This window comes from Shimia marina, assembly GCF_001458175.1.
Taxonomy (GTDB): domain Bacteria; phylum Pseudomonadota; class Alphaproteobacteria; order Rhodobacterales; family Rhodobacteraceae; genus Shimia; species Shimia marina.
In genome coordinates, this window is the sequence record NZ_CYPW01000032.1 from 7661 (window position 1) to 65015 (window position 57355).

Consider the following 57355-nt stretch of genomic DNA (forward strand, 5'->3'; position numbering starts at 1 on the left):
CATCCATTGGATGGCCGTCTTTGGTCGCGCGGATAATCTCATAGATCGCTGGAGGCAGGTCGCGCGCGGCTTTGAGGGCGGCATCAAAATCGGCAAGTTCAGCTTCCGTGGGCAGCTCGCCATGGATCAGGAGATAGCAGACCTCTTCAAACGTGGATTGGGTAGCGAGATCATGGATGGAATAGCCACGATAAGAGAGTTCCCCCTTGGCCCCGTCGATGTGACTGACGCCGGAGCGTTCGAAGTAAATACCCTTGAGACCGCGGTTGATCTTGACGTTTTCTGTCACGAGTGGCTCCTTAATTGCAGGAATTGGGGAGGAACAATGTCAGCACTAGAGACCGCCATCGCCGGTGCGAAAGCACGCAAATCACGGGTTGTGATGCCTGAAATGGAAGACGACCGGATTGCGCAAGCTGCGGAGCAGTTGCGGGCCGATGGGATTTGTGTGCCGGTGGCGCTGGGTAACAATACGAAAGCGTATGTATCTGCGTTGATGGCGGCGCGAGGCGTGAAAGAAGCGGTGGCGCGGCGGATGGTGGCGCGCCCGTTATATCGTGCCGCTGCCATGGTGGCCGTTGGTGAGGCAGATGCGATGGTAGCTGGGGCGGTTGCCTCTACCAAGAAAGTGATAGAAGCCGCCAGCATTGGCATTGGGCTGGACGATGGCGTGACGGTCCCAAGCTCTTTCTTTTTGATGCGGTTTCCCAGTGGGCGAGAGGTGATTTTTGCGGACTGCGGTTTGAATGTGGATCCGGAGGCCGAGGCGCTGGCGGCCATTGCGCAGGCGTCTGAGCGCTCAGGCAGAGCGTTATTAGGGACAGCGCGCGTGGCGCTCTTGTCATTTTCAACAGGCGCTTCTGGATCTGGGGCGAGTGTGGACAAGGTGCGCGCGGCTGCGGAGATCACGGGCTTTGTGGGGCCGGTGCAGGGGGATGCAGCGCTTAATCCAACTGTGGCGGAGAAGAAGGGGCTTGGAGCCGGGGATGCCAATGTTTTGGTGTTTCCATCTCTGGATGCGGGCAACATTGCATATAAATTGGCGCAGGAACTGGCTGGCGCGCAGGCTCTGGGCCCCATTCTCCAAGGGTTTCGCAAGCCTGTCTGTGATTTGAGCCGTGGCGCAACCGTGCAGGACATCGTGGATGCCACGGCGGTGACCCTCGCTTTGGCTTGATTTGAACTGGGCTGCACCTGTCGTGAAGGGCAGGTGCAGCCCGACTTTTCCGTCGGGCGGATTGATGTCATCCTCCCGAACACGGTGTTAGTGGCCTTGCTGAGGAACCATATCGGCAGGATCAATGCCGGCGACCGCAACGGGCTTCTTCATGGCATCGCGGCGGAAGGGTTCTCCGAGTTCCTGATTGATCATCGCTTCGATCAAGGTGGTTTTCCCGTGGGTCATCTGATCTTCCACAGCCTTGTTCAACGCGGCGGTCAATTCTTCCATCGTGCGCGCAACGACACCCTGCAGGCCGCAGGCCTGCGCGATCCCTGCATAAGAGACCTGAGTGTCCAGCTCTGTTCCAACGAAGTTGTCGTCATACCACAGGGTCGAATTGCGCTTCTCGGCACCCCATTGGTAGTTGCGGAAGACAACCTGCGTCACTGCGGGCCATTCTTCGCGGCCAATTGCTGTCAGCTCTGTGACCGCGATACCAAAGGCACCATCACCTGAGAAGCCGACCACGGGCACGTCTGGGCAGCCGATCTTCGCCCCAATGACAGAAGGCAGACCATAACCACAGGGACCAAACAGGCCTGGTGCCAGATACTTTCGGCCTGCGTCAAAATCTGGATAGGCGTTGCCGATGGCACAGTTGTTGCCGATATCGGAGCTGATGATGGCTTCGCGAGGGAGCGCGGATTGGATGGCGCGCCATGCCATGCGCGGGCTCATCCATTCAGGTTTGTCTGCGCGCGCGCGCTCATTCCAAGTGGTGCCGGGATCATCGTCTTCATGATCCATCGACGACAGCTGTTGTGCCCAAGCGGATTTTGTTTTGGCAATGTGGCTCTTACGGGCGTCGCGGCCTGCGTCACCTGCGGCTTCCGCCAGCTGTGTCAGGATGCCAGTTGCGACTTTGGCTGCATCCCCAACAATCCCGACATCGACTTTTTTGGTCAGACCAATACGGTTGGGGTTGATGTCCACCTGAATGATTTTGGCATCGGTCGGCCAGTACTCCATGCCATAGCCGGGCAGGGTGGAGAACGGATTCAATCGGGTGCCCAAGGCCAAGACCACATCCGCATCTTTGATAAGTTCCATGGCCGCTTTGGACCCGTTGTATCCAAGCGGGCCTGCGAACAGCGGGTGCGATCCGGGGAAGGCGTCATTGTGCTGGTAGCCGACACAGACGGGCGCATCGAGTTTCTCTGCCAGTGCCATGGACGCGTCAATGCCGCCTTTGGACAGCACAACACCGGCACCATTGAGCATGACAGGGTTTTTGGCTTCAGAGAGCAGAGCGGCGGCTTGTGCGACCGAATCTGTGCCGCCAGAGGAGGCTTCAAATTCCACAGGTTCTGGCAGCGTGATGTCGATCACCTGTGTCCAGACATCACGGGGGATGTTGATTTGAGCTGGGGCGCTGTGGCGCTTGGCCTGTGCGATCACGCGGGCCAGCACCTCGGCCACGCGGGACGGATCGCGCACTTCTTCCTGATAGGCGACCATGTCCTGAAACAGGGCCATTTGTTCGACTTCTTGAAAACCACCCTGACCAACGGTTTTGTTGGCAGCCTGTGGGGTCACCAGAAGCAGCGGGGTGTGGTTCCAATAGGCGGTTTTTACAGCGGTCACAAAGTTGGTGATGCCCGGGCCGTTCTGCGCAATCATCATCGACATTTTGCCGGTGGCGCGCGTGTAGCCATCTGCCATCATGCCGCCGGAGCCTTCATGCGCGCAGTCCCAAAATGTGATCCCCGCTTGCGGGAAAATGTCAGAAATCGGCATGAAGGCAGAGCCGATGATGCCAAAGACATGCTCAATGCCGTGTTTTTGAAGCACTTTTACAAAGGCTTCTTCGGTTGTCATTTTCATGAGGCGAACTCCATACTGCACCCACTTGAGGTAGGCGTGCTGTTTTGATGTGAAATTACGGTTTGGTGGTGTGGGGCGTTAGGGCCAGTTTGGCCATCCAGTTATGGCCAATTCTGTTCCTGGGAGAGGGCTCTTGCGATTTTGTCGATGCCTGCGGGTATGCGCTCTGCCGGAATGGAGGAATACCCTAGGCGATAGAAGTTCTGAGGTGGCGTGTCACTTGAGAAGAAGGATGCGCCCGGCTCGATCAATACGCCTTCTTGCTTGAGGTTTTGCGCGAAATGGGCGGCATTGGAGGCGCTGGGCCCCTGCATCCAGAATGAGGATCCGCCTTCGGCCCCTTTGCCTGCGACCAACAGGCCGGAATGGTCAATGGCTTCCTGCATAATGCTTCGGCGGCTTTTGAGCGCGTCTCTGATGCGGCGGATCAAGGCATCATAATGCCCTAGAGACAGGAAATAAGCTGCGGTTCGCTGAATGTGCCCTGGCGGGTGGCGCAGAACGGAGGCACGCAGTGCGCGGGCTTCGCGGATGAAGCTTTCACTGCCAACAAGATACCCCAGTCGCAGGCCGGGAAAGAGAGATTTGGAGAAGCTGCCGACGTAGATTACGCGCCCTTCGGTATCGAGAGATTTTAGCGCAGGTGAGGGGGCATCCACAAAGGACATTTCGAACTCGTAGTCGTCTTCAACAATCAGCGCGTCGATCTCTCGTGCGCGATCCAAAAGAGCCTGCCTGCGTGTCATGGGCATGGTGGCTGTGGTGGGGCATTGGTGGCTGGGGGTGGTGAAGATGACGTCGGATTCTTTGGGAATTCGGGCTGGGTCAAGGCCGTCCTTGTCCACATTGACAGGCTCCACATGACAGCGAGACTGGTTGAGAATATCGCGCAGCGCGTGGTAGCAGGGGTTCTCTATGGCGGCTGTGCGGCGTTGTGTCAGAAGCACCTGCGCCGCAATCCATAATGCATTTTGAGCGCCAAGTGTGATCAGGATTTCTTCGGGACGCGCAATGATGCCGCGGCGTGGCAATGTATTGCGCGCGATAAACTCGACCAATTCGGGATCATCCTGATCATAGTAGTCAGAGGTCAGAGCCGTAAAATCTTTTTGCCCAAGAGCTTGCAGAGCGCAGAGCCGCCAGTTGGCGTGATCGAACAAGCTTGGATCGGTTTGCCCATACACGAAAGGGTAGCGATAATTGGCCCAGTCTTTGGGTTTGTCCGGGGTCACCCCCCCTGTGAACCGACGCCCAAGAGCGCGGGACCAGTCGACCGTGTCTTCGCGCTCTTTGGGGGGCGAAAAACTTGGGGGAACAGGCGCGTTCTCACTGACGTAGTAGCCAGAGCGCCCGCGCGACGTCAGATAGTCATTGGCCAAAAGTTCGGTATAGGCGAGGGTGACGGTGATACGCGACACCCCCAAATGGCTTGCCAGTTTGCGTGAGGAGGGCAGTTTTTCTCCACGCCGAAATCGGCCAGAAAGAATGCCTTCTGCGATAAGTTGCTGAATTTGGGCCTGAAGTGTGCCCTGAGAGTCAGGTGAGAGGAAGAAGGTTTCAACCGAGATAGCCATAGTGGGACGCTATACTGGACTTATTTGGGTTGCAAACTGGACTTCGCCATTCGGGCTTCACAGTTCGTTTATGCTTGAGGCTAGCGGACGAGGCCGCGATCGCAGAGGTTTATCGTGGTGCGATTTGCAGAATGGGCGCGCGATCCAACCTGGTGGCACAGGGTGAAACTGGATGCCAAAGAGGAAGGCAAATGCGGCGTGTTTGAAAGTCAAACCTGTGTTTCAGCAGCGCAAAGTGGGGTGCGTTCAAGGGAGGACGGACAGCGCCCGACCTCCCTGGCGTTCGCAAAACAGATCAGCCGAAGACTTTGGTGAGCGCGTTGTCCACCGCATTTGTGATCGTGTCGATATCTGCGGCTGTGGCGATCAATGCAGGTGAGAAGGCAATGACGTTATTACGGCCCGGAACCGAGCGGTTGGCAGCGCCGATGATCACCCCTTGTGCGCCACAGTCTGCGACCACGGCGGCAATGTCTGCCTCATCTACAGGCTCTTTGGTCTCACGATCTTTGACCAACTCGCAGCCAAGGAAAAGTCCTTTGCCACGCACGTCACCGATGATGGTGTGTTTCTCCATGAGGGCCTTGAGATTGCCCATCATGCGTTCGCCCATAGCGGTGCAATTTTCCAGCAAACCTTCTTCTTCGATGATGGCCATGTTTTCCAGTGCGGCAGCCGGACCGGCGGTGCAGCCACCGAATGTGGAAATGTCCCGGAAATGATCCAGCTTGTCGGTTGGATCAGATTTGAACATTTCGAAGACTTCTTCTGTGGTGACCATACAGGAGATTGCGGCATATCCAGAGGCAACGCCTTTGGCCATGGTTACGAAGTCAGGCTTGATGCCGTAGTGCTGATAGCCAAACCAATGGGTGCCCGTGCGTCCAATGCCACAGACGACCTCATCAATATGGAGAAGGATGTCATATTCCTGACAGATCTCCTGTACGCGGTCCCAATACCCTTCAGGTGGGGTGATCACGCCGCCGCCTGCGGTGACGGGCTCCAGGCACAGAGCCCCCACGGTTTCTGGACCTTCTCTCAGGATCACATCTTCGATTTGATTGGCTGCGGCAATGCCAAAGTCACGACCGGAGAGGTGGCCAAGGCCCAGCTCATCTTTGCGGTACTCCATACAGTGTGGCACGCGGACAAAGTCCGGTGCAAAGGGGCCGTATTGCGCGTTGCGTTCGTCCTGTCCACCTGCAGACATGGCTGCGAGCGTAGAGCCGTGGTAGTCGCGATCACGGTATAGAATTTTGGTTTTCTTACCGCCGTATTTTTTGTGCGCGATCTGGCGGATCAGTTTGAAAGCCTTCTCATTGGCTTCTGACCCTGAGTTGCAATAGTAGACGCGGCTCATTCCCGGCATCTTTTCAATCAGTTTCTCTGCGTAAAGCGCACCGGGAATATTGCCGGCGGCATTTGCAAAATAGCACATCTTCATGAGGTTCTCGTGCACAGCATTGGCGATGCGTTCGCGGCCATAGCCCACGTTCACCGTCCAGACAGCGCCGGACACAGCATCAAGGTATTCTTTGCCGTTCTGATCCCAGACACGCATGCCTTTGCCTTCGATGATGATACGCGGATCATTGGTCTCAAAAGGCTTGTGTTGGATCAGGTGATGCCAAACATGGGCCTTGTCTGCTTTGACGACATGGCTGATGTCATTGTCTTTCAGAATGCCGTCCATGGCGGGAGACTCCTTAAAAAAACGCAACTTTGGCGTGCTGATTGACCCTCTACGGGCGATGTATCTCGATTTGCACGATATCCTCGCGACTTTTTCAAGCAGCTTTATAGGGCCAAAAGTTATATCTTTATAAGTCCAAAGGCTGCCAGCGTTCTCCTTTGAGAACTTCCCAAAGTGCCGCAAAGCCTTATTTTATATATGTTTCTATCAAATGGTCAAAATTTCAATCGATGGAGGCGCAGGGGGCGGAGCACATTGATTTGACCAAAAAAACATTGATCGGTCGGTGAATTTCCGCTCGGATTGAGAGGGACGCGTTTTGCTGACAGCTCAAAAAGAGATCATAAGATCCATTGGGTGCGGTTCATAACGCGCCACTACAGACAACGGGAGAATTGAAGATGAGTATCAAAAAAGTGCTTTTGGGCGCCACCGCATCCACGGCCATGCTGCTGGGGGCACAGGCCGCGACCGCAGAAATCACCGTCGCCTACTTTCTCGAATGGCCAATGCCATTCCAATACGCCAAGCAAACAGGCATGTATGAAGAAGCGCTGGGCACCACCATCAATTGGGTGAGCTTTGACACAGGTACAGCGATGAGTGCGGCCATGGCCTCTGGGGATGTGCAGATTTCGGTGAGCCAAGGGGTGCCGCCTTTTGTTGTCGCAGCCAGTGCAGGTCAGGATATCCAGATTGTTGACGTTGCTGTCAGCTATTCCGACAATGACAACTGTGTTGTCGCATCGGGCTTGGAAATCGACAAAGACAGCGCGGCAGAGCTCGCTGGCAAGAAAGTGGCCGTCCCTCTGGGAACCGCGGCGCATTATGGCTTCCTGAGCCAGATGAACCATTTTGGCGTTGATGTGGCTTCTATGGAAGTTGTGGATATGGCGCCGGCAGAAGGTGCCGCAGCGCTGGCTCAGGGGTCTTTGGATATGGCCTGTGGCTGGGGCGGTGCGTTGCGTCGTATGACCGAGCACGGCAATGTGCTTTTGACAGGCGCAGAGAAAGAAGAGCTGGGTATTCTGGTGTTTGATGCCACAACGGCCCCTGCTTCCTTCATCGCAGAAGAGGGCGACATGCTGGCGCAGTTCCTCGCAGTGACAGCCAAGGCAAATGCCATGTGGGCCGATGAAGCCAATCAGGCAAAAATGCTGCCGGTGATCGCCAAAGATGCCGGTATGGATGAAGAGGCCACGGCTTCGACACTGGCCACCTTCAAATTCCCAACAGTTGATGAGCAATTGAGCGGCGCATGGCTCGGCGGGACGGCGCAGAGCTTCATGCAAGGTGTTGCGGGCGTTTTTGTCGATGCCGGTTCTATCCCCGGTGCATTGGACAGCTATGACGGTACGGTGAACACCGCGCCCTTGGAAGCTGCAAAAGGGTTGTAAGCCTGACTGTGGGCTGGAGCCTGCCCCGAAAGGTGCTCCAGCCCTTTACCTATTCTTTCCCACGATATAGGCGGCCCACCGCCGTGCGCGTTGAGTGTTTTGCTTGACGTGCCCAATGACTGACAGGGACCATGACAGGATTATCTATTCAAAATCTGTCCATGCGGTTTGATTTGCCCAATGGTGGGCATGTTCAGGCGCTCAAGGACGTGAGCCTAGATCTCAAACAAGGGGAACTGTTGAGCGTATTGGGGCCATCAGGGTGTGGTAAGACCACCTTGCTCAATATTGTGGCAGGCTTTTTGGCCCCTACGGAAGGACAGATCGTCCTGAACGGCCACCAAGTGACCGGGCCTGATGCGGAACGCGGCATGGTGTTTCAGCAGGGCGCGCTGTTTGAGTGGATGAGCGTGCGGGACAATGTGAGCTTTGGGCCGGACATGAAGGGGATGCCCAAAGCGGAAAGCGCGGAAATCGTGGATCATCTGCTCGATGTGGTTGGGCTGCAGGACTTTAAAGAAAAGATGGTCTATGAGCTCTCTGGTGGGATGCAGCAACGGGTGGCGCTGGCCCGGTGTTTGGCCAATGACCCGGATGTCATCCTGATGGATGAACCGCTGGGTGCCTTGGATGCGCTCACGCGGGAGAAAATGCAGAGCCTCGTCCTCAAGCTTTGGAAAGAGACGGGTAAGACGATCATTCTCATTACGCACTCGGTTGAAGAAGCGCTGTTGCTGGGCGAGCGGTTGTTGGTGATGGCGCCACGTCCGGGGCGCATACACAAGGAATACCGCCTGCCTTTTGCAGATATGGGCGTGGGGGCGGATTTGCGTGAGGTGAAGAAACACCCCGACTATGCGCCAACCCGCGAAGAGATCCTCAACATGATCTGGAACATGGAAGAAGAGATCATGGGCCGCACAGAGGAGAGCGCATAAATGGGACAGATTATTGCAGATCTCGGCGGCGAGTTGATCACGCTGTTTTTGTCGGTGCTGGGCATGTTGCCGTATCTGGCACTGTACATCGGGCTCATTCTATTTGCGCTGTTTGTCTATACACAGATCAAGCATCGGCTGTCGCCTGTTCAAGATTTTACCTCCCTGAAAACGGTGACATTTGGCGATGAAAGTGCCGTGGTGTCCAACAAGGCGGCTTCTGTCATCTCGGTTGTTTTGATTTTTGTCATCTGGGGGGCATTCACAGGATCCGCTTGGTTGCCAAAGTTCCTGCACGCTCCGGGACCGTTTCTGGGCGATGCGCGCTTTACCTATACGCTTGAGACAGCGGATGGTGAAACCGCGCAGGCGCAGGTTGCGGTTCGGGTGCATGAAGCAGGGCAGAAGCCCGATGCGCCTGTGGTGGATGGAAACGAAGGGCTGGCGCAGAATGACACGCTGGTTGTTCAGGCCTATCGCTCCAAGCTGCTGCGATGGGATGCCAATGATGTGGTCACGCGCAAAGATGGGGCAAAGATCGTTGCGGTGAACGCGACACCGATCAGCCGCGACGCGGATGTGGATGTGGGCTTTGGCCGTGTGGCCCTTACGGATAAGGGCACGCTGAACTTTGAACCGGACAAGGGCTGGCAGATGGAAAACATCTGGCTGCCTGCTCCAGAGAGCGTGTGGCAAAGACTCATTTCAGTCAGCCGTGATGGGTATCAGAATGTCACGCTGGCTGAGCATCTCAGCTATTCGTTGTTTCGCGTGATTGTTGGGTTTGCCTTGGGCGCCGCGGTGGGTATCCCGCTGGGCTATGCCATGGGGCTGTCAAACTGGTTCCGAGGGTGGTTTGATCCGATCGTCGAATTTATGCGCCCAGTGCCACCACTGGCATTGATTCCCTTGGTGATTATTTGGGCGGGGATCGGCGAGCAGGGTAAGATCATCCTGCTGTTTTTGGCGGCGCTTTGGATTATGGCAATTGGCGCACGCTCCGGCGTGTCCGGTGTGAAAATCTCAAAAGTGCATGCCGCCTATTCGCTTGGCGCAAGTAAGCGTCAGATTTTGCGCCATGTGATCATTCCGAATTCGTTGCCTGAAATTTTCACCGCGGCGCGGGTGGCCATGGGGGTCTGCTGGGGCACGGTTGTGGCCGCAGAGCTGGTTGCTGCGGAAAAGGGGGTGGGGAAGATGATTGTGTCTGCCTCCAAGTTTCAGGACACGGATATTGTTTTGATGGGCATTATCCTGATTGGCATTATTGGCTTTGGCATCGATATGTTGATGCGCTGGGCGGAACAATACCTCGTGCCCTGGAAAGGCAAAGGCTGAGCGTTGGGCAGGAGGGGCCAGCCCCTCTTGGCCTTGCGGCCAATTCACCTCGGGATATTGAAGGCCAAATGAAGGGGCGGATGGTAGCATCGGCTCCTTTTCCCGTTGTGTCGCGCTGCTTGACAAGTTGGCGGGATGTCTTATGTGGGGCGGGTTGCTGCGCAGCCGCGTGAGCAGGCCGCGCCGGGTTTTCTGAGACCGAACGGGCGCATCAGTGACAGATTTCGTTCCCATCACGCAGGGTTCTGACGGACAGGCCGGATGGCACAGAATACGTCTGTGTCGTGGCGGTGCTGCCTTACCCTGTTGCTTCTCCTTTGCGGGAGGTGGCGTTGGCCGTGCCTGAGTGTGCGGCATGAAAGGACATAGACATGTCGACATTTGACGGATTGGGACTGTCGCCGACTTTGCTCAAGGGCTTGAAAGCGGCCGGCTTTGATGCGCCGACCCCTATTCAACAAAAAGCCATTCCACTGGCTTTGGAAGGTCATGACATATTGGGGCTTGCGCAGACCGGAACGGGCAAATCTCTGGCCTTTGGCCTTCCTATGATGGATCAGTTGCTGGCAAAACGTGGCAAACCAGCCCCTAAGACCGTGAAGGCCTTGGTGTTGGCGCCGACGCGCGAGCTGGTCAATCAGATTGCGGACAACCTGCGCCCGATGGTGCAGGGTACGCCGATGAAAGTGATGACGGTTGTCGGCGGGCAGTCCATCAATCGCCAGATTTCTATGTTATCGCGTGGCACAGATATTCTTGTGGCCACGCCGGGACGTTTGATTGACCTGTTGGATCGGCGCGAAATTGACCTGTCGACGGTGGGGTATCTTGTGCTCGATGAAGCGGATCAGATGCTTGACATGGGTTTCATCCATTCGCTGCGCAAAATTGCGCCTCATCTGGGCACGCCGCGCCAGACCATGCTGTTTTCTGCAACCATGCCCAAACAGATGGAAGAGCTGAGCCGCGCTTATCTCAGCGATCCCAAGCGCGTGGAAATTGCGCCGCCCGGCAAGACGGCGGATAAGATTGCCCAATCTGTTGAGTTTCATGAAAAGGCTGAGAAGCGCGAACGGCTGCGGGAAATCCTGTCTGAGAATATGGGGGAGAGCACGCTGATTTTCTCGCGTACCAAACATGGTGCGGAGCGGATGAAGAAGCAGCTGGTGGCTGAAGGGTTCAATGCGGCTTCGATCCATGGCAACAAAAGTCAGGGCCAGCGGGACCGTGCAATTGAAGCCTTTCGCAATGGTGAGGTGACGGTGTTGGTCGCAACGGATGTTGCCGCGCGTGGCATTGATATTCCGGTGATTTCGTTGGTTATCAATTTTGATTTGCCCAATGTGGCGGAAAGCTATGTGCACCGCATTGGGCGCACTGCCCGTGCCGGGCGCGATGGGCGCGCGATATCCTTCTGCGCTGCGGATGAACGGGACTACCTGAAGGACATTGAGAAGCTGATTGGCCGCCGATTTGATCGGCCTGAAGGGGAACCTGAGGAGCCCAAGAAACAGTATGGGCGTGGGCCGCGCTCAGGTGGCGGCGGAAAGTCTCGAAACCGAGGTCGTGGCTCGGGGCAAAAAGCGGCTCAGAGTCCGTCTGAGACCGCAGCACGTAAAGGGGATGGCGCCAAGCCCAACACACGCCGTCCGCGTCGCCGGCGCAATCGCGCAGGAAAACCTGCGGCGTAGAGCGCAGCAGGTTCCGTCTAGACTGGGTCTGATTTACACACCTATAAGATGTAGCTGGTAGTATTTGCTTGAGCTTATGCCCCTGTGGGGCATAGGCGCGCTCAATGCTGGCGTACTGTTGTTTGAAAGGATCTGGGTGTGACGAAAAGGAAATTGGCTGCGGTGTGGTTGGCGACGGCTTTGTTGGCTGTAACGTCTTGCGGAACCACCTATGAGTTGCCCAGTATAAGCGCGGAGCAGACCTCTCGTGCAAAACAGCTTTTTGCCGAGGGTCAGGCACAAACTGCCCGCGCGCCGATGTCCACATCTGCTGCTGAACGGCGTTTCAATCGGGTGCGGGCGAAAATTGTACCCACAGGCAGGGCTGTTTGTGAGGCTGCGACAGCCGATCGCGGTGATTTTGAGTGTAATGTCACAGTCGAAATTGATCGGGAGATGAAGAGCCGAAATGCTTACTTTACCTATGAAAAATCCGGTCCTGTCATTCGGCTGAGCATGCCTTTGCTGCAAGACAGCGCAAATGACGACGAAGTGGCCTTTGTCATGGGGCACGAATATGGGCATTTGATCGGGCGCCATATCGACAAGCAGCAGCAACAGGCTTTGGCTGGTGCGCTCATTCTTGGCACCCTGGCGGCTGCTGCAGGGGCGTCAAATGGCAATTCATATGATCCGCTGCTTGTTGAAAGTAGCATGGCGCTTGGCGCTGCGGCTGGCGGCATGGCCTACTCTCAAGCCTATGAGTTGGAGAGTGATACGCTCGGAACCCGCATTGCTTATATGGCTGGGTATGATCCAGTGGCGGGGGCGCGGTATTTTGCACGCCCCGAAGGGGATCGTCTGGACACGGGAAAGTTGAGTTTTTGGGGGACCCATCCGCCAGACGAAAAGCGGGTGGCGACGGTATTGGCCACGGTGTCGCAGATTGAAGCTCAACAGGCGTTGCAGAAAAAGTAGTGTGTTCAAAACGAAAAAAGCGCCGGACGATTGCCCGGCGCTTTTTCTTCTGTCCTGAGAGATGATCAGTTCAGTGGCACGCCGGAGATAGCTTTGGTTTCACAGAACTCTTCTAGCCCCCATGTGCCGCCTTCGCGGCCGTTGCCGGATTGGCCGTAGCCGCCGAACGGCGAGCCGTTGACGCGGGAGATGCCGTTTGTTTCCACCATGCCAGAACGCACTTGGCGGGCCACGCGTAGGCGTTTCTCGTCATCCTGTGTCTGGATGTAGTTGGTCAGGCCATAGACCGTGTCATTGGCCATTTGCACGGCTTGTGCTTCGTCTTCAAAAGGCGAGATGGCGAGGACCGGGCCGAAAATCTCTTCGCGGTAGATGGTCATCTCTGGGGTCACGTCGGCAAAGACCGTGGGGCGCACATAGTACCCTTTGTTGACACCTTCCGGTCGTCCCAAACCACCCGCGACAAGGGTTGCACCCTCTTTGATACCGGTCTCGATCAGCCCTTGGATTTTGTTGAACTGGAGTTCCGACACGACCGGCCCAATGTGGCGACCGGCCTCAGTGGTGGCGCCCACTTGTGTGGCTTCTGCGGCGGCTTTGGCCTGTTCTACGGCGTCGGCATAGCGCCCGCTTTCGACCATCATACGTGTTGGTGCGTTGCAGGATTGGCCAGAGTTTTGCATGCAGTGGATCACGCCACGTTTGACGGCTTTTTCATCTGCATCCGCAAAGATGATGTTGGCCCCTTTGCCGCCCAGTTCGAGGCTGACGCGCTTGAGCGTGTCAGCGGCGGCTTTGGAGATGGCGATGCCAGCGCGCGTTGAGCCGGTGAAGGACACCATGTCAACGCCCGGATGTGCGGAGAGTTGTGATCCAACGCCAACGCCATCTCCGTTGACCATGTTGAAAACACCGGCGGGGAAGCCAGCTTCATCCATCATTTCGGCAAAGAGAATAGAGGACAGTGGCGCGATTTCGGAGGGCTTTAGAACCATGGTGCAGCCCACCAGAAGCGCGGGGATTGCCTTCAGGAACACTTGGTTCATTGGCCAGTTCCATGGGGTGATCATTGCACAGACGCCAATCGGCTCTTTGCGCATACGATCCGCGCCCATGGCGTATTCAAACTCAAAGCTTTCCAAGGCTTGCAGGAAGCCATCCAAATGCCAAACGCCAGCGCCCCATTGGTTGTTCGTTGCCAGATCTTTTGGCGCGCCCATTTCCAGACGCATGGCCTCTGCCATGTCTTCACGGCGCGCTGTGTAGATGTCGCGCAGCTTTTTCACCAAAGAAACGCGCTCCTCCAGCGGTGTCTCGGCCCAGGCAGGGAAAGCGGCGCGCGCGGCTGCAACCGCGGCATCCGTATCGGCCTGATCCCCCAAGGAGATCACGGCGCAGACCTCTTCGGTGGCCGGGTCAATGACATTGAGGTCATTGGCTGCAACAGGATTGACCCATTGGCCGTTGATGTAGAATTGGCGTTTCTCGATCATGGTGTTCACTCCCTCTCGATCTTGACGCCACTGTGCCGAGCAAATTTGAGCCCCGCAAGTGGCTGGACGTCCGGTTACAATAAATTTGATCAAATTATTTCTGGCACAGAGGGGGTGGCGTTCATGGGAGACAGATGTAGTCTGCGCTATGTCGCATTGCGGCGTCGAAACCTATTTTTGCACATTGGCCCAGCCCGCGCGTTTTGGCGCGCCTGCCTTTGGTCACTGTGTGGCATGTGCACCCAAGTAAAAGGAGGGACCCATGGGCCTTCGTATCAATGATGTTGTGCCGAATTTTACGGCAGAAACCGATCAGGGAACGGTCACTTTTCACGATTGGATCGGCGAAAGCTGGGCGATTTTGTTCTCGCACCCCAAAGACTTTACGCCCGTCTGCACCACCGAATTTGGAGCCGTGGCTCAGTTGGCGGACGAATGGGCGAAACGCGGCACGAAAGTGATTGGCGTTTCCGTCGATGGCGTTGAGGAGCACAAAGGCTGGAAGAAGGATATTGAATCCTACGCCAGCGCCGATGCTGGCTTCCCAATCATCGCCGATGAGGGGCTGGCTGTTTCCAAAGCGTTCGATATGTTGCCTGCGGAAGCTTATTTGCCAGATGGGCGCACGCCTGCGGATAGTGCGACAGTGCGTTCTGTGTTCATTATTGGCCCAGACAAGCAACTGAAGTTGTCTATGACTTACCCAATGAATGTTGGTCGGAACTTCGCGGAAGTTTTGCGTGCGTTGGATGGGCTGCAGACCGCAGCCAAAGAGAACGTAGCCACCCCTGCAAATTGGACCCCGGGCGGTGATGTGGTGATTCCGGTCGCCGTGAGCGACGAGGACGCCAAAGCAAAATACGGTGAATTCACCACGCATTTTCCGTATCTTCGAACTGCGAAATTGCCTGAATAAGGCATTTCCGGAGCAATTTTGATATTGCTCTTTTTGCACCTTATCCTCAGCGCACTGCCAAGTTATTGGCGGTGCGTTTATTTTTCAGATTGAGCCCTGTGGCATCTTGCGTGGTCGCAAAATGGTGACTGTGACGCAAAGAATGCCTGCTGATCGCTCAGAAAATGACCAGAGTTAATCTGGTAGAAACCGGTCAGCGTGCAGATAGGTTGCATGATGCGATTTGCCCAATATCTCCCCGTGGTCCTTGCGGGTGTGTTTTGTGTGACGGTTTTACCCGTCATGACAATGGTTGGCGCGCCTTTAAAAGAAGGTGGCCCCAGGGTGATCGTCGCGGGTCCAGGAGTTGACCTGACTAACTTGGTTGAAGTGTCCGGTGGCTGGGTGGTGGGCGTATCACGTGCGCCTCTTGCCATAATGGGGACATCTGACGCCGAAGATTTCGACATGCGACTTAAATTGAATGGGGCATGGGCCATCCTCGACGGCGACGCGCTGGCTTGGCTCTGCGATGTGAAGACATGAAAGAACATCCCAAATTGGTGAAATCTCGCCAAACAGGCGTAAAAGTTTTGGCGATCGTGGCAGCTCTGCTCGGCGTTGTTGCGGTCGGGGTCGGGGCTATGCTCGGCGGCAATGTACCAGTGATCACCGGTGGATCGGCGATACTTGTTGGGTTGGCAGTTTACGCCACGCGCCTTGGTGGCGGTCTCGCTGCGCGTTTGAGCGTATCTGTCGCATGTTGTGGGCAGATTATGGTGCTGTTGGCGGCGATGGCGGGCCATCCGTGGCAGCTCGACATTCACATGATGTTCTTTGCCATGTTGGCAATGATTTCCATGTTGATTTGTCCCGTTTCAATTGTCGCCGCCGCAGGTGTTATTGCGCTGCACCATTTGAGCATGACCTTCCTTCTACCCTCCTTGGTGTACCCTTCGGTAGATTTGCTTGAAAATGTCGGGCGCACAGCGCTTCATGCTGTGATCGTCGTGGCCGAGACAGGAATCCTTGTCGGCTCGGTGATCAACTATAAGCGTCAGTTGGAGGCGCTGAGCAAAGAACAGTCCGCACAAGCCGAGTTGATGGATACCGTTCGCGAAGAGAAGGCGCTGATTGAGGCTAAAGAGAAAGCGCAATCACACGTGGTAGAAACGTTGCATGAGCGTTTGACTCGTATTTCTCAAGGCAACCTAGATGCCTTCATTGATGACAAATTCGCCGATGGCTACGAAGACCTGCGCAAGAGCTTCAATGACTCCGTGCAGTCTCTTGGGGGGATTGTGAGTTCGGTGACCAAGATTTCCAGTCAGATTGAAATCGATAGCCGCGAGCTTTCTGAAGTGTCTTTGAACGTAGCACACAGCACGGAAAAGCAAGCTGGCGAGTTGCAACATGTCACAGAAGCCGTAGAGCATATCGCGGAGGCCATGAAAGGCGCGGTTGGCAAAGCGATGGACACGCAAAAGCGCTTTGACAACACAACGCACCTTACACGCAATGGCACGGATGTGGTGCGCCAAGCTGTGTCCACCATGGATGAAATCGAGGCCAGCTCCAGTCAAATTGACCATGTGGTGACGCTGATTGAAGACATTGCTTTCCAAACAAATCTTCTCGCTTTGAACGCAGGTGTGGAAGCCGCGCGTGCGGGTGAAGCGGGGGCCGGTTTTGCCATTGTGGCGTCAGAGGTGCGTGAATTGGCGCATCGCTCTGCGGAAGCCGCTCAGAACATCAATGGATTGATCTCTCAGAGCAACGGCCACGTTGCGAGCGGTGTTTCATTGGTGCGAGAAGTTGGTGTTGCGCTTGAGACCATCTTGAACGACGTGAGTGAAGTGCGCGGAAATATCGCGGAAATCTCTGAAATTTCGGACAAGCAGGCACAATCCGTGGCCCAAATCCGCGACAGTATGCAAACGATTGGCTCCGAGACGCAGGCCAATGCAGCGCGGTCTGAAGAAGCCTCTGCGGCGACCTCAAGCCTTGATATGGCTGTGGATCGCCTGGTGGATGGGCTGTCAGGGTTCCGTGTGGCTGATGAAGCTCGACAAGAGCGTGTCTCTGAAGCTGATCTGGATGAGGAATGGGCGGCAGCTTGATCTCCGAGCACCCTTTCAAAAAAAAGCCCCGGTTTTGCAACCGGGGCTTTTTTATTTCAGAATAGAGGAAGAGCTTAGTCTTCTTTCTTCTCTTTTTTCTCTGGAACGATCTCTTCGCCGGTTTCCTGATCCACAATTTTCATGGACAGGCGCACCTTGCCGCGGTCGTCAAAGCCAAGCAGTTTGACTTTCACTTCCTGACCTTCCTTCAGAACGTCGGAAGGATGGTTCAGGCGGCGGTTCTCGATTTGAGACACGTGCACCAGACCGTCGCGCTTGCCGAAGAAGTTCACGAAGGCACCGAAGTCGACGATTTTCACAACTTTACCGGTGTAAACCGCGCCTTCTTCCGGCTCTGCCACGATCGCGTGGATCATGTCGTAGGCCTTCTGGATCGAGTCGCCGTTTGGCGATGCGATCTTGATCACGCCTTCGTCGTTGATATCGACTTTGGCGCCGGAGACTTCGACGATCTCGCGGATCACTTTACCACCGGAGCCGATCACTTCGCGGATCTTGTCGGTTGGGATGTTCATGGTCTCGATGCGAGGCGCGTGGACGGAGAATTCCGATGCGCCGGAGAGAGATTTGTTCATCTCGCCCAGGATGTGCATACGGCCTTCTTTGGCCTGTGCGAGCGCTTTTTCCATGATCTCAGGTGTGATGCCTGCGACTTTGATGTCCATCTGCAGCGAGGTGATGCCGTTTTCGGTCCCTGCCACTTTGAAGTCCATATCGCCCAGGTGATCTTCGTCACCCAGGATGTCGGTCAGGATCGCGTAGTCACCGCTGTCTTCCAGAATGAGGCCCATGGCCACACCGGCAACGGCGGATTTCAGGGGCACACCTGCGTCCATCATGGACAGGGAGCCACCGCAAACGGACGCCATGGAGGAAGAGCCGTTGGATTCGGTGATCTCGGATACCACGCGCACGGTGTATGGGAAATCGGTTGCCGCTGGCAGAACCGCCTGCAGCGCACGCCATGCCAATTTGCCGTGGCCGATTTCGCGACGGCCGGGAGGGCCCACGCGGCCAGCTTCACCTACGGAATAGGGAGGGAAGTTGTAGTGCAGCAGGAAGTTGGAGCGGAAGTTGCCGTGCAGCGCGTCGATGATCTGTTCATCGTCGCCGGTGCCCAGAGTGGTCACAACCAGCCCCTGTGTTTCACCACGGGTGAACAGAGCGGAGCCGTGGGTCCGTGGCAGCATGCCGGTTTCACAGACGATGTCGCGGACTTCGTCGGTTTTACGGCCGTCAATACGGGTGCCGGTTTTCACAACATCGCCACGCAGGATGCCTGCTTCGAGCTTTTTCAGCGCGGAACCGAGGTTCGCGTCTTCCAGTTGCTCTTCGGACAGAGCTGCTTTGATCGCGTCACGGGCAGCGGCCACAGCGGAGGTGCGCTCCTGCTTGTCACGCAGAGCGAAGGCTGCGCGCATCTGCTCTTCACCAGCGGCTTTTACCGCTTCAAACAGGTCGGCGTACTCTGGTGGCTGGAAGTCAAACGGCTCTTTGGCCGCTTCTTCAGCCAGATCGATGATCAGATCGATCACCGGCTGGATGTTTTCATGGGCGAAGTTCACTGCGCCGAGCATCTCTGCTTCGGTCAACTCATAAGCTTCAGATTCCACCATCATCACGGCATCTTTGGTGCCGGCCACAACCAGATCCAGACGCTGATCTGGGTTGGTGCGCAGATCCTGCATGTCGTCAACGGTTGGGTTCAGAACGTATTCGCCGTCTTCATACCCAACACGTGCGCCAGCGATTGGGCCCATGAATGGCGCACCAGAGATGGTCAGCGCGGCAGAGGCTGCGATCATTGCCACGATGTCAGGGTCGTTGACCATGTCGTGCGACAGCACGGTGCACATCACCAGAACTTCGTGTTTGAAGCCATCCACAAACAGCGGGCGGATCGGACGGTCGATCAGGCGCGCGGTCAGGGTTTCTTTTTCAGTTGGGCGCGCTTCGCGCTTAAAGAAGCCACCCGGCACTTTACCAGCGGCATAGTATTTTTCTTGGTAGTGTACGGTCAGTGGGAAGAAGTCCTGACCCGGCTTTGGTGACTTAGCAAAAGTCACGTTGGCCATAACGGATGTCTCGCCCAGAGTGGCGATCACGGACCCGTCGGCCTGACGGGCAACTTTACCCGTTTCCAGTGTGAGCGTCTCTTCGCCCCACTGCATGGATTTCTTTGTTACTTCGAACATCATCGTATCCTGTCTGGGAGCTCTCCTAGGCGTATCCCAGGTCTCCCGTTTGAAATGGTGGCCCCATTGCCACCGATCCCCGTTATCTTGCTTCGAGCGCCGGGATCAGAGCGCAAGCTTTCAGATGGTCGGCCCATATCTGAAAATAGGCCTTTTGGAAACCAGATTTTGAAGAGTGGGGTTTTGGCGGAAGGGGCGCGCGTGGCAAGATGGGTTACTCTTGCTGCGTTTGGGGCAACATATTGTTTACGCGCAAACCGTGGCAATTTGGTGCGAAATTGTTGAAGATGATTGTGCTGCACGGCTTGGGGGCTTGTCGTGTGATTCTGGTAGCGCCGATGGCGTGCAATTTTAGGTATGCTCTATGAAAGCCTCTTTCTTGGTTTCTAGCTTGGTTGGTGCGGTGCTCGCCCTTTTGTCAGGATGTTCTGAAGTTGATCCTGCGCCAGATGGGGCGACTGTGTCAGCTTCTGTTGATCAATCGACAAGCGCGGACGCATCTGATGCGAAAGATATTGTATCTAAGAGCACAGTGTCCTCGGTTCCTGCGTCGCCACGGATCATGGCCATGGGGGATAGTATGATGGCGTGGCACGCACTGACGCAGGCCTCTGTGTCACATGCCATCGAAGATGCCCTGGATGAACCGGTCTCAAGCTATGCGGTGAGCGGTGCGCGCGTTTTGTATAGCTTGCCTGTGACGGGGGCATTAGGCCTCAGAATTTCCGGTCAGTACCGCAAGGGCGATTGGGATTGGATTGTGCTCAATGGCGGCGGCAATGATCTCTGGCTGGGATGCGGGTGCGGGGCCTGCACGCGTACCATGGAAAAGCTGATTTCAGAGGATGGCAAGCGGGGGGCAATCCCTGAGATGGTGCAGACGTTGCGCGCCACAGGCGCACAGGTTGCCTACGTTGGGTATTTGCGCAGCCCCGGCGTGTGGTCTCCGATTGAGGGGTGCCGGGACAATGGCGCGATGTTAGAGGAGCGCATTGCGCGATTGGCGGAGTTGGATTGGGGCGTGCATTTTGTCTCTTTGCAAGACTTGGTGCCAGAAGGGGATCGCAGTTTCCACGGCGTGGATATGATACACCCGTCCCTGAAGGGGAGCCGGGAAATCGGAAAACGTGTCGCCGCCGCTATTTCCACAAATGATCAGGGCAGATAAGTCGGAGACTTATGCAATGAGCCTAAGCCACACCATTGTGCGTGGATTTTGTGATTCAAAGAGAATAACGGGCTTGAATAATCTGAGTAAATTTGTCAGACAATATGTGCCCAGCCAGACATCGTTCAGATGAGCCGGGGTTTCCAATTATGAAGCCGCGACATCCGTCTATTACCTTGGCGCCGATGGTCGCGCATCGGCCAGAGGATCATACGATGTCCCATCTCTTTGCCACGCTTTTGGCAACTGACGATCTTGCTCAAAGAACAGGCTGTGGTTTGAAACCCGAGCTGCGTTCCGCAATGGAAGCCAGTCTGCGTTTCCCGGCGAAGGCGGCATCGCCAATGGACCATGGTCCTCTGGTGCTTGATCCGTCTGATCCGAGTGTTGTTCGGCTTCCCGTGAAATCGCCACATGGCGCGAAAACGGATATGGAGCAGAAAGCATGAGCAGACCGTACAAAAGCATAGATGTGCTTCGTACCGTTGGCTGTGACACATTTGAGATGGGTCTGCTGCCGGTGTTGCGTCATCTGGTTTTGGGCATGTTGGAGGGGGAGGCCAAGGCTTGCGCACGCGCGTTTGACATCGCAATCGAACGTTATGGCGAAGCGATTGGACTGCCTGTGGCACATGGATTGCAGAAAATGGCTGTGAGCTGGTTGACCTGCCGCCAGAGCGATAGCGGGCCTGAAATGCGCGACCCTCTGTGCCTTGAGGCAAAGAAGACCGTGACGGAAGACGAGATCCAGATGATTTCAATGGTGCATCACATGCGCCGAGACAACGCCTCAGCGGCAAGGTCGGCTGTGGCCTGTGTCACACATGGGCGTATGGATCCCGAGTTCATTCGGGCGGGCCTGTCATTTGCGCATCGTTTTCCAGCAGGGGTACAGAGAAACGCGCGCCCGGCTGGGCGCCCGAAGCTCTCTGTCGTGGCTTGAGTTTAGGTCTGTTCGGCTTTTGCACGTTTGGCGCCCGGGCGTTCGGTGATGCCGAAGGCCTTGCGCGCGGTCACAAGCCGTAGGTCCTCAGGGTCCATACCCATAGACAAGAGTGTCTTGCGATCAAAACGTTCTTTTGCAGTGGCTCTGTCGTGGGCTGTACCAAAGAGACGATCAATCCAATCCAGACCAAAGCTGACTTGGAATGTGGCGTGGTGGTCTTGGAAGTGATGCGCAAGGTGCTTGCGTGTGACGTATTGCCCGAACTTTCCTTTGGGAACGTTGAGGTGGGATAGGGTGTGGCAGTATTCATACATTGCAAAGGCGGTGACCGAGCCAACAAAAAGGGCAATGTAGGACAGGGTAAAGGCCATATTCAGGCCAAGGAAAGGCCAGAGGATCAGCGTATGTATCGCGATGGACAAAACGCCAAAGCGTACAGGATACCAATGATCGTCACCGGTAAAAAATTCGGGGTCGGTTGGATACTCGTGGTGGCCAATGTGGCTTTTGTACAGCTCATTGAATGTGCCCTGATCCGTGGGCGGTTCGCGGTGAAACAGGAAGCGATGCATCACGTATTCGACGAAAAGCTGCGCGATGTAGCCATACACCAGTACAACAGGAATCCACCACGACAGGTTTTGCGTGATCAGCCAAAGACCAACGAGCCAGAATGGAAACAGCCGATGCAGGCTGCCCATGCGTATCAATACTGACAAAGTTGCTTTCATGGTGTCCTCCCCTTTGAGAGGTGGATTTTGAGAGTGAATGGCGGCTCTGTCAAATTGACTTGGCGTCAGGTGTTAGGGGCGATCAATGGCTCGCCTCCCAGACCATGCAGGCCCTGGCGCACCAGATCTGCGACCAAGTCTTCTGTGGCTATTTTCTGCACGCTGACGCTGGCCTTTAGCGCAAGGGCGGCGGCCGTGCCGGTGGCCTGCCCCATCGCCATGCATTGTGGCATGCCACGTACGGAGGCAAATGCCACATCATCTGCTGAAACAATGCGACCCGCAAACATCAGGTTGCGGATGGTCTTGGGAACCAACGCGCGGAAGGGCAGGGTGTAATATTGCCCGGGTTGTACAATTGCTTCATGTGTCATGCTGTCTGAGTCGCGCATCACGTCGTCAATGGGATTGTCACAACAGACGATGCCGTCTTCGTATTTTCGCGCCTGCGCGAGATCTGCGCCGCACACCCGCACCATCCCTTCTAATTTGCGCGTTTCACGCACGCCCACAGTGGGGCCCAACATTTTCATATGCGCATTCTCAAAGCCGGGCACGTCGCTGCGCAAAAACTGAGAGAGTTGTAGGCAGCGGCGTCGGCCCTCTTGTGTGGCGCGGCTTATGCTGTGGGCATTTGTGCCATCCACACCTCGTATCACAACTGTGTTGCAGAACACCGAGCCACGGTGAAACCCTTTCATCAGATAGAGCTTTGCGAGGTCCGGATGGAGGCGCTCTTCGCGAATGCCCACTGCTGCGTAATCCTGAAAATAGGGATCTTGCTGCGCGAAGACTCTGTCCCAATCGGCACCTTCCATGAAAAAGCTCAGGGTCACACCCATCATATTTCCATTGGTGTCGCCCAGAGTGTGAGGCACGCCTGCTTTGGCAGACAAGTCGCCATCCCCAGAACAGTCGATGACAATCTTGGGGGTGACAGTATGCCTGCCATTACGGTCAAAGTAGGTGACGGAAGTGATGCTGTTATTGTGCAGAGTGGGCTGGTCGTGCGTGGCGTTTAACCGCAGATCGACACCTGCTTCTTCCAGCATTTCAAACATGGTCAGCGTGGCAATGTCGTGGTCATAAATGACTTCAGGCCCAAAATTTGCCAGCGTCGAGGCGCGCTTTTCCGCAGCTGGGGGTGACATCGCTGTGAGGCGGTTGGTCAATTCTTCGAAGATACCGCCGATGCTATGGTCGCAAGGATATCCCCCACCCCACGGCATGCCGGGGCAGAAGGCCATCACGCCGCCAATTTTGGAGTTCGCTTCCAAAAGGGTGACGGACAGCCCTTTTCGAGCTGCCGCCAGTGCTGCACCAAACCCCGCGGTGCCTCCTCCAACCACTAAGACATCAACGCTTGTGTTTTCCATGTCGCTCCGCCGCCCTGCATTTCGTTGATGCACCCTAGCCAAATTAACGCCGTCGGACAGGTAAATTATGCGACTTGCATATCAAGTTCTTAGGCCTTCGGGGGCGAACCCGTTCAGGCCCGCCGCCACAGCGGGAAAGGATCCTTCATATCGGCATAGTCTGGAAGCGTATCGGGAGAGGCTTCTGCCAACAGGCAGTGATCAAGCTGCGCGCGCAACGTGGCCCAGTCGATGCCAGACCCAATGAAGACCAGTTCCTGACGGCGATCGCCAAAGGGCTCTGCCCAGTGTTGCGCCATATATTCCTGCGCTTGAGGATGTGTCGGGCGTCGTTCTTCTGGGACGGAGGCCCACCATGTGCCTAGAGGCGCAATCGAGGAGAGGGCCCCTGCAAGAGAATATTCTGCCACCCAGTCTGGGCGGTTTGCGAGCCAGAAATGGCCTTTGGCGCGGATAACACCGGGCAGGTCACCATTTAAGACCGCATGGATTTTGGCAGGGTCAAAGGGCTGGCGTGCACGATAGACATAGGACGTGATGCCATATTCTTCACTTTCTGGCGTGTGATCCGCGAAGCCATAAAGCTCTTTGGCCCACATCGGGTGCTCGTGGGCTTTGTCAAAATCAAAGAGCCCAGTGTTGAGCACGTCCAGTGCCGCGACCTGACTGTGATCGGTTTCAACGATCCGGGCATCAGCGTTCAGGCTGCGAATGATTTTGCGCGCGGCCTGCGTTTGTTTGGGACCTGCGTCAGTGACCTTGTTGAGGATCACAACATCCGCAAACTCCAGCTGGTCTGTCAGCAGGTGCACAAGGGCGCGCTTGTCTTCGTCGCCCAGGGTTTCGCCGCGATCGGCAAGCAAATCGTGGCTGGCAAAGTCGCGGGGGAGATTCACGGCGTCCACCACTGTGACCATTGTGTCCAGCCGGGCCACATCTATGAGGCTGTCGCCAGATTCGTCTCGAAACTCAAATGTTGCGGCAACAGGAAGTGGTTCAGAGATGCCTGTGGACTCGATGAGCAAATAGTCAAAGCGGTCTTCCGCGGCTAGGCGGCGCACTTCGCTCAACAGGTCATCACGCAGGGTGCAGCAGATGCATCCGTTTGACATTTCAACCAGTGTTTCTTCGGTTTGGCTGAGCTCTGCTCCGCCTTCGCGGACCAAGTCTGCGTCGATGTTCACTTCGGACATGTCATTGACGATTACGGCCACGCGCAATCCGTCACGGTTGTTGAGAACGCCATTTAGCAGGGTGGTTTTGCCTGCGCCTAGGAAGCCCGAAAGCACTGTTACGGGGAGGCGGGGGTCGGTCATTGGGGAGCTCCAAGATTATATGTAATGATATAATATTACATATTTGGAGACGGCTGCAAGCGGTCAGTGAATTACCTTGCCCAGGTGCGGAGGCCGCAGTCTTGTTGACAACGCAGCCAAGGGATTTTGAAGCGCCAAAAGAAAACCGCGCCCCAAGGGACGCGGTTTAAAAATCAAACTGTGGCGCGTCTTAGCGACGGATGCCCAGACGCTTGATCAGGTCCTGATAGCGTGCTTCGTCTTTGCCCTTGGTGTAGTCCAGCAGCTTACGGCGCTGAGCAACCATTTTCAGAAGACCACGGCGGCCGTGGTTGTCTTTCTTGTGGGTTTTGAAGTGCTCGGTCAGGGTGTTGATGCGGGATGTCAGGATCGCAACCTGGACTTCCGGAGAACCGGTGTCGCCCTCTTTGGTCGCGAATTCTTTCATCAGGCGTGCTTTTTCTTCAACAGTGATCGACATCGGGGTCTCCTATATCAAAGGGTTTCGGGCACGAGCCGGGATGTCGTCCAGCAAGGTCCATAGAGATCTCCCTCAAGAGATTCCCTTGAGAGATGGGCGTACATAGGCGCAAACCCCTTAAAAGAAAAGGGGGAACTGTTGCGCTGCTAGGTCTGGCAGGTGTTCAGTTGCCAGAGTTCCGGCTGTTGCGTGTAGGCAATGTAAAGCGGGTGGCGCGGATGCCCCGCCTTTGTGAGGCCCAGACAGTGAATATCCTGCCCGGTGCTTTGCAGAACGTCACGCATTTGAAAGCCGCGCTGCTGATGATCGCCATGCGCGCCCCAGGCTGCGAGGATAGTATCCGCCCACAGACAGCTTTCCGCCACAACTGCGTCATTGTCAGGCCCCGCTGGCGCAGGGTGCTGGCGCATTTTCTTAGGGTCGGTTTCTCGCAGGGCAAAGATGTTCACCGCGCGAAACCCTCCAAAACCCAAGGCTCTTGCACGGCGTTCGCAGCGTTCGATTGTTGGGTCGTTCTGTTGCTCGGTCGCTTTGGAAGGGTTGAGCATGATGAACAGAAGACGTGGCCGCGCGCTGTCCCAAATGCGGGTCAGCGCATAGCGATATGTCTCGCAATCAGAGTAGATCGCGGAGGAGGCGGCATCGTCTTTTTGAAAGTGGCGCGTGATCATGACCGGGGTTGTTTCAGAGATCTTCTGATTTCACAAAGACCCGGCTTGGATGCAGCTCTCCGGCTTTGAAGATACCAACGGCCACAGCTTCACCTTCATAGCTTGCCCAGCATTCTTCGCCGTATTCAATATCATGTGCCAGCACCATGCCCGGGTTGCCATTGCGCAGGCGCACCGTGCCTTCGGGAGTGGCTTTGACTTCGGGCAGGTCCGCCAGCCCCTCTTCGAGCGGGCGCAGATGGGTGTCAAGCTCGGGTTGCTTCGCCATCTCGTCAATTTTCTCAATGCTCAGCCCTTCGCTGGCATCAAAAGGGCCAGACCAGATGCGACGCAGTTCGCGTACGTGACCGTAACAGCCAAGAGCCGCACCCAAGTCACGGGCGATGGAACGCACGTAGCCGCCTTTGCCACAGGTCATTTCCAATGTGACGTGATCGTCGTCTTCACGCTCAATCATCAAAAGCTCTTCGACCCAGAGCGGGCGGGCGGCGAGTTCGACATCTTCGCCATCACGCGCCAGCTTGTAGGCGCGCTCCCCGTCAATTTTCACCGCAGAAAACTTGGGGGGCACTTGCATGATGTCGCCGACAAACTGGCCCAATGCCGCTTTGATTTCTTCGTCGGAAGGACGGCTTTCGGACTGTGCGATGATTTCGCCTTCGGCGTCGTCGGTATTGGTCGCTTGCCCCAAACGTACAGTGAACGTGTATGCCTTTAGCGCATCGGTGATGTAAGGGACCGTTTTGGTCGCTTCTCCGAGTGCCACGGCCAGAACGCCCGTTGCATCAGGATCCAGGGTGCCGGCATGCCCGGCCTTCTTCGCATTGAAAGCCCAGCGCACTTTGTTCACCACAGAGGTGGAGGTCATGCCAGCGGGTTTGTCGACCACAAGCCAGCCAGAAATGTCGCGTCCTTTGCGTTTGCGTCCCATGCTTTTGACCTCTTGATGTGCAGTGAAGGCGGCGACCTACCGGATCGGTTTGATCCTGTCAATTTAAGCTGATTGAAAAACACCCAAAGAGAAAGGCCACTGGAGCCTTTGTTGTGCCAGGCACGCCTTGAATAAAATGATGAAGTGGTTCCACTATTTCGGTATCGCCCATAAGCGCGTCACTCTGAAGTGATCACGCCCACCATTGGCCCGAGCCAGAACCCGGCATCCGATCGGTCAAGTTGGGGCGCGTGCAGACGGCTGACTTTGCCGTCAAAATAAAGCGCGTTTGGCGTCTTGAGGACATCTCGAAAGAAACGCCCAAAGCGATGAAATGTGACTGGTGTATTGGAGATCACAAAATAGGCGGTTGTGCCATCTTTGGAGGTGCCCACACCATTGCGTAAAAAGCGTGATGTGCTGTCTTTCAAAAAACGCGGATGGAGGGCGCCGTCAATCACCAGCATCGGGCCGGATTGTGTGGCGTCGCGGCATTCGGGGGCGTGTTTGGCGAAGGTCAGTGTTTCAATGACCTGCGCGGATTTGGGTGTGATACAAAACACGCCGTTGGGCAAAAGTCCAAAATTGCCGCGGCTCGCATTGGTGAGAAGCGGCGCTTGTTCTTTGTTATTTTCGACATAGTAGCCAACCGGACTGCGGTTGGCGTGATACATGCCCGCGTTCATTGCAAACGCGAGCTTTTGTTCGTCTGCAAGGTCGCGTTCGATATCACGAAATTGCCCCAACACTGTGCCGCTGTCATCTCTCAGAAAAAGCCGCAGGTCTTCTTGGGTGACATCAACGGTACAGACCGTCATGCTCGTGCCTTCAAAGCCTTCGTCCTGACATGTCACTGCACTGGCCCAGCCAGGGAGGAACATCACCAGAAGGAAGACAGCATAGCGAATCACGGGGTGTCGTTGCCTTCTGCGTCACTGGCATCTGTCTTGGCCACATCTGCCTGAACCCGTTCATCAGACAGCATGCGCCGCGTGGCGTCCATCTGATCAAAAGTGGTGTCGATGCGGAAGCGCAGATCAGGCGCATGCTTCAGCTTGGCTTTGCGACCTATGATGCGGCGCAATTCCCCTTTGTGACGGGCCAGAAGTGCAATCGCTTCTTCCTGTTTGTCGCCCCCCAAAGGCAGTACAAACACCGTTGCTATGCTGAGATCAGGAGTCACGCGCACTTCGCCTACCGTCAGGGACAGGCGGGTGATATCGGGGTCATGCAATTCGTCACGCAGCAGGACTTCGGACAGGGTACGCCGGATCAGTTCGCCAACACGCAACTGACGCTGGGAGGGGCCACGGCCCTCAGAGAAAGAGTTCTTTGCCATAAGCTTCACTTAGGCTTTCTGACAGGCTTTGCCAAGCTGGATTGCTTTCTATAAGCAGAGGGCAACGTCGTATTGGCAGCCTGATAATTGGAGAGCCCCTCATGCAAGACTTGCCCGGAATCGTCATCACCGGAGCCTCAGGACGTATGGGGCAGATGTTGATCAAGACCGTTGTGGAAAGTGACAAAGCCAAGCTTGTGGGCGTGGTTGAGCGCGAAGGGCATGACTGGGTTGGGCGCGATATCGGCGAAGCCATGGGAGGCGCGCCTCTTGGGGTGACGGTTACGGATCAGGCGCTTGATGCTTTTGCCAAGGCTCAGGCGGTGATCGACTTCACGGCACCTGCTGCCACGGTGCAATTTGCCAAATTGGCGGCTCAGGCGCGTGCGGTGCATGTGATCGGTACAACCGGCATGACAGAGGATGATATCGCCCAATTGGCCCCATGTGCGCGTCATGCGGTTATTGTGCGAGCGGGCAACATGAGCCTTGGTGTCAATCTGTTGACCAAATTGACCGAGAAAGTGGCCGCTGCTCTTGATGAGGATTTCGATATCGAGATCATCGAGGCGCATCATCATCACAAAGTGGATGCGCCCAGTGGCACTGCTTTGATGCTGGGGGAGGCCGCTGCGCAGGGGCGGGGCGTTGCGCTTTCTGATGTTGCCGATCGTGGCAGAGATGGAATCACCGGTGCCCGTAAACGTGGCGATATTGGCTTTACGGCTATTCGTGGCGGAGACATTGTTGGAGAGCACGACGTTCTTTTTGCGGCGGCAGGGGAGCGCATTGTGTTGCGTCACCTTGCAACGGACCGTGCAATCTTCGCGCGCGGCGCTCTGAAGGCAGCGCTCTGGGGGCAAGGTCAAAAGCCCGGCGAATATGACATGTTGGATGTTTTGGGGCTGTAGATTTTAGCCCAAGGTACTGAAATTAAATTGCGATTTCCTATGTGTTCCGCCGGTGGTGTGCTGGCGGGGGCTGGTTGGTATCGCCTCAAAAACGCGCTACTCTTTGGCTGTGGCCGACAAAAGATGTATTTTTTGTTGGCAGGTGGATGTTCGTGTGTTTTTATGCGGTCAGTCAAAAACTTAAATGATCATTTAAAAAATGACTCGCAGGGAGAGATGCATGACCAAGATTTTGAAAGCCAGCTTGTCTGCTTTGGCCGTGACTGCAGTGGCAATGTCCGCTCAGGCTGCTGAACTGGGGGCTGCGGATGAGCCAATCAAACTGGCCCTGAATGAATGGACGGGCCAGCACGTGACCACGCATGTTGCCGGTGAGATGCTCAAGGCCGCTGGCTACGAGGTTGAATATGTCACCGCCGGGATGATGAACCAGTTTCAGGCCATTGCGGATGGAGACATCCACGCGACGCTGGAAATCTGGTCTTCGAACGTCTCTGATCAATACGCTGTGCTGAAAGATGACGGCAAACTTGAAGAGCTGTCGGATCTTGGTCTGAATGCGCGCGAAGGCATTGCCTACCCCGCACATGTGGCCGATCTCTGTCCGGGGCTGCCGGCCTGGGAAGCGCTGAAAGACTGTGCGATCAATTTTGCCACTGCTGAAACTCTACCCGCAGGCCGCTTGGTGGATTACCCCGCGGATTGGGGGACACCGGGTGCAGATCGCATGGTTGGGCTGGATCTGCCATTCAAGGCAGTGCCAGCAGGCTCTGAGGGAGCGTTGATCGCAGAATTGCGCGCCTCTACTGAGAAAAAGTCGCCATTGCTGATCACCTTCTGGCAGCCGCATTGGGCCATGTCTGCATATGATGTGAAATTTGTGGAGCTTCCCGCCGGTGAAGATGCATGTTTCACGGATCCAGCCTGGGGGCCAAATCCAAACGCCATCAATGATTGTGACTTCTCTGCCAGCCGTATTTTCAAGGCAGCATGGCCCGGTCTGAAAGATAAATGGCCAGCCGCACATGAGATTTTGGTGAATTATCAGCTGTCCGTGGAAGCACAGCAGCCGATGATGGGCGCCGTGGATGTTGACGGTGACTCCGTTGAAGACGTCGTTGCCGAGTGGATGGCCGCCAATGAAGGCGCCTGGAAGCCCGTTGTCGACGCTGCAACCAAGTAAGACCAAATGACTGAAAAAAATAGCACCGCTCCGGCGATTGCCGTCGAAGGCCTTTGGCAGGTCTTCGGCGAAAACGCCGCTTCTGCACTGCGTGATGCACGTAGTGCTGGGGATGAAAAAAGTATCGCGGAAAAGCTCAAGGAAAAAAGCCTCATCCCGGCCGTTCGTGCCGCGAATTTTGAGGTCAAGTCAGGTGAGCTCTTTGTGATTATGGGCCTGTCGGGCTCCGGTAAATCGACTCTCATCCGTTGCATTTCGCGTCTGATTGAGCCGACCGCCGGGTCGGTGCGCATCGACGGCGAAGATATTCTGCAAGCCAGCGACAAGCGGTTGATTGAGCTGCGCCGTCACAAGCTTGGCATGGTCTTTCAGCACTTCGGCCTGTTCCCGCACATGACCGTGGCGGACAATGTTGGCTTCCCTTTGAAAATGCAGGGGATGGGCAAGGCCGAGCGCCGCGCGCGCGCTTTGGAAGTGCTTGAGATGGTTGATCTGAACGGGCGTGAAGACACATATCCGCGCAACCTGTCAGGGGGGCAGCGTCAGCGCGTCGGCATCGCGCGCAGCTTGGCCGTGAACCCGGATATCTGGTTTCTTGATGAACCGTTTTCGGCTTTGGATCCCCTCATTCGCCGCCAATTGCAGGATGAATTCCTCAATATCCAAGCGACTCTGAAAAAGTCGATCGTCTTCATCACGCATGATATTCAGGAAGCCCTCAAGCTTGCTGATCGTATTGCGATTATGAAAGACGGGGAAGTGGTGCAGATTGGCACCCCGGAAGAGATCATTCTGCATCCGGTGAATGACTATGTCGCAGAGTTTTCCAAAGATGTTCCCAAAGGGCGTCACGCACGGGTGGAATCCGTCTTGATGGAGGGCATCCCGGCCAATATGCCCGATGATCCCGGCATTCGCGTGGGCATGAGCATCGACGCGGCGCTGAGCAAATGTATGGATCTGTATGAGCCGGTGCCTGTGCGGGACGCGCAGGGTGAGTTGATTGGCGCGGTCAATCCGCATGAACTTGCCAAAGCTTTGCAGGCAGAAGAAACATGAGCGCCGTTGAGACAGCCTCCCAAGATCAGGCGCGCAGGCTACAGATCACGCGGGGGAGTGTCGCGGCGCTTCTGGTGCTGGTGATTGCCGCAATCTGCCGATTTTGGGGAGAGGAGTTGACCTGGCTGGTGAGCTGGCCTGATGCGCTGACTGTGCCGATGACCGATTGGGTTGGTGCAGGCGTCGGTTGGTTTTTGGCGGTGTTCAAGCCGATTGCACGTGTCTTTTCCTATCTTCTTGAATTTCCAATGACATGGGTCGGTGGGCTGTTGGGCGGCGCGCCCTGGCCGCTTATCTTGGGCAGCGTCACTGCGCTTGGCTGGTTGATCGGCGGCGCGCGCATGGCGGCCCTTGGCTTCTTCGGCTTTGGCTTTGTTGTGATCAGTGGCTATTGGCTTGAGGGTATGAACACGCTTGCTCTGGTGGCGGTCTCCGTGCCGTTGGCGGCGCTCTTGGGGGCGGGCATTGGCATTTTTGCCTTCGAATATCCGAAACTCAAAAGCAGTGTGAATGTGGTTTTGGATGTGATGCAGACCATGCCAACGTTTGCCTATCTCACGCCTCTGCTTGTGCTCTTTGGGTTTGGTCCCGTGGTGGGTCTGATTGCCTCTGCAATTTTTGCGGCCCCGCCAATGGCGCGTAACGTCTTGTTGGGACTTGAGCGTGTGGAGCCAGAAATCCGCGAGGCGGCCGTGATGTCTGGTGGCACCCGGCGCCAACAGTTGTTTTTGGTAGAATTGCCCGCTGCGTCACAACAGATCATGGTGGGCTTCAACCAATGTCTGATGGCGGCGTTGAGTATGGTCATTATCGCGGCGGTGATTGGCGGTTTTGAGGATATCGGCTGGGAAGTGCTCCTGACCATGCGCAAGGCGTTGTTTGGACCCGCGTTTCTTGCAGGATCTGTGATTGTGGTGTTCGCCGTTGTGATTGACCGCATGTCCGCCGCGCTGGCAGAGCCACGCCCGGCGCAGGACAAACGCGTGGCGCTGGGCATTTTTGCCATTGGTGCGCTGGTGGCTGTCTGGGCCGTGATCGCGGGGTGGAACCCTGCGGGTATTGCCGCCATGGATGGTGTCGCCGACAAAGTTGATCATGGGGTGGGACAATTCACGGCAAATCACGGTGCCACGTTGGACACGATCAAGAACACCTCTATGTTCTATGGATTGTTGCCATTGCGGATTGGTCTGTCGGATGCGGTTTTGCCCTTTACATGGGGCTTTGCATGGACGGCGCAACATAGCTTTGTTTTTTACGCTGTCTTTGCTGCGATCGCTGCACTTGTCGCGTTGCGGGGACATCTGCCTCAGGCTGGCCTGGTATTGATTGGTGCCTATGTGCTTGAGACGGGCATTGCGCAATTGCCTTGGGCCTTCGTGATCTTTGGTGTTGGTGCCGTTGGTTGGGTCGCAGGGGGGCGTAAACTGGCCATTCAGGTGAGCGTGCTGCTTGGGCTGATCTTGGTTTCGGGCCTTTGGGAGCGTGCTTTGCTGTCACTGTATCTGAGTGGGGCATCTGTTGCGGCCTGTGCCCTTGTTGGCGGTGTGCTTGGGTTTTGGTCCGCCATGAGCCCACGGGCATGGATGGTGATCCGCCCTGTCTGTGACACATTGCAGACCATTCCGCTGTTCGTCTTTCTGATCCCTGTGCTTATGTTTTTCCAAATCGGAGAATTCTCTGCGTTTCTCGCTATTTGCATGTATGCGGTTGTGCCTATGATCCGCTACACTCGGCATGGTTTGATCTCCACGCCAGAAGAAATGATCGAAGCGGCTACGGCCAGCGGGGCAGGCAAGTGGCAAACCATGTTTGAGGTGCGAGCACCCTATGCGGCGCCGACAATCCTGCTCGGGCTTAATCAGACTATTCTTTACGCATTTGCCATGTTGGTGATTGCTGCGTTGATTGGGACGACGGGCTTAGGTCAGTCCATCTTTCTAGCGCTTGGGCAGGCTGATGTGGGCCTTGGGGTCACCGCAGGAGTGGCGATGGCCATACTTGCTCTGGTGGCAGACCGACTGGTGCAAGGGTTTGCCGAAGAGCGCAAGCAGGCTCTAGGCCTGTAAGGGGCATCAATAGATATGCGAGCGACCGGTTCTTTCGAGAGCCGGTCGTTCGCCTAAGTGATAGGTCTGACCTATCCGACAGAACAGGTTGCGTGTGAGTTGGAAGGCTCTAAGAGGCGACAAAAGCCGCTTTTTCTTTCATTTTGTTCTTTGGTGGCACAGTTTTGAAAGGCGTCTGTCATGACTGGAAAGCGCAAATTAACAAACAAAAGCAGTAACTTAAATCGTTCTTCTGCGGGGGCGCCCAATACGTTTCTTTGGGGGGCGGTTTGCGTGTCGGTTCTGGGAATGGGGTCTTTCTTGGCCTTTTCTGATGCCATCAAAGAGGTGCGCCGCCCGTTTCCCGAATTCCACAACGCGGCGTCTGTGGTGATTGCGGACGACCATGTTCTGTTGCCACAGTCAGCGACCTTGCGTGAGGTGATGACGCCTGAAGAGCTGGATATGGTTGGGCGCAATCATATGTTCTCTTTTATGGATGTGGCACGCCAAAAGCGGGTTATCTCGCATTCCAAAGCTGTGATAGCGCGCTATCCGGACTATGCAGGCGCTTACGCCACGGCTGCGCATAGCCTCAGCAGCATTGCGATTATGATGAGTGACGCCGGGCGGGCGCAGGTAGTTCTGCGAGAAGCGCATGCGATGCTTGAACTGGCGCTAGAGAGGGATAGTGAAGATCCTTGGACTTCGTCTGCAGAGGCGTGGACAGCCTTTGGCGCAGGACGTTTGGAGGAAGCAAAACAGATAAGTTTACAGGCTTATAGCGCAGCAGAAGGAGACCAGTGCATCCTGATCTTTCACGCACTGATACTGTTGTTCCTGGGAGAATTCGAGGAGGTTCTGCAGGTCACGCAACCTATTTCGGATGTTCCGGAGCAGGGCAATCCAGCGATTTATGGTTTCGCGGCCTTTGAGCTTGGCAACTATCAATCTGCCTTGGATGCGTTTGAGTTGGCTCTCAATCGGGGTGTTGAACAAAACGCAGTGCGCGCCTCTTTCCTTGCAGCTTCTTATGAGGCCGTTGGGCGTCACGAAGAGGCGACAAAGCTGGTGGGGGAGATCAAGCGGCGGTGGCCCACATTCCGGCCTGAAAGGGTGCACGCTGTGTTCATGACGGGTATTTCCGAAGACTATGGAAAGCGGTATTTGCGTTTGTTTCAGGCGGCAGGATGGCGCAGCGATACATAGGGATGTGTCGGTGTGTTAACTTTTTTCGGCAAGGCCGTTTTTGACGTCGGTATTGCGTCGGTTTTCCACCGGTATCACAGCGGTGCTTTTTCAGGCGTGCAAAGGTTAACGGTTCGACGTCAAAATTTCTGCCTCGGGGGTGACCGAAACGGGTTTCGGTGCTTTGCTGGAAGGTATGTTAACATTCCCCCTCTAGGTCAGGTCAGGTCAGGTCAGGAAAATGCGCGGCCATGTTTAAATCTGGAGTTGGCCGCATGAGAGAGGCCGGGAACTATGACAGACTGCTTCCCAAGTTAAGACAGACAGGATGACGGTTTCGCACACAGAATTGAGACCTGCGGCTGAACGCGTACAGGCCTATCTGCAAAGCGCACATCCCGAAGCGTTGGGCCTGCTCTTTGGCCGTCTGCTCAAAGTATATCTGTCTGAATTGTCTAGGGCTGCGCTTTCCGATGTTTCAGAAGACAGTATGGCGCTGTTGCAACGTGCGTTGACAACTTACTACACCGGCGCCGGATACGGAGAGTCTGTGCGCTTCACCATTGATCAGGGCAGGTTCGCACTGATGGTAGAAACTCTAGACTCGCAGAACGCTGCGCTGATGCAGGAGGCTCAGAAGAGCAGTGGTCATTGGCTTTTGGTTCTGGCGGCAGCATGTTTCGTGATCGGCATCTTTGGCTCTCAGATGCTCGACATCAAGAAAAGCCCACACCCCGAAGATAAATGGGCTGAACGCGAAGCCCACCTGGTTGGGCTGCCGGACATGTCAGGGCTGAATGCACGAGAAATCATGGAGCAGGCTTTCCCCGTGATGCTGCCCTTTGTGGATTATCCGGGGCAAAAACGCGCGGCGGAGATGTTCCGTCACGCTCTGTATGTTGAACCTCTGAATGCTGAAGCGCATGCGTCTTTTGCGATCAGCATGATCAGTCTTGCCATTCTGACCATGGGGGGCGGGCAATCGCGGGCCTATCTTCTGGAAGCGGATAAGGGGCTCTCCATTGCCAGTGCACTGGCCCCAGAGAGTGCGCGTGTGCTGATGGCGCGGGGGATGCGCCAGATGCTGGGAGACGACTGGAATGCGGGATGGGTTCTGGCGGAGCGGGCCTATGCGGCCGCGCCTGATGACCCATTTATCTCGTATTTTTATGGTTTCGTTGGGTTCTACAACGGTCAGTTTGAGAAGGTCGCGCTGGCCACCAACCCAGACGACCTTGAACTCACTGGGAAGATCTTGTCCGCGCATCGCTTGCACTTTGGTCTCGCACAATTTTTCTAGAAAATTATGCGGATGTGATCAAAGCGCTTGAATGGGATATTGCGGAACGTAGTGATGTCTCTGTGTTTGATTTTGCTTTCGCGGCGGCGGCGCATGAAAAGCTTGGCAATCATGAGCGTGCCAGCGAATTGATCGGTCTGATGCGCGAAAGATATCCCGACCTGCGTCCCAATTTGACGCTCTCGGGGCGATACACATTGAGGCCGAGTTTCATTGGCCCTTTTGTAGAGGCCTTTGCTGCGGCGGGTTGGGATTTTGAAGAGTAGTGAGGTCCAAGCCTAGAAATCTATGGCGAGGCCCTTTTTCTCCCAGTCGCCGTAGCGCACAGGCTCTGGCCCGTCACGTCCGCCCAGCTCTGTGGGCATTTCCATCGCTTTGGCCTTTTGGCGGCGCTCTTCTGCTTCGGCGAGGGCGCGTTTGGCGGCTTCGGGCAGGTCTGCGCGGGTTTCAGGCGTGTCGCTCATGAGAGGGTTCCTTTCAAGCTGCCCCCTTGATATACGCGCCCGTCCGCTGTTCTCAAGCCCGCAAGGAATCTCCTATGTCCAAATCCGGTTACCAAACCCGCCGCAGTGCCGTGCATCTGCTTGACAAGGTCATGGGGGACGGGCGCCTGATGTCTGATGTTATTCAGGCGGGGGCCTTGCAGAAGCTTGATCCGGCAGACCGGGCGCGTGCGCAACGGTTGGCGACAGAGACGCTGCGCTCTTTGGAGCGGGCCGATCGGCTGTTGCAGAAACATCTCAAAAAGACCCCGGCGATGACGGTGCAGAATGTGCTGCGCCTGGCGACTGTGGAGCTGTGTCAGGGCGGCGCGGCGCATGGTGTGATCAATGACGCGGTGGAGATTGTCAGCAAGGGCAAACGCACGGCGGGCATGAAGGGGCTTGTGAATGCGGTGCTGCGCAAGGTCGCGGACAAAGGGCAGGAGGACTGGGACAAGCTGCGGGTGCCACGCTTGCCAAAATGGCTGCGCAAACCCTTGGCGCAGGCTTATTGCAACGAAGTGATGCTGGAGATTGAGGCCGCGCATTTTGCCGGTGCGCCTCTGGACCTGACGGCCAAGGGTGATGCCGCCGCGCTGGCCGAAGCGGTTGGGGGCAGGCTTTTGCCAAGCGGATCGGTGCGGCTGCAGGACGCAGGGCAGGTGACGGCCCTGCCGGGGTTCACGCAGGGCCAATGGTGGGTGCAGGATGCAGCGGCCGCTTTGCCCGCAAAGGTGTTGAAGGCGCAGCCGGGTGAAAAAGTGCTGGATCTCTGTGCCGCGCCGGGGGGCAAGACCATGCAGATCGCCGCCGCTGGCGCGCATGTGACGGCGGTGGATGACAACCCGGCGCGGATGGAGCGGCTGCGGGAAAACCTAAAGCGGGTGCAGTTGCAGGCAAAGGTTGTTGTGGGTGATGTCATGGCGCAAGAGGGGCAATATGATGCGATCCTGCTGGATGCGCCCTGTTCGGCCACTGGCACGATTCGGCGCCACCCGGATCTGCCCTTTGCCAAGGATGGCAGCGAGTTTGGCGATCTGATTGGCATGCAGGAGGTGTTTCTGGATCACGCGATTGGCCTGTTGAAACCAGGCGGGCGGCTTGTGTTCTGCACCTGTTCGCTGCTGCCGGACGAGGGTGAGGTGCAGGTGGAGGAGGCCGTGGCGCGCTGGGCGGATATCACGGTGGATCGCGACGCGGTGCTGATTGATGGCGTGGATCCGGCATGGATCACCGAAGAAGGTGGCCTGCGTCTGCGGCCAGACTACTGGGCAGCGCAGGGCGGTATGGATGGCTTTTATATGGCCATGTTGCGCAAGGGGGCGTGAGCCGTCTCTTGCCGCTGGAGATTTGCGCGCGATTGAATCGGTGACTCAGCGCTAACAGCTCGCTACACTCCTGCCAAAACGCCAGAGAGCGTAGAGGCAGAGTGGATGTCCAACCCAGAAACCCTATCGGCGCGATGGACCCGTGTGATGCACCGTGTGGCGGCGCGCATGGCAACCCGCGCGCGCCCGGCGACGGGCTTTACCAGTATGCCCGAACCGCGCACCATCGGGCTGTATGCCCGCGGCAAACAGTTGGTTGCAGGCAATTTTCTTTTTGCTGGTCACCTTGTGACGGCCCCCAATGCGTCGATGTGGGACCTTGAGGCACCTGACGAGGTCTTTGCCGAGGATCTGCATGGCTTTGCCTGGCTTGATGATCTGGCGGCGGTGGGCGATGCGCCTGCGCGGGAGCGGGCGCAGGTCTGGCTGTGGCGTTGGATTGCACGCTATGGGCGCGGTGTTGGGCCGGGCTGGACACCTGACTTGGCGGGGCGGCGGCTGATCCGGTGGATCAGCCATGCGATTTTCCTGCTGCGGTCGCGGGATTCGGCCCAGTCTGAGGAATTTTACCGCTCCCTGGCGCAGCAGACGATTTTCCTCTCCAAACGTTGGCACAAGACCGCGCCGGGATTGCCCCGGTTTGAGGCGCTGACCGGGTTGATCTATGCCGGGCTGGCGCTGGAAGGGATGGGCATGCATGTGGCCCCCGCCTGTAAGGCGCTCGACAAGGAATGCGCGCGGCAGGTGGATGCGCAGGGCGGTATTCCGACGCGCAACCCCGAAGAGCTGTTGGAGGTGTTTACGCTTTTGACCTGGGCGGCGACCGCGTTGAAAGAGGCGGATATGCAGCCCTCGGAGGTGCATCTGCAGGCGATTGAGCGGATCGCGCCGACGTTGCGCACGCTGCGCCATGCGGATGGTGGGTTGGCGCGGTTTCATGGTGGCGGGCGCGGCATGGAAGGGCGTCTGGACAGTGCTCTGGCCGAAAGCGGCAACAAGACACGGCAGGCGGATGGGCTGGCGATGGGCTATGCGCGCCTGTCATCAGGGCGCACCAGTGCGGTGATTGATGCCAGCGCGCCGCCAAGCGGGGCCAGCGCGCTGAATGCCCATGCCTCCACATTGGCGTTTGAACTGACTAGCGGGCGGCGGCCTGTGGTGGTGAACTGTGGCTCTGGGGCCAGCTTTGGCGAGGACTGGCGGCGGTTTGGCCGCGCGACGCCCTCACATTCGACGGTGACCGTGGATGAACTCTCCAGCGCGCGGCTTGGTCAGGAAGGCAAGGGCTGGCGTGAGGAGCAACTGGTGGATGCCCCCAAGAATGTGCCGATCCAGATGAGCCAGGCCAGCGACGGGCTGCGCTTTGAAGGGGGGCACGATGGCTATGTGAAAACCCATGGGTTGACCCATGCGCGGACTTTGGAGCTGACCTTTGATGGGCGCGGCATGGCGGGTGAGGATTTGCTGGTGGCGATGGACGATGTCGCCAAACAGCGGTTTGACAAAGCCATGGACGATGGAGCCTTGCAGGGCATCGGGTTTGAGATCGCCTTTCACCTGCATCCGGAGGTGGACGCCAGTCTGGATATGGGCGGCGCGGCGGTGTCGATTGCGCTCAAGAGTGGGGAATTGTGGGTGTTCCGCCATGATGCCATTGCCAAAATGCGGCTGGATGCCAGTGTTTTTCTGGAAAAAGGGCGATTAAAGCCACGTGCGACGAAACAAATCGTTCTATCTGGCGTGGCAATGGAGTATGCGACCCGCATCCGGTGGTCGTTGAGCAAAGCCCATGAGACCAATGTGGCGATCAGGGACCTGAACCGGGATGAGATGGAATTAAACAGCTGAGCCCAAGGACCCCGCCCCTATGACCGATCTCCACCCCATTCGCCGCGCATTGCTCTCCGTATCCGACAAGACCGGATTGATCGAACTGGCCACTGCGCTTTCAAACCGGGGTGTTGAGCTCCTCTCAACCGGCGGTTCCGCCAAAGCCATGCGCGACGCCGGTCTGGCGGTGAAAGACGTGTCTGAGGTCACCGGGTTCCCGGAAATGATGGATGGCCGCGTAAAAACGCTGCATCCCAAGGTGCATGGTGGCTTGCTGGCGCTGCGCGACAATGACGATCACGTGGCCGCCATGGACGAACATGGCATCGGTGCCATCGACCTGCTGGTGGTGAACCTCTATCCGTTTGAGGCCACCGTGGCCGCAGGCGGTGACTATGAGACCTGCATTGAAAACATCGACATTGGCGGCCCGGCGATGATCCGCGCGGCGTCCAAGAACCATGGCTTTGTGAATGTGGTTGTAGACGTTGAAGACTATGATGCGCTGCTGGCGGAGCTGGATGCAAATGATGGGCAGACCACATTTGCGTTCCGTCAGAAGCTGGCACAGACCGCCTATGCGCGCACCGCGGCCTATGACGCGGCTGTGTCGAACTGGATGGCCAAAGCGCTGGAAGAGAAGGCACCGCGCCGCCGGGCCTTTGCCGGAGAAATCAAACAGACCCTGCGCTATGGTGAAAACAGCCATCAGGAAGCGACCTTCTATACTGACGGCAGCGGACGTGCGGGTGTGGCGACGGCCACCCAGCTTCAGGGCAAAGAGCTGAGCTACAACAACATCAATGACACGGATGCGGCGTTTGAGCTTGTGGCGGAGTTTGACCCGGCGGTGAGCCCGGCTGTGGCGATCATCAAACACGCCAATCCTTGCGGTGTGGCCGTGGGCGCAACTTTGGTCGAAGCCTATCAGAAAGCCTTTGATTGTGACCGCACCTCTGCCTTTGGGGGCATTGTGGCCCTGAACCAGCCGCTGGATGCAGAGACCGCCACTAAGATTGTTGAGATCTTCACCGAGGTGGTGATTGCGCCGGGTGCGTCGGAAGAGGCAAAAGAGATCTTTGCGGCCAAGAAGAACCTGCGCCTCCTGCTGACCGATGGTCTGCCTAATGTGCGCGAACCGATCACCGCCTATAAGCAGGTCGCCGGTGGCGTGTTGGTGCAGGACAAAGACGTCGGCTACGTCAGCAAAGAGGATCTGAAGGTGGTGACCAAAGTGGCTCCTTCAGACGCGCAGCTCGACGATCTGCTGTTTGCGTGGAAAGTGGCCAAACATGTGAAATCTAACGCCATCGTCTATGTCAAAGGCGGCGCAACCGTTGGGGTGGGCGCCGGACAGATGAGCCGTCTGGACAGCGCCAACGTGGCCGCAGCCAAGGCACAGCGTATGGCGGATGAGCTGGGCATGAGCGAGAGCCCGGCCAAGGGCTCTGCTGTGGCCTCTGATGCCTTCTTCCCTTTCGCCGATGGTCTTCTGGAGGCGGCGGCAGCAGGTGGCACCTGTGTGATTCAGCCGGGTGGCTCCATGCGTGACGAAGAAGTGATCAAGGCGGCAGATGAGGCCGGTCTGGCGATGGTCTTCACCGGAATGCGCCATTTCCGGCACTAATTTTGTCCTAAGATCCCGCCGCGTGGCACGCTTTACGCGGCGGGACATGTCCAGTTTTGGATTTCTCGCAACCCCCTTGTTGACGATACCTTGCTTGCCGTAGCATAGAGGCAACAGTAGGGCGCAAGATTCTGTGATCAACACGGAGCCGCGCCAAGAGGCAGACAGGCAGAAAGGGGGACGCGGTTGTTGCGTCTTGTGTTTTGGGCAGGCTTTTGGGCCTTTATCACCGATCAGGCGAGCAAATTCCTTGTGCTCAACGCGCTCAATCTGCGCGAGGTGATGCATATAGATGTCTTTCCGCCCTTGCTGCAGTTTCACATGGCGTGGAACCGGGGCATTAACTTTGGTCTGTTTTCTGACAGCCCGGAGGCGGCCAAATGGGTGCTTATCGCGCTGGCGATTCTCATTTGTGGGTTTGTGCTTTATTGGGTGCGCAAAGATCCGCCGGGCAAATGGGGCATGATCAGCGCAGGTCTGCTGATTGGCGGCGCGCTGGGCAATGTTGTGGACCGCCTGTTGTTCGGGGCGGTGGTTGATTTTCTCAATATGTCCTGCTGTGGCATCAACAATCCTTATGCGTTCAACGTGGCGGATATCTGGATTTTTGCCGGGGCGATTGGTCTTGTCATCTTTGGCGGTGGCGACAAAAGAGAAGCGTGACCTTATCCGTTTGATCGGGTAAAGCTGTGCTCAATATACTGGAGAGGTGAGCATGGGCGTGATGCGTCTGAAGTGTCTGGGACTGTTGATGGTGGTGGCTGTGGCCGGATGCACCAGCGGCGATACCCTGCGTTCCAACAAATCGTTGACCCCCGGGCCGGATGAATTTTCGATCCTGCCAGGCAAAGAGCTTACCCAGCCTGCGGATTTTGCGGCGCTGCCGCCGCCCACGCCGGGTGGGGTGAACCGCACCGATCAGGATCCTTTGAGTGATGCGGTGGCCGTGCTTGGTGGCTCTGCTGCGGCGCGCAGTGCTTTGAACAGCTCGGTGCCCAGCAGCGACAGCTCTTTGGTGAGCTATGCATCGCGTATGGGGCGGGATCCAAACATTCGTCAGGTCGTGCTTCAGGAAGATGAAGAGTTTCGTGCAAAGCGTGGCCGATTCACCAGCATCCGCATCTCCAAGAAGGGTCTGTATGAAGAGGTCTATAAACCTCAAGCGCTGGACTATCGCGAAGAATGGTGGCGCTGGAAGCGGGCTGGGGTGCAAACCCCTGCGGCCCCTGTGCAGTGACACGGGGCGCGCGGTCTCACTTTCTCGTTTGATCTCTTGCAGCGCCCCTTCGGGGGCGTATTTATTTGATATGACAATTTGCCGATACGCACTGAAACTGCGGGCTCCGGGGCCTCAGGGATGTGTTGGCGCTTAAGGGTTGGGAGACACAAGCATGTTGCGACGGATCGTCTTGGCGGTGATTGCAGGCGCGGGCCTTGCGATGCCGGCGGTGGCTGAGGACATCGTTACGGATTTCACCTTGAACAATGGCATGCAGGTTGTGGTGGTCGAGGATCACCGCGCGCCTGTTGTGATGCATATGGTGTGGTATCGCGCCGGATCGGCGGATGAGAAACCCGGCGTCTCCGGGGTGGCGCATTTTCTGGAGCATCTGCTGTTCAAAGGCACGGACACGCTGGCGCCGGGCGAGTTTTCGGCCACTGTGGCGGCCAATGGTGGGCGGGATAATGCTTTCACCAGCTATGACATGACGGCCTATCATCAGCGCGTGGCGGCAGACCGGCTGGAGCTGATGATGCGGATGGAGAGCGACCGCATGGTCAACATCCGGCTTGGCGAAGAGGAGATCCTGACGGAGCGCGATGTCATCATCGAAGAGCGCAATCAGCGGGTGGAGAACAATCCCGGTGCGTTGTTTCGCGAGCAGCTAAATGCGGCGCAGTATCTGAACCACCGTTACGGCGTGCCGATCATTGGCTGGCGTCATGAGATGGAGGCGCTGGATCTGGAAGATGCGCTTGAGTTCTACGGCACCTTTTATGCGCCCAACAATGCGATCCTGATTGTGGCGGGGGATGTACAGCCTGACGAGGTCAAGGCGCTGGCGGAGCAGTATTATGGCGTAATCCCGGCCAACCCGGATCTGCCGGAGCGGGCGCGCCCAAGTGAGCCGCCCCAGACCAGCGCGCGGCGGATGGTGTTTTATGATGCCCGTGTGGCGCAGCCCTATGTGACGCGCAGCTATCTGGCCCCGGAGCGCAACCCAGGTGATCAGAAACAAGCGGCGGCGCTGACCTTGTTGGCGGAGCTTCTGGGGGGCGGACAGACTTCTGTGCTGAGCCAGAAGCTTCAGTTTGAAACCCAACAGTCGATCTATGCGACCTCTTGGTATCGGGGGACGTCGCTGGATGCGACCACCTTCAATCTGCTGACCGTGCCCGCACCTGGCATCACGTTGCAGGAGGCAGAGGATGCGATGGATGGCGTTGTGGCTGCCTTCATGGAGGAGGGCGTGGATGAGGCCCATCTGGGCCGCATCAAGATGCAACTGCGGGCCAGCGAAATCTATGAGCGTGACAGTGTGGAAAGCGTGGCCAACCGCTATGGGCGCGGGCTGACGGCGGGGCTGACCATTGCCGACATTCAGGCCTGGCCCGAGGTGTTACAGGCGGTCACCCCGGAGGAGATCATGGCGGCGGCTGAGATGATTTTTGACAAGGACAAATCGGTGACTGGTTGGCTCAAGATCGCAGAAGAGGAGGTCTCCCAATGATCCGCGCGTGGATGGCCCTAGGGGCGATGATTGTGGCGATGTGCGTGGCAGCACCGGCCTGGGCAGAAATTGACATCAAGGAAGTGACCTCGCCGGGCGGCATCAAAGCCTGGCTGGTGGAAGAGCCGTCGATCCCTTTTGTGGCGCTAGAACTCCGGTTTAAAGGCGGCACCTCGCTGGATGCAGAGGGTAAGCGCGGGGCGACCAACCTGATGGTGGGACTGCTTGAAGAAGGCACCGGCGATCTGGATGCGCAGGGTTTTGCCAAGGCCTCAGAAGCGCTGGCGGCACAGTTCGGCTATGACAGCCACGCCGATGCCGTGTCGATTTCGGCCCGTGTGCTGAGCGAGAACCGCGACGCCGCGCTTGATCTGTTGCGCCAGTCGCTGGTGGCACCAAGCTTTCCGCAGGATGCCTTGGACCGCGTGCGTCAGCAGGTGCTCTCGGGCATCCGCTCTGATCTCAAGGACCCGGAACGCATTGCCAGCACCCGGTTGGCGGAGCTGATCTATGGCGACCATCCTTATGGCTCAAATGGGGAGGGCACAGTAGAGAGTGTCACCCATCTGACGCGGGACGATATGATCGCCGCCCATCAAGGGGCTCTGGCCAAGGATCGGCTGTTTGTGGGCGTGGTGGGCGACATCACGGCACAGGAGCTTGGCCCGTTGCTGGATCAGTTGCTGGGGGATCTGCCTGAGACGGGCGCGCCGATGCCCGCGCCTGCGCAGCTGGAGATCGCGGGGGGCGTGGATGTGGTGGATTTCAACACACCTCAATCCGTGGCGGTCTGGGCGCAGGAGGGCATGGATCGCGATGATCCTGATTTCTTTGCGGCCTATGTGCTCAACACCATTCTGGGTGGGGGCGGTTTTGAGAGCCGTCTGATGACCGAGGTGCGCGAAAAGCGCGGGCTGACCTATGGGGTCTACAGCTATCTGGTGCTGCGGGATCTGGCCAATGTCTATCTGGGCAGCGTGTCCTCTGCCAATGATCGTGTGGCGCAGGCCCTTGAGGTGGTGCAGGCAGAATGGGCGCGCATGGCCGCTGAAGGTGCCACAGAAGAAGAGGTTGAGAAAGCCAAGGCGCTGCTGACCGGTGCCTATCCTCTGCGCTTTGACGGCAATGGGGCGATCGCCAATATCATGGTCTCCATGCAGATGGACGGCATGCCGATTGATTACATCGCCACGCGCAATGACAGGGTTGATGCGGTGACCACCGAAGATGTGGCGCGGGTGGCGCGTCAGTTTCTGGACAGCGACGGGCTGTTGTTTGTTGTGGTTGGGCAGCCAGAAGGTCTCTGACGCAGAGTTTGATGCGAAAACCGCCGCTGTGGGGAGGCCCATGGCGGCGTTTTTTATTCGGGCATGTTTATTCGGGCGTGACCGAGACGCGCGGTGTGTCCAGGTCGCTTTGGCCGTAAGCGGTCAGCAGGTCGCTGAGCGGCAAGGGGCGTGCGAAGAGAAAGCCTTGTAGGAAGTCACAGCCCGAGTGACGCAGGAAGGCGCGCTGGGCGTCGGTCTCGACGCCTTCTACAACCACAGACATGGAGAGCACCTGACCGATGTTGATCATCGTGGTCAGCAGGCCTTTGGTGTTGTCCGTGAAATTGTGCCCGACCAGAAAGCTCTTGTCGATTTTGAGCGAGTGGAACTCAAACAAGTGCAGGTAGCTCAGGCTGGAATAGCCGGTGCCAAAATCATCCAGCGCAAAGCGCACACCGAGATTGTTCAGGGTTTGTTGGACTGTCTGAGTGTCTTCGATACGGTCCAGAATTTGCGACTCCGTGATTTCCACAGTGAGCTTTTCGGCGGGTAACCCATGCGCGGCGAGGGCGTTTTCCACATCTTGTGCAAATTCCGGATGCAGGAGCTGAGAGGAGTTCACATTGATGGAGACACCAAACGCCATGGGCCATTCGGCGGCATCCTTGATGGCCTTCTGCACCACCCATTTGCCAATTTCTGGCATGAGCCCGGAGGCCTCCGCCAATGGCAGGAAGCGATCAGGCGGCACCAGTCCGCGTGTCGGGTGGTTCCAGCGCAGCAGAGCCTCCACCCCTGTCGGCGTGGCATCTGGGTTGCGCAGGATTGGCTGGTAGTAGAGTTCCAGTTGCCCGTCCTGTGCGGCGGTCTGAAGATCCGAGCGCAATTCCCGGTTTTCGATCAGCCCGTCATCCATGGCAGGATCAAAGACGGCAAAATCGCGCTGTGCGGTGGTTTTGCAATGGCGCAACGCCACATCGGCGGCATGCATCAGTTCCTTGGCGCTTTGTCCGTGATCGGGGAAATGTGCCACGCCTGCGCGGCACTGAGGCGCGATGGGCTTGCCGCCAATGGTCAGGGGTTGATTGAGGCTGCTGAGCAGGTCACGGGTGGCGGTTTCAATTTCAGTCGCATCTTCATAGCCAGTGACGAGGATTACAAATTCATCTCCGCCCACACGTCCGGCAATGCGATTGGTGGCAAAGCGGGTGTTAATGCGACTTGAGAGAACCTTGATCACCTCATCGCCTGCCGCATGGCCCCAGGTGTCGTTGATGTGCTTGAAGCGATCGATGTCGCAATAAATCAACGCTGCGGCCCCAGAAGGCGGATTGTCGAGTGTGTCGGCTACGCGCTCGTAGAAATGCTTGCGTTCGGCAAAGCCTGTGAGGCTGTCATGTTGGGCGTCATACAGGGATTTCTGGACAAGAGCTTTGAGTTTGTTCTGTGCGCGGGCGTTGCGCAGGATGGCAATAGTGGCCAGCGCAACGATCAGCCCGACAAACAGTAGCAACACGGGCGCGGAGGTCAGCAGGATGATCATGCTGCGGCTCATGGGGGGCCATGTCATATAGCCTTTGACGCTGCCATCTGCTCCGAGAATTGGGAATTCTGCCCAGCGATCGCCGGGCGTGGGAGAGAATTCCAGATGAGCGAGGGACAGGTTTTGCAAAATGCGGTCCAGATGCGGACGATCCAGAAGGTGAATGGTCACCAGCACATAGGGCATGTTTTCGGAAATTGGGATACCGCCCGGATCTGGCACAATGGCGAAGCTGCCGACAAGGGCCACCTGATCCTTGATGGTGAGTGCCTGAATGTCTGAAAGCTGATCAAGTTTGCCGGAGAAATTCCCGCTCCCCTGAGGCATGAGAGCGCGGAGTTCCTGAAAGTTTGTGCGAATCTCTGCGACAGCGGCCTGAAACATTGGGTTGGTGAACACAGGGGCAACATCGCTGACTTCGGCTGTTGTGTGCTCAAAGGTGACCTGATCGTCTGGGGACAGCAGGAAGGCGCCGGAATGCGGAAACTCCTCAGCCATGTCATCCGCAAAGCGGTTTTTCACCCATGGGCCGGAGAAGTCATATTCGATGTTGATATAGGCCGCGTTGGAGGCAGCGTAGCGCTCCATTTCATTGAGGAGGGCGTATTTGTGGCTTTCAAAAACGCGCTGCACGGAGGTAATTTCGCGTCTGCTGGCACGTTCTTCTGCATCCCATATCAGTGTGAACACCACGCCAAAGGCCACGATGAGGGCGGCGAAACAAAACAGAACGATGAGCTCAACGGAGCGGGATTGGCTCAGCCAGCTGAGACGCTCGCGCACGATCACTTACCTCCGGTCTTGCGCCATGTGGGACACGGTTGACGCATGGTTGTTGATGCGCGATGTGAAACTTGCCCGCATTGCGCATTTCTACCTTTGGCCCCCAGCCTCTCGAATGTGCGGGAAAAAACCTTCGGGATCAACGGCTAAGTCAACTGGCCTTAAGATTTGCTCAACACTGCGACATTTTATGAACGCTGCTTGTATCGTCGGTGCGAGGCGCATTGCCCCCGCGCGCTGTCCGAGCGCACAGGGGAGGGTCATTCCGTCTGAAGGCGCGGGCCTATTTGGGAGAGCTTATTGGAATATTGAGCCGGTGTGATCGCGCCACTCGTGGCGTTCGGGGGCGGAGGCCGATTTGTTGCGCACGATGTAAGGCGCAATCTCATCCATCGGGATTTGCTGGATGTTTTTGCCTGCGGCGCTCCAGTTGTCGTAGTGATCTGCCAGTTCCGCTCGATATGTTGCAAAGACCTCGGCATAGTCCGGGAATTGCTTTTGCAATGTACCAAGTACGGGATCCAAGCCAGCTTGCGGCAGTTTGTGGAGATTGATCAGAGAGATCAGAGTGCCGATGCCTGTCACGAGCCCGACATCGTTGGTGGCCTTGCGTTCGATTAGGCTGGTGCAGAGATCCAGCACGGCTTTGATGAAGGCGTTCTGGGGATGTTTGACATAGATGACGCCATTGAGGACCAGATCGAAATTCATGGATCCCATCAGGCTCAACACAGGGTGCGAGGCGACGTTGCCGGGCACATCGTTGAAGTTCATGAGGAAGCCGTCTTTTTCGGGATCCAAGCCGGTCAAAAATTCATCCAGAGGGTGATGATTTTCCCATGTGATATCAACATAAAGCCCACCCAGAACATAGAGGGCGCAATAGCGGAAATAATCTGAGGCCATGGCCGGCAGGGCGCAGGCGGCAAAGGCTTTTTGTTCGCGTGGGCCAAAGTGCTCTGCGATGAAAGCTGCGGCGCTTTGGCGATCAAACAGGTGCCTGCTGCCTTCGGCGCAGGCTGTAGTCCAAGTGTCCTGACAGGCTTGCAGATCATCTGGCAGGGTGCCTTGGTGCCAATATTGAATCAGGGTGAGGTCGTTCATTAGAGCTCTCAATAAACTAAAAAATTGATGCTCTTTCCTGTCGGTATCTCGGGGGCTCTGTCAATGCTGTAGGCGGGCATCCGAAGGGAGCATCGTAGAGTTTTGCCCGATCTGCTGGATCTGCAAACACCAAAGATGCGCAGGCTCTCAAGCCGTAAAACTGTCTTAGTGGAGTGATTTGGTGGAGCCTAGGAGGATCGAACTCCTGACCTCTACAATGCCATTGTAGCGCTCTCCCAGCTGAGCTAAGGCCCCAAACCAGTGTGACGTTTCCGTCTGTGTGCGCCTGATTAGGCGCTTCCCGGGGCGGGTTCAAGCGAAAAATTCCGCCCCTGAGAAGTTTTTTGAAGATTTTTCGGACGATCAGTTGTCGTCGTCTTCAGACGCCACATCCGCGATTTCATCCAGCGAAACGTTGTCGTCTTCGTCGTCATCCAGAACATCATCATCGAGGTCCAGATCTACGGAGTCATCATCTTCCAGCACGTCATCCGCGTCATCCACGTTGGCGGATTTTGCTTTGAGTGTTGCGGCGTCCGCTGCATCAGCAGCAATCATACGGCTTTTGCCGGCTTCTACTTCAACGACGTCGCCTGTGTATGGGCTGATGACAGGGTTCTTGTTCAGGTCATAAAAACGTTTGCCTGTGGTTGGGCACACACGTTTGACGCCCCATTCTTCCTTGGGCATGGGTAATCCCCTTCAATCGGTTGAGTCGGTCTCGACGGTTTGCGCGACGTGCCATATCAAGGGCCGCGTGTCAAAGGGTATCACACCAAACGCGGCGAAGGAGGGCCTATGGCGCAACATATCATCCCCGGAGCGCCGCCCATCACGGTGGTTTTGCGCCCGTCCTCACGGGCGCGCCGCATCAGCCTGCGGGTGTCGCGGCTGGATGGCAAGGTGACCCTGACCGTGCCGCGCGGTGTCAGCGCGGCGCAGGCGCTCGGATTTGCCGAAGAGAAACAGGACTGGTTGCGCCAGCAACTGGCGAAACAGCCTGCGCAGGTCCCCATTGCGCTTGGTGCTCAGGTGCCGGTGGCCGGACGGGAGCGGGTGATTGTGGCCGGCACGGGGCGCAGTGTTGTCTTGGGGCAGGAAACGCTGGCTGTGCCGGGCAAGCCGGAGCAGGTGGCGCGACGGGTGCAGACTTATTTGAAAGACCTTGCCCGGCACCGATTGTCAGAGGCGGTGGATCACTATGCCATGCGTCTTGGCAAAGCGCCGAGCCGGATGACGCTGCGCGATACGCGCTCACGCTGGGGCTCGTGCTCTTCGGCGGGGGCGTTGATGTTTTCCTGGCGTCTGGTGATGGCCGCGCCGGACGTGTTGGATTATGTGGCGGCCCATGAGGTGGCGCATCTGCAGGAGATGAACCACTCTCAGGCGTTTTGGGATGTGGTGATGCGGCTGCATGGGCCCTATGAGGGGCCGCGCCGCTGGCTGCGCACGGATGGGCAGGTGCTGCACCGATACCGGTTTGAGGATAGGGGTTGAGTCTGCGAGGGGTTGTGCCCGCTGCGGACAGGGCAGAGCGGGCCATCTGAAGCCTGTGACAGGCTGCGGTTGACGCACGCCTTTTTTGTGATCACAAGAGGTCTATGATTACCCATGCGCGCCCTGCCTCCTCTGATCCATCCACATCGGCCCATGACCGGGTCTATCGCGCGCTCAGGGCGCGGATCATGTATGGCGAATTGGCCCCTGCCGAGGCGCTGACGCTGCGGGGCATTGGCAAGGAATATGAGGTCTCCATGACCCCGGCACGGGAGGCGGTGCGCCGTCTGGTGGCCGAAGGGGCGCTGACCCTGTCCAGTTCCGGGCGGGTGGCCACGCCGGAGCTCTCGAGTGAGCGGCTGGAGGAGCTGGCAGCGCTGCGGGCGTTGATTGAGGTGGAGCTGGCCAGCCGGGCGTTGCCGCGGGCGCATATGGCGCTGATCGACCGTTTGGTGAGCATCAACGGCACGGTGGCTGACGCGGTGCGTAAAGGCGATTCTGTTGGCTATATTCGCGCCAATCTGGAGTTCCACCGCACACTTTATTTGCGTGCGCAGGCGCCGGCGATGCTGGCCATGGCAGAAACCGTCTGGCTGCAGCTGGGACCCACCATGCGGGCGCTCTACGGGCGGCTGCGGCGCACAGAGCCGCCGCATTATCATCGGCTGATCATTGCCGCGCTGAAGGCCGGGGATGAGCCGGGGCTGCGTTTGGCCGTGCGGTCAGATGTGACGCAGGGATTGCGGCTTCTGGCGCGCTAGGTCCGGATCAGAAACGCGGATCAGGCGCGGTTTGGCCAGACCAGATGATTGTCATCAATGATGAAGTCATGAGCGTGATTATGCGCGCCGTGGGCTTTCAGATGCGGGTGGTCTGCTGGCAGATCGGGGTGCGTGTGCGGCAGATCTGCGGGGCTGCGCTGCCAGAGCGCAAATCCCAGCGCCGCACTGCCAAGGCCGATCACGCTCAGCACGATCAATGACAGCGCCTGAGATCCGGCGGTGGCGGTCCAGCCAGCCAGAGGATAGGCCAGCAGCCAGCAGGCGTGGCTGAGCGCAAAATGCGCGGTAAAGACAGCGGCGCGATCTTCAGAGTGGGCGGAGCGTTTGAGCAGGCGTCCCGAGGGGGTCATGACGGCGGAAAACAGCAACCCTGCGCAGGCCCAGATCGCAAGGAAGCCCGCCCAAGTAAGGGGCCCCTGCGTCCAGATCACGAGACCATGGGCCAGTTGTACAAGGGCCAGCAGGGCCGCGCTCAGCCCCATGAGGCTGCGGTCAGAGATGTGGTGGAGCAGCCGTGGCAGGGTGAAGGCCGCGATCATGCTGCCCACCCCAAAGGCGCCCATGGCAACCGCAAGACCACTTTCCGCCATGCCATAGCTGTCGCGCACCACAACCACGGTGTTCACAAGCACATAGGCGGTGGTGGCCGCTGCGGCCATGTTGAAGGCCAAGAGGCCACGCAGACGGGGCGTTGAGAGGTAGATCCAGCTGCCGCGCGTCAACCGGGCCACAAAGGGGCGCTCGGTGGTGGGCGCGCGGCTGGGCAACCGGGTGCGTAGGATCAGCAGTGCAGAGAGGGCAAACCCCAGCGCGGTGCCTACAAACAGACCGCTGAAGCTCATCACCAGCAAAAGCAGACCTGCAAAGGCGGGGGAGAGAATGTTTTCCAGATCCGAGGCCAGTCGCGACAGGGACAGCGCCTGCGTATAGGCGTCCTCATCGGGCAGGATGTCGGGAATGGTGGCCTGAAAGGTCGGCGTAAAGACGCCGGAGGCCACCTGCAGCAGAAAGATCAGCGCGTAGACCTGCCCGACACTATCCACAAAAGGCAGGCAGAGCGCCACGCCGATGCGAATCACATCCGCGCCGATCAGGACAGCACGGCGCGGCAGTTTAACCACCAGCGCGCCCATCACCGGCGAGAGGCCAACATAGGCCACCATCTTGATGGTATAGGCGATGCCGAGCACCGCGCCGGCATTGGCCCCGGCCAGATCAAACGCCAGCAGGCCCAGCGCAATGGTCAGGAGGCCGCTGCCTGCCAGCGCCACCAGTTGTGCGGCAAACAGGCGCGAGAAAATCGGGTGTTTTAGCAGTGTCCACATAGGCTCAGGCTACGTCTTCAGCAGGGTAAAGCAAGCGCTCTCTTGTCGGTTCGCCTGCGCCAGAGAGGGCGCGCAGAGGCTCAAGGCGCAGCCTTGAGCCGGGCCCAACCAAAATCCCGCCTCATGGGAGGCGCGGGTTTTGGGCGGGAGTGCCGCGTGGCTGGGCTCAGGCTTGGGTCAGGCGGCGAGGCCTTTGGCGCCGATGTTGAGGAATTTCTTGCGCCGGTTTGACACCAGATCAGCGGCGGACATCTCTTCCAACTCGCCGAGCATTTCGCCAATGGCGTCGGCCACATTCTGCATGGTGGCGGCGCGGTCGCGGTGTGCGCCGCCCTTGGGTTCAGAAATCACCCGATCGGCCACGCCAAGCTGATGCAGATCCTGTGCGGTCACCCGCAGGGCTTCTGCGGCTTCGCGCATCTTGGTGCTGTCTTTCCACAGGATCGAGGCACAGCCTTCCGGGCTGATCACCGAATAGACCGAGTGTTCCAGCATGGCGACGCGGTTGGCGGTGGCAAAGGCCACGGCACCGCCAGATCCGCCTTCGCCGATGATCACAGACACCAGAGGCACGCCGATCTGCAGGCACATTTCCGTGGAGCGCGCGATGGCCTCAGACTGGCCGCGCTCTTCGGCACCTTTGCCCGGATAGGCCCCAGCAGTGTCCACCAGTGTCACAACAGGCAGGCCAAAGCGCCCGGCCATTTCCATCAGGCGCACTGCCTTGCGGTAGCCTTCCGGACGTGCCATGCCAAAGTTATGGGCAATGCGGGATTTGGTGTCATTGCCCTTTTCCTGACCGATCACCATGACCGGCTTGCCGTTGAAGCGCGCCAGACCACCCATCACCGCCAGATCGTCGGCAAAATTGCGGTCGCCCGCCAGCGGGGTGTAATCGGTGAACAGGGTGTCGATATAATCGCGGCAATGCGGGCGCTGTGGATGGCGCGCCACCTGACATTTGCGCCAGGGTGTCAGATCTTTGTACAGCTCTTCGAGCAGCTCTGCGGCCTTACGGTCCAAAGCCGCCGCTTCGTCCGTGACATCCATCTCTTCGTTCTGCCGCGCCATGGCACGCAGCTCTTCGGCTTTGCCTTCGATTTCGGCGAGCGGCTTTTCGAAGTCGAGATAGTTGGTCATTGGGCACTCCACGCGCTTGTCTCACTTCAGAGCTATATGACGCTGACCAAGGGTAATTGCAACGGGGCATGGCATTGGTCAGGATCGCAACTCAGCAAGATTTGTCCTGTGGGGCTGTGACAGTCAGGGGGCAGAGATCAAAGAGGATGCCATGCAGAATTATGAGGCGCGCATGTTGCGGGTGTTGACCTATATCCACGACCATCCGGCCGAGGATCTGTCGCTGGATCGGCTTGCGGAGGTGGCGGCCATGTCACGGTTTCACTGGCACCGGGTGTTTCGGGCCATGACCGGGGAGACCTGCGCGCAGGCCGTGCGGCGTGTGCGCCTGCATCGGGCTGCAAGTCTGTTGTTGCGCGAAGATGTCCCTGTGGCAGAGGTGGCGCAGCGGGTGGGTTATGACCAGCTGCGCAGCTTCAACCGGGCCTTTGCCGCCCAATATGGGCAGACACCGCAGGCCTTTCGGAGCCAACCCAACTGTACGCCATCAGATGCCGTGCATGCGCTTTATCTCGCCCCTGAGACAAAAACCGGAGAGAAATTTATGTATGATATCACTGTGCGCAGCGCGCCTGAGCAGATCGTGATCGGCTTGCCGCATCAAGGCAGCTATCATGAAATTGGCGCGGCCTTTGAGCGATTTTTCACCCTATGTCAGAGCCGCAACCTCTGGCCCCGGCTGGGGCTGCCGATTGGGCTCTATTTCGACAATCCCGCGGAAGTGGCAGAGGCGGAGTTGCGCAGTATGGCGGGCGCGGAACTGCTTGGGGGAGAGGTGCCCATAGAGATGCAGCGCAAAGTGCTGCCTGCTGGGCGGATGGCTGTTTTGACCTACCAAGGGCCTTATGCTGGCCTGTCGGGGGCCTATGACGTGCTTTATGGGCAATGGTTGCCGCAATCTGGCGAATTGCCCGCCGATGCCCCCTGTTTTGAAAGGTATCTCAATAATCCACGCGAGGTGGCGGAAGCGGATCTGTTGACAGAAATCTGCCTGCCGCTTTTGACGCGCGTGGAAGCGGCGGATGTGGCGACACCCGTGGATGCTGCCAGCTAGAGAACGCGGAGCAGGGTGTGCAGCGGCGGATCAGGCCGCTGCATGATCAGAGCTTATGCGGGCATCAGCAAGACATCAGGCAGGCATCAGGAAGGCATCAGGAAGACCGGGATCAGGGAGGCGAGCAGCAACCCGGCCATGGTCCAGTTGAAAATCATCAACCGCTGAGGGCGGTTGAGCAGGCGGCGGATGCCGGTGCCCAGCACTGTCCAGGCGGCGGCGGAAAAGCAGCCGATCAGCAGATAGGTGCCAGCCACCATCAGGATGGCGTCAAGGTCGCGGGAGGTGGCATAAAGCGTGATGGCGCCCAGCCCCATGGTCCAGGCTTTGGGGTTGACCCATTGAAAGGCGGAGGCCTGAAGATAGGTCAGCGGGCGGCTCTCGGTATCCGCATCCTTTGGCGGTGCGGCATGGGCGATTTTCCAGGCCAGCCAGAACATATAAACCACAGCGATCACACGCAGCACGGTGTGGCTGTGCGGCCAGGCGTCAAACAGTTGCATGACCCCCAGGCCGACCAATGTCAGCATGGCCGGAAAGCCTGTGGCCACGCCCAGAAGATGGGGCAGCGAGCGGCGCAGACCGAAATTGGCCCCGGAGGCCATGAGCATGAGATTGTTGGGACCCGGCGAAAACAGGGTGGCAAAAGCGAAGAAGGCGAGGGCGAGGAAGATATCAGTAGTCATTGCGCAATCCTGAGCGAAAAAATGCGCCATGGAATTGCGTTTAGTGTGTTATTGCATATAAGTTCGCAACTTATGTCGAGTATTGATCGTATAGATGACGAAATATTGCGTGTTCTGAGTCGTGATGGGCGGATCAGCAATCTGGCGCTGGCGGAACGGGTGGGGCTGTCGCCTTCGGCCTGTCTGCGCCGAGTCGCGGCACTGGAAAAAGCCGGTATCATTTCCGGCTATCGTGCGGTGCTGGATGCGGCGGCTTTGGGCAAAGGGTTTGTGGCCTATATCACGGTGGGGCTGAACTCCCACACCAAGGCGGCGCAGCTCGCGTTTGAGCGTGCCATGGCGGCGGCGCCAGAAGTGCGCGAATGCCACAATATCACCGGGCAGGTGGAGTATCTTCTGCGTGTCGAAGTGGCTGATATCGGGTCATATAAACGGTTTCACACCGATGTTCTGGGCACGGTGGAGAAGGTGAACGCCATCACCTCTTATGTTGTGTTGGGCTCCCCCAAAGACGAGCGCGCCTGAGGTCTTTTGGACGGATGTGACCCAGCCTGATGGGGCACATGTGCGCGGCGTCACCCGCTGATTTCGACGGAAAACCTGATGGGCGGGCTTTGGGATCCGCTGGATGGCGATATTGACCCGGCCCAGCTCTGTCAGGCGCTGGCGCGGCGCGCGCGGCAGGCCGGGGCAGAGGTGCATCGGCACACGCCGGTGACGGCGCTGCGACAATTGAAAGATGACACCTGGGAGGTGGAGACGCCCAAAGGCACCATTCATGCAGATGTTGTGGTCAATGCCTGTGGCTATCGGGTGAATGAAGTGGGGGCCATGATGGGGGTGCATCACCCGGTGGCTTCGATGGAACATCAATATTTCCTGACCGAGGAGATCCCGGCGATTCGCGATCTGGCGCACCGGGTGCCGCTGTTGCGCTGTCCGATCAGTGATTATTACTCCCGGCAGGAAAAGAATGGTCTGCTGGTTGGGTTTTATGAGCAGGACTGCAAGACCTGGGGCATGGATGGGATTGATCCCAAATTTGTCAACGCGCTGTGCCCGGATGATCTGGATCGGGTGAGTGATGTGCTGGAGGGCGCGTTTGCGCGCATGCCTGCGCTGATGGAGGTGGGCATTCATACGGTGGTGAATGGGCCGATCACCTATACCATTGATGGCGCGCCGCTGGTGGGGCCGATCCCCGGCAAGCGCAACGCCTATTGCATCATTGGCCTGCGTGCGGGGCTGGGCGAGGGGGGCGGTCATGGCTGGCTTCTGGCGCAGCAGATTGTGCATGGAGAGGCCTGCTATGACACCTGGGTGATTGATCCGCGCCGCTTCACCGGACATGCCAATGTGGAACTCACCGCGCTGAAAGCCATTGAAGACTATCAGAACGAGTTTCGGTTTCACTTCCCGCATGAACACCGCCCTGCCGGGCGGCCGATGAAGACAACGCCTCTCACGCCTGTTCTGGCGGCAGAAGGCGCAGAGTTTACCGTGGTCAACGGCTGGGAGCGGGTGGACTACATCAAGCCGACGCCGGATTTCACCGAGACGCTGGGGTTTCGCTTCAATGAGGTGCAGGCGGTTGTGGCCGAGGAGGTCCATGCGGTGCAGACCGGCGTTGGCTTAACCGAGGTCAGCGGGTTCAACCGCTTCGAGATCACCGGCGAGGATGCGCAGGGTTTTCTGGATCGGATGTTCTGCGGGGCTGTGGCGCGCCGGGAGGGGCGCGTTGGGCTGGGCTATCTGCTCAACCATCAGGGCATGCTGAAAGGAGAGGCGACGGTTGCGCATCTTCCGGCGGGGGCCACGGGGGCGGCGCGGATCTGGTATGGTTCGGCGGCGGCCTCTGAGTATCACGACATGGACTGGCTGGCGGCGCATGTGAGGCCGGAGGAGGATGTTGAGATCCGCTCGCTGACCAATGACTGGACGATTCTTGTTTTGGCGGGGCCGAAGGCACGGGCGGTTCTTGCGGAGGTGGCACGCGGGGATTGGTCGGCGGCGGCTTTCCCTTGGCTGTCGGCGCGCGAGGCCTTTGTGGGGATTGCGCCCGCCATTGTGATGGCGGTGAGTTTCTCAGGTGAACTGGCCTATGAAATCCATGTGCCCAATGCGCAGCTTTATGCGGCCTATCTGGCACTGCGACAGGCGGGGGAGGCGCATGGGCTGCGGCTGTT

At 57.5% G+C, this 57355-nt stretch carries 51 protein-coding genes, 1 tRNA gene and 1 pseudogene (1 of these 53 only partly in view); 31 read left to right on the plus strand and 22 right to left on the minus strand.

From position 1 onward, the window contains the following. Window positions 1-289: citrate/2-methylcitrate synthase (locus SHM7688_RS20095; RefSeq protein ID WP_306341274.1), on the minus strand; the 289-nt coding region annotated here is incomplete at its 3' end. 36 nt (window positions 290-325) lie between these two features. Here SHM7688_RS20095 and SHM7688_RS16270 point away from each other — a divergent pair. Continuing rightward, a complete protein-coding gene (locus tag SHM7688_RS16270; protein ID WP_058241013.1) occupies window positions 326-1177 on the plus strand; it encodes a phosphate acyltransferase in 852 nt (283 codons plus the stop codon). Window positions 1178-1264: 87 nt separating this feature from the next. On the opposite strand, the gene xsc is transcribed toward SHM7688_RS16270, so the two are convergent. From xsc to SHM7688_RS16290, 3 genes are all read right to left on the minus strand, one after another. Then, on the minus strand, window positions 1265-3046 hold the full coding sequence (gene xsc / locus SHM7688_RS16275; RefSeq protein ID WP_058241014.1) for a sulfoacetaldehyde acetyltransferase: 1782 nt from the start codon (window positions 3044-3046) through the stop codon (window positions 1265-1267). Between the two features lie 101 nt (window positions 3047-3147). Then, complete coding sequence (pdxR, locus tag SHM7688_RS16280; protein ID WP_058241015.1) at window positions 3148-4620, minus strand: MocR-like pyridoxine biosynthesis transcription factor PdxR; 1473 nt, start codon at window positions 4618-4620, stop codon at window positions 3148-3150. 295 nt (window positions 4621-4915) lie between these two features. Next, window positions 4916-6316, minus strand: coding sequence for an aminotransferase family protein (locus tag SHM7688_RS16290; RefSeq protein ID WP_058241017.1), 1401 nt, complete (start codon window positions 6314-6316; stop codon window positions 4916-4918). A 401-nt stretch (window positions 6317-6717) separates the two neighbouring features. Here SHM7688_RS16290 and SHM7688_RS16295 point away from each other — a divergent pair, with 401 nt between their 5' ends. From SHM7688_RS16295 to SHM7688_RS16315, 5 genes are all read left to right on the plus strand, one after another. After that, window positions 6718-7713, plus strand: coding sequence for a taurine ABC transporter substrate-binding protein (locus SHM7688_RS16295; RefSeq protein WP_058241018.1), 996 nt, complete (start codon window positions 6718-6720; stop codon window positions 7711-7713). Window positions 7714-7844: 131 nt separating this feature from the next. Next, complete coding sequence (locus tag SHM7688_RS16300; protein ID WP_058241019.1) at window positions 7845-8651, plus strand: taurine ABC transporter ATP-binding protein; 807 nt, start codon at window positions 7845-7847, stop codon at window positions 8649-8651. 63 nt (window positions 8652-8714) lie between these two features. Next, window positions 8715-9989, plus strand: a complete 1275-nt coding sequence (locus tag SHM7688_RS16305; protein WP_058241188.1) for an ABC transporter permease — start codon at window positions 8715-8717, stop codon at window positions 9987-9989. 371 nt (window positions 9990-10360) lie between these two features. After that, a complete protein-coding gene (locus SHM7688_RS16310) occupies window positions 10361-11680 on the plus strand; it encodes a DEAD/DEAH box helicase (protein WP_058241020.1) in 1320 nt (439 codons plus the stop codon). Window positions 11681-11818: 138 nt separating this feature from the next. Continuing rightward, entirely contained in the window at window positions 11819-12637 is an 819-nt protein-coding gene (locus tag SHM7688_RS16315) for a M48 family metallopeptidase (RefSeq protein WP_223229240.1), read from the plus strand. Window positions 12638-12702: 65 nt separating this feature from the next. Here the strand turns inward: SHM7688_RS16315 and SHM7688_RS16320 are convergent, their stop codons facing one another. Then, window positions 12703-14130, minus strand: coding sequence for an aldehyde dehydrogenase family protein (locus SHM7688_RS16320; protein WP_058241189.1), 1428 nt, complete (start codon window positions 14128-14130; stop codon window positions 12703-12705). A gap of 262 nt (window positions 14131-14392) precedes the next feature. Between SHM7688_RS16320 and SHM7688_RS16325 the strand changes: the two genes are divergently transcribed. The 3 genes from SHM7688_RS16325 to SHM7688_RS16335 all read left to right on the plus strand — a co-directional run bounded on the left by SHM7688_RS16325 (window position 14393) and on the right by SHM7688_RS16335 (window position 17145). Further along, entirely contained in the window at window positions 14393-15046 is a 654-nt protein-coding gene (locus tag SHM7688_RS16325; RefSeq protein WP_058241022.1) for a peroxiredoxin, read from the plus strand. A 213-nt stretch (window positions 15047-15259) separates the two neighbouring features. After that, the gene (locus SHM7688_RS16330) at window positions 15260-15571 is read left to right on the plus strand and encodes a hypothetical protein (RefSeq protein ID WP_058241023.1); all 312 of its coding nucleotides are present in this window, start codon (window positions 15260-15262) and stop codon (window positions 15569-15571) included. After that, window positions 15568-17145 carry a methyl-accepting chemotaxis protein gene (locus SHM7688_RS16335; RefSeq protein ID WP_058241024.1) on the plus strand — a complete coding sequence of 526 codons (1578 nt, stop codon included), beginning with the start codon at window positions 15568-15570 and terminating at the stop codon, window positions 17143-17145. The genes SHM7688_RS16330 and SHM7688_RS16335 overlap by 4 nt, the downstream gene beginning before the upstream one ends. A gap of 74 nt (window positions 17146-17219) precedes the next feature. Here SHM7688_RS16335 and pnp read toward each other — a convergent pair whose 3' ends face one another. Next, a complete protein-coding gene (gene pnp / locus SHM7688_RS16340) occupies window positions 17220-19361 on the minus strand; it encodes a polyribonucleotide nucleotidyltransferase (RefSeq protein ID WP_058241190.1) in 2142 nt (713 codons plus the stop codon). Window positions 19362-19725: 364 nt separating this feature from the next. Here pnp and SHM7688_RS16345 point away from each other — a divergent pair, with 364 nt between their 5' ends. The 3 genes from SHM7688_RS16345 to SHM7688_RS16355 all read left to right on the plus strand — a co-directional run bounded on the left by SHM7688_RS16345 (window position 19726) and on the right by SHM7688_RS16355 (window position 21472). Then, on the plus strand, window positions 19726-20529 hold the full coding sequence (locus SHM7688_RS16345) for an SGNH/GDSL hydrolase family protein (protein ID WP_223229239.1): 804 nt from the start codon (window positions 19726-19728) through the stop codon (window positions 20527-20529). 215 nt (window positions 20530-20744) lie between these two features. Continuing rightward, window positions 20745-20978, plus strand: a complete 234-nt coding sequence (locus tag SHM7688_RS16350) for a hypothetical protein (RefSeq protein WP_144432616.1) — start codon at window positions 20745-20747, stop codon at window positions 20976-20978. Then, window positions 20975-21472 carry a hypothetical protein gene (locus tag SHM7688_RS16355; RefSeq protein WP_058241026.1) on the plus strand — a complete coding sequence of 166 codons (498 nt, stop codon included), beginning with the start codon at window positions 20975-20977 and terminating at the stop codon, window positions 21470-21472. The genes SHM7688_RS16350 and SHM7688_RS16355 overlap by 4 nt, the downstream gene beginning before the upstream one ends. 2 nt (window positions 21473-21474) lie before the next feature. Here the strand turns inward: SHM7688_RS16355 and SHM7688_RS16360 are convergent, their stop codons facing one another. From SHM7688_RS16360 to rbfA, 8 genes are all read right to left on the minus strand, one after another. Then, the gene (locus SHM7688_RS16360; RefSeq protein ID WP_058241027.1) at window positions 21475-22206 is read right to left on the minus strand and encodes a sterol desaturase family protein; all 732 of its coding nucleotides are present in this window, start codon (window positions 22204-22206) and stop codon (window positions 21475-21477) included. Window positions 22207-22271: 65 nt separating this feature from the next. Beyond that, on the minus strand, window positions 22272-23582 hold the full coding sequence (locus SHM7688_RS16365) for an FAD-dependent oxidoreductase (RefSeq protein ID WP_058241028.1): 1311 nt from the start codon (window positions 23580-23582) through the stop codon (window positions 22272-22274). 113 nt (window positions 23583-23695) lie between these two features. Then, window positions 23696-24898: a GTP-binding protein gene (locus SHM7688_RS16370; RefSeq protein ID WP_058241029.1), complete on the minus strand. Its 1203-nt coding sequence runs from the start codon at window positions 24896-24898 to the stop codon at window positions 23696-23698. A gap of 190 nt (window positions 24899-25088) precedes the next feature. Next, entirely contained in the window at window positions 25089-25358 is a 270-nt protein-coding gene (rpsO, locus tag SHM7688_RS16375; protein ID WP_058241030.1) for a 30S ribosomal protein S15, read from the minus strand. Window positions 25359-25504: 146 nt separating this feature from the next. Beyond that, entirely contained in the window at window positions 25505-26029 is a 525-nt protein-coding gene (locus SHM7688_RS16380) for a DUF1643 domain-containing protein (protein WP_058241031.1), read from the minus strand. A gap of 13 nt (window positions 26030-26042) precedes the next feature. Next, window positions 26043-26960, minus strand: a complete 918-nt coding sequence (truB, locus tag SHM7688_RS16385) for a tRNA pseudouridine(55) synthase TruB (RefSeq protein ID WP_058241032.1) — start codon at window positions 26958-26960, stop codon at window positions 26043-26045. Window positions 26961-27139: 179 nt separating this feature from the next. After that, complete coding sequence (locus SHM7688_RS16390) at window positions 27140-27841, minus strand: phosphodiester glycosidase family protein (protein ID WP_058241192.1); 702 nt, start codon at window positions 27839-27841, stop codon at window positions 27140-27142. 26 nt (window positions 27842-27867) lie between these two features. After that, complete coding sequence (gene rbfA, locus SHM7688_RS16395) at window positions 27868-28299, minus strand: 30S ribosome-binding factor RbfA (RefSeq protein WP_058241033.1); 432 nt, start codon at window positions 28297-28299, stop codon at window positions 27868-27870. Between the two features lie 101 nt (window positions 28300-28400). Here rbfA and dapB point away from each other — a divergent pair, with 101 nt between their 5' ends. The 7 genes from dapB (at window position 28401) to SHM7688_RS16430 (ending at window position 36254) form a co-directional block, all read left to right on the plus strand. Then, window positions 28401-29210, plus strand: coding sequence for a 4-hydroxy-tetrahydrodipicolinate reductase (gene dapB, locus SHM7688_RS16400; protein ID WP_058241034.1), 810 nt, complete (start codon window positions 28401-28403; stop codon window positions 29208-29210). A gap of 220 nt (window positions 29211-29430) precedes the next feature. Beyond that, window positions 29431-30393 (plus strand): ABC transporter substrate-binding protein, encoded by a 963-nt coding sequence (locus tag SHM7688_RS16405; RefSeq protein ID WP_188128119.1) that lies wholly within the window; start codon window positions 29431-29433, stop codon window positions 30391-30393. Between the two features lie 6 nt (window positions 30394-30399). Continuing rightward, complete coding sequence (locus SHM7688_RS16410; RefSeq protein ID WP_058241035.1) at window positions 30400-31452, plus strand: quaternary amine ABC transporter ATP-binding protein; 1053 nt, start codon at window positions 30400-30402, stop codon at window positions 31450-31452. Further along, window positions 31449-33521 carry an ABC transporter permease gene (locus tag SHM7688_RS16415; RefSeq protein WP_058241036.1) on the plus strand — a complete coding sequence of 691 codons (2073 nt, stop codon included), beginning with the start codon at window positions 31449-31451 and terminating at the stop codon, window positions 33519-33521. The genes SHM7688_RS16410 and SHM7688_RS16415 overlap by 4 nt, the downstream gene beginning before the upstream one ends. Window positions 33522-33794: 273 nt before the next feature. Next, window positions 33795-34709 carry a tetratricopeptide repeat protein gene (locus SHM7688_RS16420; protein ID WP_144432617.1) on the plus strand — a complete coding sequence of 305 codons (915 nt, stop codon included), beginning with the start codon at window positions 33795-33797 and terminating at the stop codon, window positions 34707-34709. Window positions 34710-35016: 307 nt separating this feature from the next. Next, the gene (locus SHM7688_RS16425) at window positions 35017-35988 is read left to right on the plus strand and encodes a hypothetical protein (protein WP_058241038.1); all 972 of its coding nucleotides are present in this window, start codon (window positions 35017-35019) and stop codon (window positions 35986-35988) included. A 14-nt stretch (window positions 35989-36002) separates the two neighbouring features. Further along, entirely contained in the window at window positions 36003-36254 is a 252-nt protein-coding gene (locus tag SHM7688_RS16430) for a hypothetical protein (RefSeq protein ID WP_058241039.1), read from the plus strand. A 12-nt stretch (window positions 36255-36266) separates the two neighbouring features. On the opposite strand, the gene SHM7688_RS16435 is transcribed toward SHM7688_RS16430, so the two are convergent. Continuing rightward, window positions 36267-36452: a DUF1674 domain-containing protein gene (locus SHM7688_RS16435; RefSeq protein WP_058241040.1), complete on the minus strand. Its 186-nt coding sequence runs from the start codon at window positions 36450-36452 to the stop codon at window positions 36267-36269. 74 nt (window positions 36453-36526) lie between these two features. Here SHM7688_RS16435 and SHM7688_RS16440 point away from each other — a divergent pair, with 74 nt between their 5' ends. The 7 genes from SHM7688_RS16440 (at window position 36527) to SHM7688_RS16470 (ending at window position 45294) form a co-directional block, all read left to right on the plus strand. Continuing rightward, window positions 36527-37798, plus strand: a complete 1272-nt coding sequence (locus SHM7688_RS16440) for an RsmB/NOP family class I SAM-dependent RNA methyltransferase (RefSeq protein WP_058241041.1) — start codon at window positions 36527-36529, stop codon at window positions 37796-37798. 105 nt (window positions 37799-37903) lie between these two features. Then, window positions 37904-39646, plus strand: a complete 1743-nt coding sequence (locus SHM7688_RS16445) for a heparinase II/III family protein (protein WP_058241042.1) — start codon at window positions 37904-37906, stop codon at window positions 39644-39646. A 19-nt stretch (window positions 39647-39665) separates the two neighbouring features. Beyond that, entirely contained in the window at window positions 39666-41255 is a 1590-nt protein-coding gene (purH, locus tag SHM7688_RS16450) for a bifunctional phosphoribosylaminoimidazolecarboxamide formyltransferase/IMP cyclohydrolase (RefSeq protein ID WP_058241043.1), read from the plus strand. Between the two features lie 189 nt (window positions 41256-41444). Continuing rightward, window positions 41445-41918 (plus strand): signal peptidase II, encoded by a 474-nt coding sequence (gene lspA / locus SHM7688_RS16455; protein ID WP_058241194.1) that lies wholly within the window; start codon window positions 41445-41447, stop codon window positions 41916-41918. Between the two features lie 52 nt (window positions 41919-41970). Further along, window positions 41971-42492 carry a DUF3035 domain-containing protein gene (locus SHM7688_RS16460; protein WP_058241044.1) on the plus strand — a complete coding sequence of 174 codons (522 nt, stop codon included), beginning with the start codon at window positions 41971-41973 and terminating at the stop codon, window positions 42490-42492. Window positions 42493-42646: 154 nt separating this feature from the next. Continuing rightward, the gene (locus tag SHM7688_RS16465; RefSeq protein WP_058241045.1) at window positions 42647-43987 is read left to right on the plus strand and encodes a M16 family metallopeptidase; all 1341 of its coding nucleotides are present in this window, start codon (window positions 42647-42649) and stop codon (window positions 43985-43987) included. After that, entirely contained in the window at window positions 43984-45294 is a 1311-nt protein-coding gene (locus SHM7688_RS16470; protein WP_223229238.1) for a M16 family metallopeptidase, read from the plus strand. Before SHM7688_RS16465 ends, SHM7688_RS16470 begins: the two co-directional genes overlap by 4 nt. Before the next feature lie 67 nt (window positions 45295-45361). Here the strand turns inward: SHM7688_RS16470 and SHM7688_RS16475 are convergent, their stop codons facing one another. The 4 genes from SHM7688_RS16475 to SHM7688_RS16490 form a co-directional block, all read right to left on the minus strand. Then, the gene (locus SHM7688_RS16475) at window positions 45362-47581 is read right to left on the minus strand and encodes a putative bifunctional diguanylate cyclase/phosphodiesterase (RefSeq protein WP_144432618.1); all 2220 of its coding nucleotides are present in this window, start codon (window positions 47579-47581) and stop codon (window positions 45362-45364) included. Between the two features lie 297 nt (window positions 47582-47878). Next, window positions 47879-48685: a glycosyltransferase family 32 protein gene (locus tag SHM7688_RS16480; RefSeq protein WP_058241047.1), complete on the minus strand. Its 807-nt coding sequence runs from the start codon at window positions 48683-48685 to the stop codon at window positions 47879-47881. 179 nt (window positions 48686-48864) lie between these two features. Continuing rightward, a tRNA-Ala gene (locus SHM7688_RS16485) sits at window positions 48865-48940 on the minus strand. A gap of 108 nt (window positions 48941-49048) precedes the next feature. Next, a complete protein-coding gene (locus SHM7688_RS16490; protein ID WP_058241048.1) occupies window positions 49049-49375 on the minus strand; it encodes a TIGR02300 family protein in 327 nt (108 codons plus the stop codon). Between the two features lie 108 nt (window positions 49376-49483). Here SHM7688_RS16490 and SHM7688_RS16495 point away from each other — a divergent pair, with 108 nt between their 5' ends. Both SHM7688_RS16495 and SHM7688_RS16500 read left to right on the plus strand, forming a co-directional pair. Continuing rightward, entirely contained in the window at window positions 49484-50182 is a 699-nt protein-coding gene (locus SHM7688_RS16495) for a M48 family metallopeptidase (RefSeq protein ID WP_058241049.1), read from the plus strand. A gap of 104 nt (window positions 50183-50286) precedes the next feature. Continuing rightward, a complete protein-coding gene (locus SHM7688_RS16500) occupies window positions 50287-50943 on the plus strand; it encodes a GntR family transcriptional regulator (protein WP_058241050.1) in 657 nt (218 codons plus the stop codon). Between the two features lie 20 nt (window positions 50944-50963). Here the strand turns inward: SHM7688_RS16500 and SHM7688_RS16505 are convergent, their stop codons facing one another. Both SHM7688_RS16505 and SHM7688_RS16510 read right to left on the minus strand, forming a co-directional pair. Then, window positions 50964-52289 (minus strand): MFS transporter, encoded by a 1326-nt coding sequence (locus SHM7688_RS16505; protein ID WP_058241051.1) that lies wholly within the window; start codon window positions 52287-52289, stop codon window positions 50964-50966. Between the two features lie 177 nt (window positions 52290-52466). Next, window positions 52467-53429 carry an acetyl-CoA carboxylase carboxyltransferase subunit alpha gene (locus SHM7688_RS16510; protein WP_058241052.1) on the minus strand — a complete coding sequence of 321 codons (963 nt, stop codon included), beginning with the start codon at window positions 53427-53429 and terminating at the stop codon, window positions 52467-52469. A 151-nt stretch (window positions 53430-53580) separates the two neighbouring features. Here SHM7688_RS16510 and SHM7688_RS16515 point away from each other — a divergent pair, with 151 nt between their 5' ends. Beyond that, window positions 53581-54483, plus strand: a complete 903-nt coding sequence (locus SHM7688_RS16515) for an AraC family transcriptional regulator (RefSeq protein WP_058241053.1) — start codon at window positions 53581-53583, stop codon at window positions 54481-54483. 86 nt (window positions 54484-54569) lie between these two features. On the opposite strand, the gene SHM7688_RS16520 is transcribed toward SHM7688_RS16515, so the two are convergent. Further along, window positions 54570-55169: a LysE family translocator gene (locus SHM7688_RS16520; RefSeq protein WP_058241054.1), complete on the minus strand. Its 600-nt coding sequence runs from the start codon at window positions 55167-55169 to the stop codon at window positions 54570-54572. Between the two features lie 72 nt (window positions 55170-55241). Here SHM7688_RS16520 and SHM7688_RS16525 point away from each other — a divergent pair, with 72 nt between their 5' ends. Both SHM7688_RS16525 and SHM7688_RS16530 read left to right on the plus strand, forming a co-directional pair. After that, a complete protein-coding gene (locus SHM7688_RS16525) occupies window positions 55242-55694 on the plus strand; it encodes an Lrp/AsnC family transcriptional regulator (RefSeq protein WP_058241055.1) in 453 nt (150 codons plus the stop codon). A gap of 39 nt (window positions 55695-55733) precedes the next feature. Then, window positions 55734-57355 (plus strand): annotated as a pseudogene (locus SHM7688_RS16530) (GcvT family protein); its annotated part runs 442 nt beyond the window's last position; the annotation flags it as partial.

Bases quoted from the DNA above. Each gene is read 5' to 3' on its own strand.
- SHM7688_RS16365 (WP_058241028.1), bottom strand. From the start codon at position 23,582: ATGGAAAACACAAGCGTTGATGTCTTAGTGGTTGGAGGAGGCACCGCG.
- SHM7688_RS16515 (WP_058241053.1), top strand. From the start codon at position 53,581: ATGCAGAATTATGAGGCGCGCATGTTGCGGGTGTTGACCTATATCCAC.
- SHM7688_RS16425 (WP_058241038.1), top strand. From the start codon at position 35,017: ATGACGGTTTCGCACACAGAATTGAGACCTGCGGCTGAACGCGTACAG.
- SHM7688_RS16415 (WP_058241036.1), top strand. From the start codon at position 31,449: ATGAGCGCCGTTGAGACAGCCTCCCAAGATCAGGCGCGCAGGCTACAG.
- SHM7688_RS16380 (WP_058241031.1), bottom strand. From the start codon at position 26,029: ATGATCACGCGCCACTTTCAAAAAGACGATGCCGCCTCCTCCGCGATC.
- SHM7688_RS16460 (WP_058241044.1), top strand. From the start codon at position 41,971: ATGGGCGTGATGCGTCTGAAGTGTCTGGGACTGTTGATGGTGGTGGCT.
- SHM7688_RS16435 (WP_058241040.1), bottom strand. From the start codon at position 36,452: ATGAGCGACACGCCTGAAACCCGCGCAGACCTGCCCGAAGCCGCCAAA.
- dapB (WP_058241034.1), top strand. From the start codon at position 28,401: ATGCAAGACTTGCCCGGAATCGTCATCACCGGAGCCTCAGGACGTATG.
- SHM7688_RS16525 (WP_058241055.1), top strand. From the start codon at position 55,242: ATGTCGAGTATTGATCGTATAGATGACGAAATATTGCGTGTTCTGAGT.
- SHM7688_RS16505 (WP_058241051.1), bottom strand. From the start codon at position 52,289: ATGTGGACACTGCTAAAACACCCGATTTTCTCGCGCCTGTTTGCCGCA.
- SHM7688_RS16520 (WP_058241054.1), bottom strand. From the start codon at position 55,169: ATGACTACTGATATCTTCCTCGCCCTCGCCTTCTTCGCTTTTGCCACC.
- SHM7688_RS16360 (WP_058241027.1), bottom strand. From the start codon at position 22,206: ATGAAAGCAACTTTGTCAGTATTGATACGCATGGGCAGCCTGCATCGG.
- xsc (WP_058241014.1), bottom strand. From the start codon at position 3,046: ATGAAAATGACAACCGAAGAAGCCTTTGTAAAAGTGCTTCAAAAACAC.
- SHM7688_RS16495 (WP_058241049.1), top strand. From the start codon at position 49,484: ATGGCGCAACATATCATCCCCGGAGCGCCGCCCATCACGGTGGTTTTG.
- truB (WP_058241032.1), bottom strand. From the start codon at position 26,960: ATGGGACGCAAACGCAAAGGACGCGACATTTCTGGCTGGCTTGTGGTC.
- SHM7688_RS16405 (WP_188128119.1), top strand. From the start codon at position 29,431: ATGACCAAGATTTTGAAAGCCAGCTTGTCTGCTTTGGCCGTGACTGCA.
- SHM7688_RS16355 (WP_058241026.1), top strand. From the start codon at position 20,975: ATGAGCAGACCGTACAAAAGCATAGATGTGCTTCGTACCGTTGGCTGT.
- SHM7688_RS16480 (WP_058241047.1), bottom strand. From the start codon at position 48,685: ATGAACGACCTCACCCTGATTCAATATTGGCACCAAGGCACCCTGCCA.
- SHM7688_RS16270 (WP_058241013.1), top strand. From the start codon at position 326: ATGTCAGCACTAGAGACCGCCATCGCCGGTGCGAAAGCACGCAAATCA.
- SHM7688_RS16510 (WP_058241052.1), bottom strand. From the start codon at position 53,429: ATGACCAACTATCTCGACTTCGAAAAGCCGCTCGCCGAAATCGAAGGC.
- pdxR (WP_058241015.1), bottom strand. From the start codon at position 4,620: ATGGCTATCTCGGTTGAAACCTTCTTCCTCTCACCTGACTCTCAGGGC.
- rpsO (WP_058241030.1), bottom strand. From the start codon at position 25,358: ATGTCGATCACTGTTGAAGAAAAAGCACGCCTGATGAAAGAATTCGCG.
- SHM7688_RS16330 (WP_058241023.1), top strand. From the start codon at position 15,260: ATGATGCGATTTGCCCAATATCTCCCCGTGGTCCTTGCGGGTGTGTTT.
- SHM7688_RS16500 (WP_058241050.1), top strand. From the start codon at position 50,287: ATGATTACCCATGCGCGCCCTGCCTCCTCTGATCCATCCACATCGGCC.
- purH (WP_058241043.1), top strand. From the start codon at position 39,666: ATGACCGATCTCCACCCCATTCGCCGCGCATTGCTCTCCGTATCCGAC.
- SHM7688_RS16310 (WP_058241020.1), top strand. From the start codon at position 10,361: ATGTCGACATTTGACGGATTGGGACTGTCGCCGACTTTGCTCAAGGGC.
- SHM7688_RS16490 (WP_058241048.1), bottom strand. From the start codon at position 49,375: ATGCCCAAGGAAGAATGGGGCGTCAAACGTGTGTGCCCAACCACAGGC.
- SHM7688_RS16470 (WP_223229238.1), top strand. From the start codon at position 43,984: ATGATCCGCGCGTGGATGGCCCTAGGGGCGATGATTGTGGCGATGTGC.
- SHM7688_RS16295 (WP_058241018.1), top strand. From the start codon at position 6,718: ATGAGTATCAAAAAAGTGCTTTTGGGCGCCACCGCATCCACGGCCATG.
- rbfA (WP_058241033.1), bottom strand. From the start codon at position 28,299: ATGGCAAAGAACTCTTTCTCTGAGGGCCGTGGCCCCTCCCAGCGTCAG.
- SHM7688_RS16350 (WP_144432616.1), top strand. From the start codon at position 20,745: ATGTCCCATCTCTTTGCCACGCTTTTGGCAACTGACGATCTTGCTCAA.
- pnp (WP_058241190.1), bottom strand. From the start codon at position 19,361: ATGTTCGAAGTAACAAAGAAATCCATGCAGTGGGGCGAAGAGACGCTC.
- SHM7688_RS16370 (WP_058241029.1), bottom strand. From the start codon at position 24,898: ATGACCGACCCCCGCCTCCCCGTAACAGTGCTTTCGGGCTTCCTAGGC.
- SHM7688_RS16410 (WP_058241035.1), top strand. From the start codon at position 30,400: ATGACTGAAAAAAATAGCACCGCTCCGGCGATTGCCGTCGAAGGCCTT.
- SHM7688_RS16335 (WP_058241024.1), top strand. From the start codon at position 15,568: ATGAAAGAACATCCCAAATTGGTGAAATCTCGCCAAACAGGCGTAAAA.
- SHM7688_RS16345 (WP_223229239.1), top strand. From the start codon at position 19,726: ATGAAAGCCTCTTTCTTGGTTTCTAGCTTGGTTGGTGCGGTGCTCGCC.
- SHM7688_RS16445 (WP_058241042.1), top strand. From the start codon at position 37,904: ATGTCCAACCCAGAAACCCTATCGGCGCGATGGACCCGTGTGATGCAC.
- SHM7688_RS16325 (WP_058241022.1), top strand. From the start codon at position 14,393: ATGGGCCTTCGTATCAATGATGTTGTGCCGAATTTTACGGCAGAAACC.
- SHM7688_RS16290 (WP_058241017.1), bottom strand. From the start codon at position 6,316: ATGGACGGCATTCTGAAAGACAATGACATCAGCCATGTCGTCAAAGCA.
- SHM7688_RS16440 (WP_058241041.1), top strand. From the start codon at position 36,527: ATGTCCAAATCCGGTTACCAAACCCGCCGCAGTGCCGTGCATCTGCTT.
- SHM7688_RS16390 (WP_058241192.1), bottom strand. From the start codon at position 27,841: ATGTTCCTCCCTGGCTGGGCCAGTGCAGTGACATGTCAGGACGAAGGC.
- SHM7688_RS16300 (WP_058241019.1), top strand. From the start codon at position 7,845: ATGACAGGATTATCTATTCAAAATCTGTCCATGCGGTTTGATTTGCCC.
- SHM7688_RS16320 (WP_058241189.1), bottom strand. From the start codon at position 14,130: ATGATCGAGAAACGCCAATTCTACATCAACGGCCAATGGGTCAATCCT.
- SHM7688_RS16305 (WP_058241188.1), top strand. From the start codon at position 8,715: ATGTTGCCGTATCTGGCACTGTACATCGGGCTCATTCTATTTGCGCTG.
- SHM7688_RS16465 (WP_058241045.1), top strand. From the start codon at position 42,647: ATGTTGCGACGGATCGTCTTGGCGGTGATTGCAGGCGCGGGCCTTGCG.